At 53.1% G+C, this 57,671-nt stretch carries 49 protein-coding genes (2 of these 49 cut by a window edge); 44 read left to right on the top strand and 5 right to left on the bottom strand.

What is annotated here, in order from left to right; all coding sequences use genetic code 11:
* Positions 1-97, bottom strand: partial view of a nucleotide sugar dehydrogenase gene (locus NFS35_RS03305; protein WP_251205723.1) — the start only. The gene continues 1,142 nt to the left of window position 1, outside the view; the window shows 97 of its 1,239 coding nt (coding positions 1-97); its start codon is at positions 95-97; its stop codon lies off the left edge, out of view.
* A 504-nt stretch (positions 98-601) separates the two neighbouring features.
* Between NFS35_RS03305 and NFS35_RS03310 the strand changes: the two genes are divergently transcribed.
* From NFS35_RS03310 to NFS35_RS03415, 22 genes are all read left to right on the top strand, one after another.
* A complete protein-coding gene (locus NFS35_RS03310; RefSeq protein ID WP_251205724.1) occupies positions 602-1,534 on the top strand; it encodes a tyrosine-type recombinase/integrase in 933 nt (310 codons plus the stop codon).
* Between the two features lie 80 nt (positions 1,535-1,614).
* The gene (pseB, locus tag NFS35_RS03315) at positions 1,615-2,607 is read left to right on the top strand and encodes a UDP-N-acetylglucosamine 4,6-dehydratase (inverting) (protein WP_251205725.1); all 993 of its coding nucleotides are present in this window, start codon (positions 1,615-1,617) and stop codon (positions 2,605-2,607) included.
* A gap of 201 nt (positions 2,608-2,808) precedes the next feature.
* Entirely contained in the window at positions 2,809-3,042 is a 234-nt protein-coding gene (locus NFS35_RS03320; RefSeq protein WP_251205928.1) for a helix-turn-helix domain-containing protein, read from the top strand.
* 272 nt (positions 3,043-3,314) lie between these two features.
* Positions 3,315-3,548, top strand: a complete 234-nt coding sequence (locus NFS35_RS03325) for a hypothetical protein (protein WP_251205726.1) — start codon at positions 3,315-3,317, stop codon at positions 3,546-3,548.
* Positions 3,549-3,640: 92 nt separating this feature from the next.
* Positions 3,641-4,012, top strand: coding sequence for a BlaI/MecI/CopY family transcriptional regulator (locus NFS35_RS03330; RefSeq protein WP_251205727.1), 372 nt, complete (start codon positions 3,641-3,643; stop codon positions 4,010-4,012).
* A gap of 14 nt (positions 4,013-4,026) precedes the next feature.
* Positions 4,027-4,392: a hypothetical protein gene (locus tag NFS35_RS03335; protein WP_251205728.1), complete on the top strand. Its 366-nt coding sequence runs from the start codon at positions 4,027-4,029 to the stop codon at positions 4,390-4,392.
* A gap of 46 nt (positions 4,393-4,438) precedes the next feature.
* Positions 4,439-4,837 (top strand): hypothetical protein, encoded by a 399-nt coding sequence (locus NFS35_RS03340; RefSeq protein WP_251205729.1) that lies wholly within the window; start codon positions 4,439-4,441, stop codon positions 4,835-4,837.
* A gap of 164 nt (positions 4,838-5,001) precedes the next feature.
* Entirely contained in the window at positions 5,002-6,312 is a 1,311-nt protein-coding gene (locus NFS35_RS03345; protein WP_251205730.1) for a M56 family metallopeptidase, read from the top strand.
* Between the two features lie 754 nt (positions 6,313-7,066).
* A complete protein-coding gene (gene glf, locus NFS35_RS03350) occupies positions 7,067-8,176 on the top strand; it encodes a UDP-galactopyranose mutase (protein WP_251205731.1) in 1,110 nt (369 codons plus the stop codon).
* A gap of 21 nt (positions 8,177-8,197) precedes the next feature.
* Entirely contained in the window at positions 8,198-9,520 is a 1,323-nt protein-coding gene (locus NFS35_RS03355; protein ID WP_251205732.1) for a sugar phosphate nucleotidyltransferase, read from the top strand.
* 79 nt (positions 9,521-9,599) lie between these two features.
* Positions 9,600-10,793 carry a UDP-4-amino-4,6-dideoxy-N-acetyl-beta-L-altrosamine transaminase gene (gene pseC, locus NFS35_RS03360; RefSeq protein WP_251205733.1) on the top strand — a complete coding sequence of 398 codons (1,194 nt, stop codon included), beginning with the start codon at positions 9,600-9,602 and terminating at the stop codon, positions 10,791-10,793.
* Between the two features lie 37 nt (positions 10,794-10,830).
* Positions 10,831-12,051, top strand: a complete 1,221-nt coding sequence (locus NFS35_RS03365) for a hypothetical protein (protein WP_251205734.1) — start codon at positions 10,831-10,833, stop codon at positions 12,049-12,051.
* Between the two features lie 89 nt (positions 12,052-12,140).
* Entirely contained in the window at positions 12,141-12,296 is a 156-nt protein-coding gene (locus tag NFS35_RS03370) for a hypothetical protein (RefSeq protein ID WP_251205735.1), read from the top strand.
* Complete coding sequence (locus tag NFS35_RS03375) at positions 12,289-13,227, top strand: glycosyltransferase family 2 protein (RefSeq protein WP_251205736.1); 939 nt, start codon at positions 12,289-12,291, stop codon at positions 13,225-13,227. Before NFS35_RS03370 ends, NFS35_RS03375 begins: the two co-directional genes overlap by 8 nt.
* A complete protein-coding gene (locus tag NFS35_RS03380) occupies positions 13,228-14,361 on the top strand; it encodes an FAD-dependent oxidoreductase (RefSeq protein ID WP_251205737.1) in 1,134 nt (377 codons plus the stop codon). It begins immediately after the preceding gene.
* 25 nt (positions 14,362-14,386) lie between these two features.
* Positions 14,387-15,331 (top strand): glycosyltransferase, encoded by a 945-nt coding sequence (locus NFS35_RS03385; protein ID WP_251205738.1) that lies wholly within the window; start codon positions 14,387-14,389, stop codon positions 15,329-15,331.
* Complete coding sequence (locus NFS35_RS03390; RefSeq protein ID WP_251205739.1) at positions 15,331-16,056, top strand: glycosyltransferase; 726 nt, start codon at positions 15,331-15,333, stop codon at positions 16,054-16,056. The genes NFS35_RS03385 and NFS35_RS03390 overlap by 1 nt, the downstream gene beginning before the upstream one ends.
* A gap of 15 nt (positions 16,057-16,071) precedes the next feature.
* A complete protein-coding gene (locus NFS35_RS03395; protein ID WP_251205740.1) occupies positions 16,072-17,175 on the top strand; it encodes a DegT/DnrJ/EryC1/StrS family aminotransferase in 1,104 nt (367 codons plus the stop codon).
* Between the two features lie 24 nt (positions 17,176-17,199).
* The gene (locus tag NFS35_RS03400; protein WP_251205741.1) at positions 17,200-17,733 is read left to right on the top strand and encodes a GNAT family N-acetyltransferase; all 534 of its coding nucleotides are present in this window, start codon (positions 17,200-17,202) and stop codon (positions 17,731-17,733) included.
* A gap of 34 nt (positions 17,734-17,767) precedes the next feature.
* Positions 17,768-19,450: a hypothetical protein gene (locus NFS35_RS03405; RefSeq protein WP_251205742.1), complete on the top strand. Its 1,683-nt coding sequence runs from the start codon at positions 17,768-17,770 to the stop codon at positions 19,448-19,450.
* A 15-nt stretch (positions 19,451-19,465) separates the two neighbouring features.
* Complete coding sequence (locus tag NFS35_RS03410; protein ID WP_251205743.1) at positions 19,466-20,398, top strand: glycosyltransferase family 2 protein; 933 nt, start codon at positions 19,466-19,468, stop codon at positions 20,396-20,398.
* Between the two features lie 13 nt (positions 20,399-20,411).
* Complete coding sequence (locus tag NFS35_RS03415; protein ID WP_251205744.1) at positions 20,412-22,013, top strand: hypothetical protein; 1,602 nt, start codon at positions 20,412-20,414, stop codon at positions 22,011-22,013.
* A gap of 2 nt (positions 22,014-22,015) precedes the next feature.
* On the opposite strand, the gene NFS35_RS03420 is transcribed toward NFS35_RS03415, so the two are convergent.
* The 3 genes from NFS35_RS03420 to NFS35_RS03430 are packed head-to-tail and all read right to left on the bottom strand — an operon-like array spanning position 22,016 to position 26,373.
* Positions 22,016-23,419 (bottom strand): SGNH/GDSL hydrolase family protein, encoded by a 1,404-nt coding sequence (locus tag NFS35_RS03420; protein ID WP_251205745.1) that lies wholly within the window; start codon positions 23,417-23,419, stop codon positions 22,016-22,018.
* A gap of 43 nt (positions 23,420-23,462) precedes the next feature.
* The gene (locus NFS35_RS03425; RefSeq protein ID WP_251205746.1) at positions 23,463-24,518 is read right to left on the bottom strand and encodes an acyltransferase family protein; all 1,056 of its coding nucleotides are present in this window, start codon (positions 24,516-24,518) and stop codon (positions 23,463-23,465) included.
* 7 nt (positions 24,519-24,525) lie between these two features.
* Positions 24,526-26,373, bottom strand: a complete 1,848-nt coding sequence (locus tag NFS35_RS03430) for a DUF6020 family protein (protein ID WP_251205747.1) — start codon at positions 26,371-26,373, stop codon at positions 24,526-24,528.
* A gap of 161 nt (positions 26,374-26,534) precedes the next feature.
* Here NFS35_RS03430 and NFS35_RS03435 point away from each other — a divergent pair, with 161 nt between their 5' ends.
* The 11 genes from NFS35_RS03435 (at position 26,535) to NFS35_RS03485 (ending at position 40,245) form a co-directional block, all read left to right on the top strand.
* Positions 26,535-27,722 (top strand): hypothetical protein, encoded by a 1,188-nt coding sequence (locus NFS35_RS03435; RefSeq protein ID WP_251205748.1) that lies wholly within the window; start codon positions 26,535-26,537, stop codon positions 27,720-27,722.
* 13 nt (positions 27,723-27,735) lie between these two features.
* A complete protein-coding gene (locus NFS35_RS03440; protein ID WP_251205749.1) occupies positions 27,736-29,601 on the top strand; it encodes a hypothetical protein in 1,866 nt (621 codons plus the stop codon).
* A gap of 88 nt (positions 29,602-29,689) precedes the next feature.
* A complete protein-coding gene (locus tag NFS35_RS03445) occupies positions 29,690-31,441 on the top strand; it encodes an ABC transporter ATP-binding protein (protein ID WP_251205750.1) in 1,752 nt (583 codons plus the stop codon).
* A gap of 28 nt (positions 31,442-31,469) precedes the next feature.
* A complete protein-coding gene (locus NFS35_RS03450; protein ID WP_251205751.1) occupies positions 31,470-32,579 on the top strand; it encodes a glycosyltransferase in 1,110 nt (369 codons plus the stop codon).
* Positions 32,580-32,601: 22 nt separating this feature from the next.
* Complete coding sequence (locus NFS35_RS03455) at positions 32,602-33,456, top strand: SGNH/GDSL hydrolase family protein (RefSeq protein WP_251205752.1); 855 nt, start codon at positions 32,602-32,604, stop codon at positions 33,454-33,456.
* Between the two features lie 31 nt (positions 33,457-33,487).
* Entirely contained in the window at positions 33,488-35,044 is a 1,557-nt protein-coding gene (locus NFS35_RS03460; protein WP_251205753.1) for a glucosyltransferase domain-containing protein, read from the top strand.
* A gap of 16 nt (positions 35,045-35,060) precedes the next feature.
* Positions 35,061-35,990: a glycosyltransferase family 2 protein gene (locus NFS35_RS03465; RefSeq protein ID WP_251205754.1), complete on the top strand. Its 930-nt coding sequence runs from the start codon at positions 35,061-35,063 to the stop codon at positions 35,988-35,990.
* A 19-nt stretch (positions 35,991-36,009) separates the two neighbouring features.
* Complete coding sequence (gene rffA / locus NFS35_RS03470; protein ID WP_251205755.1) at positions 36,010-37,140, top strand: dTDP-4-amino-4,6-dideoxygalactose transaminase; 1,131 nt, start codon at positions 36,010-36,012, stop codon at positions 37,138-37,140.
* A 23-nt stretch (positions 37,141-37,163) separates the two neighbouring features.
* The gene (locus tag NFS35_RS03475) at positions 37,164-38,351 is read left to right on the top strand and encodes a hypothetical protein (RefSeq protein WP_251205756.1); all 1,188 of its coding nucleotides are present in this window, start codon (positions 37,164-37,166) and stop codon (positions 38,349-38,351) included.
* Positions 38,352-38,353: 2 nt separating this feature from the next.
* Positions 38,354-39,433, top strand: coding sequence for a DUF6077 domain-containing protein (locus NFS35_RS03480; RefSeq protein WP_251205757.1), 1,080 nt, complete (start codon positions 38,354-38,356; stop codon positions 39,431-39,433).
* A gap of 29 nt (positions 39,434-39,462) precedes the next feature.
* A complete protein-coding gene (locus tag NFS35_RS03485; RefSeq protein WP_251205758.1) occupies positions 39,463-40,245 on the top strand; it encodes a hypothetical protein in 783 nt (260 codons plus the stop codon).
* 7 nt (positions 40,246-40,252) lie between these two features.
* On the opposite strand, the gene NFS35_RS03490 is transcribed toward NFS35_RS03485, so the two are convergent.
* Positions 40,253-41,440: an SGNH/GDSL hydrolase family protein gene (locus NFS35_RS03490; RefSeq protein ID WP_251205759.1), complete on the bottom strand. Its 1,188-nt coding sequence runs from the start codon at positions 41,438-41,440 to the stop codon at positions 40,253-40,255.
* Between the two features lie 208 nt (positions 41,441-41,648).
* Between NFS35_RS03490 and NFS35_RS03495 the strand changes: the two genes are divergently transcribed.
* The 11 genes from NFS35_RS03495 to NFS35_RS03545 all read left to right on the top strand — a co-directional run.
* The gene (locus tag NFS35_RS03495) at positions 41,649-44,372 is read left to right on the top strand and encodes a GH25 family lysozyme (RefSeq protein WP_251205760.1); all 2,724 of its coding nucleotides are present in this window, start codon (positions 41,649-41,651) and stop codon (positions 44,370-44,372) included.
* 115 nt (positions 44,373-44,487) lie between these two features.
* A complete protein-coding gene (locus tag NFS35_RS03500) occupies positions 44,488-46,341 on the top strand; it encodes a hypothetical protein (RefSeq protein WP_251205761.1) in 1,854 nt (617 codons plus the stop codon).
* Between the two features lie 91 nt (positions 46,342-46,432).
* Positions 46,433-47,515 (top strand): dTDP-glucose 4,6-dehydratase, encoded by a 1,083-nt coding sequence (gene rfbB / locus NFS35_RS03505; protein WP_251205762.1) that lies wholly within the window; start codon positions 46,433-46,435, stop codon positions 47,513-47,515.
* 102 nt (positions 47,516-47,617) lie between these two features.
* Positions 47,618-48,487, top strand: coding sequence for a glucose-1-phosphate thymidylyltransferase RfbA (rfbA, locus tag NFS35_RS03510; protein ID WP_251205763.1), 870 nt, complete (start codon positions 47,618-47,620; stop codon positions 48,485-48,487).
* Positions 48,477-49,769, top strand: coding sequence for a GH25 family lysozyme (locus NFS35_RS03515; protein ID WP_251205764.1), 1,293 nt, complete (start codon positions 48,477-48,479; stop codon positions 49,767-49,769). The genes rfbA and NFS35_RS03515 overlap by 11 nt, the downstream gene beginning before the upstream one ends.
* Positions 49,770-49,902: 133 nt before the next feature.
* Entirely contained in the window at positions 49,903-50,472 is a 570-nt protein-coding gene (gene rfbC, locus NFS35_RS03520) for a dTDP-4-dehydrorhamnose 3,5-epimerase (RefSeq protein ID WP_251205765.1), read from the top strand.
* Positions 50,459-51,442 carry an ABC transporter permease gene (locus NFS35_RS03525; protein ID WP_251205766.1) on the top strand — a complete coding sequence of 328 codons (984 nt, stop codon included), beginning with the start codon at positions 50,459-50,461 and terminating at the stop codon, positions 51,440-51,442. Before rfbC ends, NFS35_RS03525 begins: the two co-directional genes overlap by 14 nt.
* 33 nt (positions 51,443-51,475) lie before the next feature.
* The gene (locus tag NFS35_RS03530) at positions 51,476-52,780 is read left to right on the top strand and encodes an ABC transporter ATP-binding protein (protein ID WP_251205767.1); all 1,305 of its coding nucleotides are present in this window, start codon (positions 51,476-51,478) and stop codon (positions 52,778-52,780) included.
* 155 nt (positions 52,781-52,935) lie between these two features.
* Positions 52,936-55,161, top strand: a complete 2,226-nt coding sequence (locus tag NFS35_RS03535; RefSeq protein WP_251205768.1) for a class I SAM-dependent methyltransferase — start codon at positions 52,936-52,938, stop codon at positions 55,159-55,161.
* A gap of 117 nt (positions 55,162-55,278) precedes the next feature.
* Positions 55,279-57,297, top strand: coding sequence for a glycosyltransferase family 2 protein (locus NFS35_RS03540; protein WP_251205769.1), 2,019 nt, complete (start codon positions 55,279-55,281; stop codon positions 57,295-57,297).
* 93 nt (positions 57,298-57,390) lie between these two features.
* A protein-coding gene (locus tag NFS35_RS03545; protein WP_251205770.1) for a PAS domain-containing hybrid sensor histidine kinase/response regulator crosses the window boundary here: on the top strand, positions 57,391-57,671 show its 5' portion. It continues 2,878 nt past the right edge of the window; 281 of the gene's 3,159 nt are visible here — the first part of the coding sequence; it begins with the start codon at positions 57,391-57,393; the stop codon falls past the right edge of the window.

A 57,671-nucleotide genomic window follows, 5' to 3' on the forward strand; every position in this document is an offset into this window, starting at 1 on the left:
CGGGGACAATATCTACTGCTGTGACAGCGTTCTTCTGTGCCAGCAAAACTGCCAGTGACAGGCCTACGTAACCAGTCCCTACAACGGTAATGTTCATGCATTGTTATCCTTTCTGTTTCGAGGCATATTTATCTTTGCCTGTTCTGTATTATACAATAATCACCACCCCTTTCCCTGCGGCCCGGCTGGCTGAACATAACCTGCTCATCGAGCGCCGTTTGATAAGCCTTCCCCTGAAGCAGATTCTCCATCACCATCTTTACCGCGGGACACCCCTCGCGAATCAGTTTCCCTGCCAGATTATCAGAACTGGCGTTTGGCCGGCGTGTTCGATGGAGAAGCAATATCCAGCATACTCAGGGTAAGCGTCTTGCCAAAGCGCCAATCTCCTTTTCCTGCCGGAACAAATAATCGCGGGATGCTGTTTATGGATATAATGGTAGCATGCCCGTTTTTATTGTGCAAGTAGTTTTTCGGACTTCTTTCCCTCCAGGGACTTATCCCAAACGCCAACCATATTATATAATGGTATTTTGATAATAGAGTTTGCTTTTGACTCTATTGTCAAACAATCTTACCAATTACAAAGGAGGAAAAGACAATGAGTACGTTAACAAAGCTAATCGAGGAGTATCTGCAGTACTGCCAGGCACGGAAAGGTCTGGACACCAAGACCATCCGGGCCTATCGGGCGGATTTGAGGGATTTCGGACTGTATGTGGAAAGCCAGAATGGGGATTTCCTGAAAAAAGAGTCCATAGGGAATTATGTGGACTTCCTGCACAGCGAAAAAGCGCCCCGGACCGTAAGGCGGAAGATTGCCAGCATCCGCGCCTTTTATCATTATCTTACCTATATGGAGGAAATAGCGGAGAATCCGCTGTACCGTCTGGATTTGACCTTTCGGCTGCCCCAGAGGCTTCCGCGCTACATCCCTAATCATGTCATGAATACTTTCTACCAGGAGCTGTACGCCCAGAAAGAAAAGGCGAATACGCCCTATCAACTAAAATGCGCTGTGCGCGACATCGCCGTAATCGAGCTGCTTTTCGCCACCGGCCTGCGGATTTCCGAGCTGTGCGGGCTGAAGCGGGAGGCTGTCAATCTGTACGACGGAGAAATCCGTATCCATGGAAAAGGGGACAAGGAGCGAATCCTGCAGCTGACAGAGAAAGCCACCATCAGCGCATTGGCAGAATACGAATCGCTTTTCCAGGCGGAAATCCGGAGGAGCGAGTACTTCTTCTTAAATAAATACGGGCATCCCCTGTCCGACCAGTCGGTCCGGGACATGATCAACCGCCTCGCCGGCGCGGCATCCATTTCCATGCATATCACGCCCCATATGTTCCGGCATTCTTTCGCTACCTATCTGGTAAATCAGGATGTGGATATCCGCTGCATCCAGGAAATGCTGGGCCACAGCTCAATCCGCACCACAGAAATCTATACCCATGTGGACAAGGCCAAGCAGCGGAATGTATTGGAGGCCAAAAACCCCAGAAAACTATTAGATATGGAAAATGTCCGATAATTCATTGCCTTTTGGGAAATGATATAGTATAATATGGCAGTGAAATAAAATCAACAAATGCCATAGACAAAGGGGACGATATGCTGAATAAAAAATCGATTTTGATTACGGGCGGAACAGGGAGTTTCGGAAAAGCCTTTACTAAGTACGTCCTGGAGCATTATGAACCAAAGAAGATTATCATTTACTCCCGGGATGAGTACAAGCAGTTCATCATGCAGAACCAGTTCAAGGAATATGCCTCCAGGATGCGTTTCTTCATCGGCGATGTGCGCGATAAGGAGCGGCTCGCCAGGGCCTTTAACGGAGTGGACTACGTGGTGCATGCCGCGGCGCTGAAACAGGTGCCTGCCTGCGAGTACAATCCTGCTGAGGCCATCAAGACCAATATACACGGCGCCCAGAACGTAATCGATGCGGCCCTGGACAGAGGAGTAAAGAAAGTGGTGGCCCTGTCCACGGACAAGGCGGTGAATCCGGTGAACCTGTACGGCGGGACTAAGCTGGTGTCGGACAAGCTGTTCATCGCGGCCAATGCCTACGCCGGAAGCCAGGATATCTGTTTTTCCGTCGTGCGCTACGGCAATGTGGCAGGCAGCAGGGGATCGGTCATTCCTTTCTTCCATGACATCATCCAGAACGGCGGCACAAAGCTGCCGATTACCGATTACCGGATGACCCGTTTCTGGATTAGTCTCCAGCAGGGTGTGGAGCTGGTGATAAAGGCCTTTGGGGAGGCCAGGGGCGGCGAGACATTCATATCAAAGATTCCCTCTTTCAAGGTCACGGACCTGGCACAGGCGATGCTGCCCGGGTGCGGGATGCCGGAAGTGGGAATACGCGAGGGGGAGAAGCTGCATGAAATCATGATAACAGCGGAAGACTCCATGAATGCCTATGAATATGACAAGCATTTCATCATATATCCTCAGATGGTCTGGGACGAGAGGCGGCGTGCGGTTCCCACGGGCAAAAAGGTGCCGGAGGGGTTTTCTTACAGTTCAGGCAAAAATACGGAGTGGCTTAGCGTAGAGGATATCCGGAAGCTTTTGGAAACAGTACGGTTTGAGTGACACTTGCGATTCAAAGGCGGCAGATGACCGCCTTTTTCTTATCTTTTTTACTTTTCCTAAAAAGAACCGATAAAAATTTTATGTTTCCTGGCATTTTTTTGCCCCAAAAGGACCAAAATGAGTCCCATTGCATTGCGCTTTCGAGGTAAAATAAAAGAAAAAAATGGACCAGAAATGGTTCAGAGCAGAGGTGCAGTTTTGATACAGAAGATAAAACAGGACAAAAATGGAAACATAGGGAAGAACATCAGGGCAATCAGACTTGCCAAGGGAATCGGGCAGACAGAGCTCGTCCGTATGCTGGATTTGCGGGGAATCGCGATTACCAGGGAATCCCTCGTGAAGATTGAGCGAGGCGTGCAGCATGTTTATGTGCAGCAGCTGCGCGGAATCAAGAACGAGCTGGGGACAAGCTATGAGGAGCTGCTGAAATAGACTGCCCAAATGCCGACAGCGAATCCGGCCGGGATATGGCATGAAATCCGGTCATAGGAACAACTATATATGGCGGCTGGAGAGTATGGGCGGAAACCTGATGGAAAAAGGGGTGGCGGCTTTGGTTTGCAGGGCGCCACTTTTGCATTCGTGTATTTTTCGGAACAGAATTCGACGATTCCTGACTATTTTCGCTTTAGGGATTGACAAAATGGACAATATAGTGCAAAATGATTACAAAGTTGTAATCTAATTTAAAGGAGGAAAACATTTTGTCAAAATTACTGAAAGCATTATCGAACAACAGGAGAGAGGATGTACGTGCCAGATTGGCTCAGCAGGACGAGGAGATTGTCCGGCTGAAGACGAAAGTCAGGAAGCTGTATGTGGAAAACGACGATCTGGAGCGGGAGAACCGTCAGCTGAGGATTCGGAACGGAGAGCTGGATGTGGCTTACAACAGCTTAAAGGAGATACTCCGCAAGCGCAGCGCCCGCACATCGTGAAGCCGGAAGATGTGAAAGCGGCAAAAATGTTTTGACAGGACTATTTTGATGTAGTAACATGGTATTGTACAAGAAAAGGAGGTGAGTGAACCATGAAGGCTAATCACAAGATTACAGGAGCGGAACGCGAAGTCATGGAAGTGCTGTGGGGACGTACCGAACCGATGCAGACCAGAGAGCTTCTGGAGGAGATGAAGGAGAGAGGGAAGAAATGGAAGAGACAGACCCTGAATACTCTTCTGTTCCGTCTGGAGGAAAAAGGCATCGTAAGCCGGAAGCGCGCCTATGTGGAGGCGGCCCTGACCGAGGAAGAACTGCTTCAGGTACAGACCCAGGAGCTGCTGGACGATTTCTATGGCGGGGAGTATGGGAATTTCTTTGCCGCCCTTACAGGGAACAAGGAAATCGACAGCGAGAGCAAGAGCCTGCTGGACGGCTTGATGAAGAAACTGAAGAAGAAATAGCGAAGGGGGACGGCTTGGCACGAGAGGAAAAACTTAGGGTCAGGCTGTCCATACCGCCATATAAAAGGGGAACCGCGATGGCCGGGCTTCTGTGCTTTGGGCGGGAAGCCCGGAGGATATCGCGGGAAACGAAATGCTTCGGTTTTAGAAGGGCCATGCTGTTGGAATTTGTGGATGGCGTTCAAATGCTGGAGCCGCTGATGGCGGCGGCGCGGAATCCGGGCGTAGTCAGTACGGCGTGCATAGCCGGCGCGGCATATAGGATTGGCGCGAGGAAAGCCGCCTGCCAGGGAGGATGTCCCGGGGCAACGGGTCACAGCAAAGTACGGAGAAAGAACATGCTGTCTGCCGGGCGAGAAGGGCTGACGGGCGGACGGTAAGCAGGAACATGAAAGAGAAGTTGTATAAGAAAGGGTGAATTTACTTATGAAGACAAGAAAAATGAGAAATTTGAAGAGAACAGTTGTGGCAGGCCTTGCTGCTTTTATGATGCTGGCTGAGTCCGTTACGGCGTTTGCGGCTCCTGCGGATGCCCATGATGAGGGATGCGAGTGCGCGGAGCATGGGGCGGTTATCCTTTATGATGAGCAGTTTGTGGATATGGAGGGGAATATTACGCCGGTTAGTGAGGTTAGTCCGAGATTGATTTGCCCTGGACATAATATTGTAAGTGGGTATTATCAAACACATGTAAAGAATAGTAAGGGTGGATGTACGGTCAAAACATATCATAGTACGCAATGTCTATACTGCGAAACAATATGGCTTGGCGATTTATGCGCTATAGATGAGTATGCGACATGCCCGCATGCTAATGTAAAGTAAGGAATAGAGGATTTAAGGATAGTATCTATCAGAAAATAGATGGCTTTTGTACAGAAACTTTGATTTGATATATGGTAGATAAGAGAAAATGGGAATTAGCGGCTTCTGCAGTGAGGGGTCGCTAATTCCATTAGGATACATGAGGAGAGATAGAGAAGGCAGAAATGGGATATTTATTTTTGATGACCTTTGCCGGAAGTGCCCTGTTTATTGGATATCTGTGCTGGAAGAAATTATTGGAGAAGTCCATGACACAGTGCGTGAAGTATAGAGCGCTGATGATAGTAATGTTAGTGTATGTGGTGCCATGGAGATGGATTAAGGCTATATATAAGTGGATTAGTAATTTTTTCTTGCCTCAAAAAGTGGCTGCAGATGCAAAAGCGTTAATTAATATTGCGAATATAGAGGTGGAAGAGAATTTCTATCAAACAAAAGAATATCGACTATTAATGTTGATAATATTGGCATGGTTTGCCATTGCAGTATTATTCATGCTGACTCGACTAGTGAAAACTTTGAGGAAAAGTCATGCACTCCATGCGTTGGCCATAAAGTGTGAAGATAAGAATTTGGAGCAAACGTTGAAATGTCTGCAAGAAACGATTCGGTACAGACACAGGCCTGAGATAGTATGGACACGAGTGGATAATGAGACTTTTACGATTGGTACTGTCAGGCCTGTTATTTTCTTGCAGAAAGAATATGCAGAGGGAGACCTTTACTGGATTTTGAAGCATGAAGTGACTCACATTGTTGGGATGGATTTGTGGGTGAAATTATTGTTAGAGTTTGTATGCTGTCTTCATTGGTTTAATCCATTAATATATCTGCTGGAACACGAAATTAGATACTTATGTGAGACAGCTTGTGATGAGAGAGTGATAAAGGGGTGCACAGAGGAGGACTGTCAGGTATACACAGATATGCTGAACAGGAATAAGGGTAATAAAAGTTTGAACGTTCCTTTTAGCAGTACTTTGCGAGGGGATGATGAGATTGATAAACGCATAGCCTTAATGAAAAACAGGAAAAATATAAGAACCCGAGAGAAAGCGATTGCGATATGTTTTTTCGCATTTCTGGTATTTCTGAATTCGTTGACAGCTTTGGCGTATCCGAAAGTACATCATGTGAAAAATGCAGTTATTGAAGCGGCAGAAGATTCTGTAGATGGCGGCAACTTTTGGATATATGATTATGCAGAAGATGGATATGGCACATTTATGGATGCTGTTTTATATGATGAGCAGTTTATGGACGAAAATGGGAAAATTTATCCAATAGATTCTGAGTCTGAGCAAGGGACTAATATCAGACATGATACGATAGCAGGTATTGTTCAAATACATCAAAAGGATAGTGAAGGTGGGTGTACAATTGAGACTTATGAAGGGACCAGATGTACAGAATGTGGTATGGTGTGGAAAGGTGATTGGCTTCGCAGAGCCAGAAAGTTCCCTTGCCCACATTGATTATATTCTGCACAAGTATAAAAAGCTTTTTGACTAATAGAGGTTCATCCGTCCGCTGCAGGCAAGAATATGACAGTTGTGTCAATGACACCAGTCAATGGGGAAGAACTGTGTATGATACAGATGATAAGGCTGCTGAATAGATTTCCAAGCAGGGAAAACATACTAATGTTTCCCCGCTTTCTTTATACAACAAGACCAAAGTCCATAATAATACAGCTCTTCGCATGCAAAAATACAGAAGGACAGAAAGAGGCATTTCATTGCGTTTGAAGAAAGCCGTAAGGAAAAATACAATAAAAAGCAAAACACAGCTGGTACAGGCCCTTCCTTTCTTCTACAAATCGTTCTATGATTCAATCACACATACGTGTGTCAAATCCTCGCCCAGCCTTTCAAGGAGAATTGAGCGGACTTGCTGCTGCCATATGCCGGAAGAGTTGGTGGCTTACAGCTGCAAAAACTTCTCTGTCAACATTTGTCGATGACTTTCTCTTTACAAGAAGTCAATATTGTCTTATGATAGTATGTATAAAAGGGGAATCGGAAAGGGCGGTAATAGCGTTAGCTAGACCGCCATTTTCGTATCTGCAGACTATACTGCTCCGCCCCCCCCGGCTTTACAAGCCAGAAGCCTAATCCGGAAGCCGAATCTGAAAGTATTGGAATTCTTCTCACAATCTGCTATAATGAAAAAAGTCTGACGAACCAGTACCATCCAAAAACAAATCCCCCTAAAAGGAGGCACCCCTAAATGAAATACGACTATCTGATAGTAGGCGCCGGCCTCTTCGGCGCGGTCTTCGCCCAGGAGGCAAAGAAAAAAGGCAGGAAATGCCTCATAGTAGAGCGCCGCAGCCACATAGCCGGTAATATCTACTGCGAGGAGATTCACGGCATCCAGGTGCACCGCTACGGCGCCCACATTTTCCATACCTCAGACAGGAGAATCTGGGACTATGTATGCCGGTTCGCGGAATTCAACAACTATATCAACTCCCCCATAGCCCGCTATAAAAAAGAGCTCTACAACCTGCCTTTCAACATGAACACATTCAGCAAAATGTGGGGAATCGCCACGCCCGACGAGGCGAAAGCCATCATCGAATCCCAGATTGCTGATTTGGGGATAACGCAGCCCGGGAATTTGGAGGAACAGGCCCTCTCTTTGGTAGGCCGAGACGTATACGAGAAGCTGATAAAGGGGTACACTGAGAAGCAGTGGGGCCGCGACTGCCGTGACCTTCCCGCATTCATCATCAGGCGCCTGCCTCTGCGCTTCACCTACGACAACAATTACTTCAACGACAGATTCCAGGGCATCCCCATAGGCGGCTACACAAAGCTGGTGGAGAAGCTGCTGGAGGGCACCGAGGTGCGCCTGAACGTGGACTATCTGGAGCACCGGCAGGAGCTGGACGCCCTGGCCGGCAAAATCATCTACACAGGCATGATTGACCAGTTCTATGACTATGCGCTTGGCGTCCTCCAATACCGCAGCGTCCGTTTCGAGACCGAGGAGCTGGAGACGGAGAACTACCAGGGAAATGCCGTGGTGAACTACACGGAGCGCGAAGTCCCCTACACCCGAATCATCGAGCACAAGCATTTCGAGTTCGGCAAGCAGCCCACCACCATCATCTCCCGGGAATATTCCAGCGAGTGGCAGAAAGGCGACGAGCCCTACTATCCAGTGAACGATGAGCGGAACAATGCCCTGTACGAGCAGTATAGGGCAAAGGCGGAGAGTGAGAAAAAAGTCATCTTCGGCGGCAGGCTGGGCGGTTACAAATACTATGACATGGACAAAGTAATAGCGGCGGCGTTAGAGCTGTGCGATACAGAATTGGGAGACACAGAATGAAGATAGGAGGCAAACGGTATAATGAACATTATCTTACTGTCAGGAGGCAGCGGCAAGCGCCTGTGGCCCCTGTCCAATGACATCCGCTCCAAGCAGTTCGTCCGTATGCTGTCAGACGAAAACGGCGGCTTCGAGTCTATGCTGGAACGGGTCTACCGCCAGATTGCCGCAATGGATTCCCAAGCGCGTATTACCATAGCCACAGGAAAGAAACAGGTGAGCCTGATTAAGAATCAGCTGGGAGACAAAGTGAGCGTCTGCGTGGAGCCCTGCCGCAGGGACACTTTTCCGGCAGTCTGCCTTGCTGCCAGTTACCTGAGAGACGTGCAGGCAGTGGGAGAAGACGAATCCGTAGTGGTGTGCCCGGTGGACCCTTATGTGGAGGCATCCTATTTCGAGGCCCTGAAAGAAATGGCCGGGATGGCGGCGGCAGGCGGCGCGAACCTCTATCTGATGGGCATCGCCCCCACCTATCCCAGTGAGAAATACGGCTATATCATCCCCGCATCCACCAATCGGGTAAGCGGCGTGGACACTTTCCGGGAGAAACCGGACGCGGCCACGGCGGAAAAGTACATTGCCCAGGGAGCCCTCTGGAACGGCGGCGTGTTCGCGTTCCGGCTGGGCTATCTGCTGCGGAAAGCCCGCGAACTGCTGGACTTCACGGATTACCGGGATTTAGACGCCCGGTACTCAGAGATTAAGAAAATCAGCTTCGACGTAGCCGTGGCAGAGCAGGAAAAGGAAATCCAGGTGCTGCGCTACGAGGGCCAGTGGAAAGACCTGGGAACATGGAACACTTTTTCCGAGGCCATGGCCGATTACGCCCTGGGCCGCGTCATGCTGAACGAGACCTGTGAGAACACCCATGTGGTGAACGAACTGAATATCCCCATCCTCTGCATGGGCTGCAAAGATATGGTAATCGCCGCCAGCAATGACGGCATCCTGATTTCCGACAAGGAGCAGAGCAGCTATATCAAGCCTTTTGTAGAACAGATAGAACAGCAGGTCATGTATGTGGAGAAATCCTGGGGCAGCTTCACGGTCCTGGACGTGCAGGAGGACAGCCTGACCATCAAGATAGCGCTTCTGCCCGGACATGCCCTCCACTACCACAGCCATGAGCATAGAGATGAGGTCTGGACAGTCATGAGCGGCAGGGGAAAGGCCGTGATCGACGGAGTCTGGAGGAACGTGGCCCCCGGGGACGTGATTTCCATGCCGGCAGGCTGCAGGCACACTGTGTCGGCGGACAGCGAGCTGAAAATCATAGAGGTGCAGATGGGCAGAGATATCTCTGTGGAGGACAAGCAGAAGTACGAATTGCCTTTTCAGGGATGATATGTTATGATAGGACAAAATGAAATGCCTTGATGGACGCGGCTTTTCGCGGGCAGACAGGGCAAAGGAGATGCTGTAAATGGAGCGATTGGCGATATTCGGCGGGATTCCGGTGAGGGAGACGCCTCTTGGCTATGGAAGACAATATATCGACGAGGATGATATCAAAGCAGTGGCAGAGACGCTGCGGAGCGATAATCTGACCTGCGGCCCGAAGATTCAGGCAGTGGAGGAGAAGATTTGCGAGGTCACGGGCGCGGAATACGCCGTGGCGGTGAGCAATGGAACCGCGGCGCTTCATCTGGCCGCGCTGACGGCAGGATTTCAGGAGGGGGACGAAGTCATCGTCAGCCCCATCACATTTGCGGCCTCGGCCAACTGCATCCTGTACTGCGGCGCGAAGCCGGTGTTCGCGGACATCAATCCCGAGACCTATAATATTGACCCGGCATCCATCGAGAAGCTGATTACGCCCCGCACCAAGGGAATCGTGGCGGTTGACTATACCGGTCAATCTGTTGAGCATAACGCGATCGGGAGCATCTGCCGCAGATATGGCCTGACGCTGATTGAGGATGCGGCCCACGCCATCGGTACCAGATATCAGGGCAGGCCCATCGGCAGCATCGCGGACATGACCTGCTTCAGCTTCCACCCGGTGAAGACGATTACCGCCGGCGAGGGCGGGGCCGTTACCACAAATGACGAAAAGCTGTACCGCAGGCTGCTGCGCCTGCGCGCCCATGGCATTACCCGCAGCCGGGAAGAAATGGTACACCCCACAGATGCCCTGTGGTATAATGAGCAGGTGGAGCTGGGCTTCAACTATCGGATGACTGACATCCAGGCGGCGCTGCTTGTGAGCCAGTTCGGAAAGCTGGAGAAGTTCGCGGCACGCAGGAAAGAAATCGTGGCCGGATATGACGCGGCCTTTGCGGAGATGCCGGAGATTTTTGTGCAGCGGGAGATACCGGAATCGGATACGGTGCGGCATCTGTATATCCTGCGCCTGAAGCCGGAGGCGCTGAACTGTGACAGACGCCAGTTTTTCGACGCGCTGCGGGCGGAAAATATTTACTCCCAGGTGCATTATCTGCCGGTTTATTGGCATTCCTATTATGAGAAGCTGGGATATGAAAAGGGAATCTGCCCCAACGCGGAGAAATATTATGAGGAAGTGATGAGCCTTCCTCTGTTCTACGGCATGACGGATGCGGACGCGGAGGATGTCATTTCGGCTGTGAAGAAGATAGTCGCGCATTACCGGAGATAATGGAAGGGATAAGCGCAATGCTGGAAGGAACAAGGACATGAATCGTGCAGAAGAGAAGAATCAGAGGAGGAACCGTATCATAGACGCGGCGGTGTTCGCGGTACTGCTGGCAGCGGTATCGGCGGTCACGCTGTATCTGTTTTACGGACAGACCCAGTGGAATGTGGACTCTGATATGGAGGCATATATTCTGGAAATGCAGGGCCTGGAAAGCGGCTATAGCTTTCCCTACCCTGTATTTTTCAAGCTGGCGGCTCTGGTTCACCTGTTCGCGTCTCCGGCCCTGTCCGTGGCCATAGCTGCCATGCTGCTGAACGGGCTGGGGATGGTGGTGACAAAGCTGGCTTTCAACTATCTGGCGCTGCCTGAGCTGGCGGCGAGGATCCGCGGGGAAGCGGCCCGGATTATTCTCAGCCTGCTGGCGGTATCCCTCTTTTTCATTTCCATGCTGTACCCGCCAGGGGGCATTTACCTGCCGGGAATCAAGTTCCGGTATGTGGGAGTGTTCTCGGCGAATCCTTTCCACAATGCCACCTATATGGCGGCCAGGCCCTTTGCGATTCTGGCGTTTTTATGGTTCGTGAGGCTGCTGCCCGTATATGAGAAAGGCGGGACAAAAAAGGATTATCTCCTGTTTTCGCTTTTCCTGCTGGCGGCGACGATGACGAAGCCCAGCTTTACGCTGGTGTTGGTAAGCGCGGCAGGTCTGCTGATGCTGTACAGACTGTTCCGGTCGGGATTCCGGAATTTTGTTCCCACAGTGCAGCTGGGGCTTTGCTTTATCCCCACATTCCTTGACCTGCTGTATCAGTACAAGGGCGTGTTCGTGTCCGAGGGAGAACAGGAGCGGGGGCTGGGCTTCTGCTTTGGGGAGGTCTGGGCGGACTACTGCGACAATATTCCGCTGGGCATCTGTCTGGCTGTCGGATTCCCGCTGGCGGTACTCACGCTGAATTACAGGGAATGCCGGAAGGATACTTTACTGCGGTTCTCGTGGCTGCTGTATCTGATAAGCTTCGCGGAAGCGTTCTTTCTATATGAAAAAGGATTCCGAAAGGTGGACTTTAATTTTTCCTGGGGCTATATGTACGGAATCTTTTTCTGCCATTTCGGGTCCCTGCTGCTGCTGGTGCGGTCCACCGCAAAGGAAAAGGCGTGGAGCATATCGCTCCTGATTCAGTGGCTGGCCTATTTTTGCCATGTGGTCTGCGGGGTGTTCTATTTCCGGGACATGTTCCTTGGAGGGACTTATTACTGAGATGGCAAAGGGAAAGCCATAAAAAGAGTGGCCGACAAAAGCGGGACATGCTATAATACAAGACAACAGGGTTCGCGAAGCGGTTCCTGTTGTACAGAATGCCAGGGTTCGCGAAGCGGTTCCTGTTGTACAGAATGACAGGGTTCGCGAAGCGGTTCCTGTTGTACGAAATGACAGGGTTCGCGAAGCGGTTCCTGTTGCACAAGTTCCGCAAAGCGGAAGAAAGGGCAGTGCCAGATGGATAAAATAGCAGTATTGATTCCCTGTTATAACGAGGAACAGACCATCGCAAAGGTGGTAAGCGATGTGAGAGAGGCTTTACCGGAGGCCGTGGTCTATGTCTATGACAATAATTCCACTGACAGAACCGTGGAGCTGGCAAAGGCCCAGGGGGCGGTAATACGCTATGAGCATAAACAGGGCAAGGGGAATGTGATCCGCAGGATGTTCCGGGAAATCGACGCGGAATGCTATCTGATGATTGACGGGGATGACACCTATCCGCTGAACAGCGCCAGAGAGATGGCGGACAAAGTGCTGGAGCACGGGGCGGATATGGTGGTGGGCGACAGGCTTTCCTCCACCTATTTTACGGAGAACAAGCGCCCTTTCCACAATTTTGGCAACAGCCTCATGCGGGCAGGCATCAACAGCCTGTTCCATACGGACATCAAGGACATCATGACAGGCTACAGGGCTTTCAGCTATGAGTTCGTGAAGACTTTCCCCGTGTTCTCCAAAGGATTTGAGATAGAGACAGAGATGACCATCCATGCGGTGAATTATCATATGCAGGTGGAAAATGTGGTGGTGGAGTACAGAGACCGCCCGGAGGGCAGCGTGTCCAAGCTGAATACCTACAGCGACGGGCTGCGGGTCATCCGGAAAATGCTGCAGCTGTACCGGAATTACAGGCCTTTCCGCTTTTTCGGGGCGTTCTGCCTGATTTTGGTGGCGGCCGCGCTGCTGTTCATGTTTCCCATCCTCAGAGAATATCTGGTGACAGGGCTGGTGCCGCGTTTCCCTACGCTGATCGTCTGCGGATTCATGGTCCTGGCGGGAATCCAGTCATTCTTTGCGGGTATGATTCTGGAGGTCATGGCGGCAAAGGATAAACGGGATTTTGAATACAGATTGACGAAAGTCAGCGCCGAAAAGAGAGGGAAGAAAGATTAAATGGCAGATAAAATCATAATCGGAGCCGGTCTGTATGGCTTATATTCGGCCCTCCACTGCGTGAGAAAGGGGCAGCGAGTCGTGGTGCTGGAGATGGACGAAACGCCATTTTCCAGAGCCACGTATATCAATCAGGCCAGAGTGCATATGGGCTATCATTATCCCCGTTCCCTGGCCACGGCCCAGAAGAGCGCAGGCTATTTCAAGCGGTTCGTGGAGGATTATTCATTCTGTATCCACTCACGGTTTCAGCAGGTATATGCCACCTCCAGGCATTTTTCCTGGACGGATGCAAAGGAATTCGTCAAATTTTGCCGGGACGCGGGGATTCCCTGTGAGGCCCTGCCGGTGGAGCGGTACTTTAAGGAGGGAAGCTGCGACGGGGCTTTCCTGACAGAGGAATATACCTATGATGCCCATATACTGAGGGATTTTTTCCTGGAAGAGCTGGAGGGGCAAAAAGGCGTGGAGCTTCTCTGCGGCAGGGAGATTACACGCATCGTGAAAAGGGAGGACCGGTATGAAATCCATGCCCTGTATCAGGGAAAGGAAGAGCGGTATGAGGCCCCCTTTGTGCTGAACGCCACCTACGCTTCCGTGAATCAGGTGCTGCAGCTGGCAGAGGCGGATGCCCCTTTTGAGACATTTCCGATTAAATATGAGTTATGCGAGATTATTCTGTGCAAAGTGAATGACCGTCTGCGGGATATCGGCCTGACGGTGATGGACGGCCCTTTCTTCTCTATTATGCCTTTCGGGAAGACAGGATACCATTCCCTGACCTCTGTCACCTTTACACCCCATAAGACAAGCCATGAGACCGTGCCGCGGTTCTCCTGCATGGAAGGAGGAAGCTGCGGGAGGTGGCTGGGAAATTGCGATGCCTGTGAGAACAGACCGAAAAGCGCCTGGGAGTATATGGCCGCTCTGGCAGGAAAGTATGTCAGAGAGGAATATCAGTTCACATATGAGAAATCGCTGTTCTCCATGAAGCCTATTTTAAAGGCTTCCGAGATAGACGATTCCAGGCCTACCGTCATCCGGTATGCCACCCGCCAGCCCGTTTTCTTAAGCGTGCTGTCAGGTAAAATCAACACAGTCTATGACCTGGATGAGTTCCTGGATGAAAAATAATCAAGAATAGAATGCTGAGGGAAAGATGCTGCAGAATAAGGAAAAGAATTTTGTGTCCTGCGTGATATATCTCCACAATGAAGGAAAACGGATCAGGGATTTCCTGGAACTGGTGTGCGGTGTGATGCGGGAGAACTTTGAAAAATACGAGATTGTTTGTGTCAATGACGGCTGCGTGGACGACACGGTGGAGCAGGTAAGAGCTTTTCTGGAGGAGGAATCAGACAAGCCTGTAGTCAGCCTGATTAACTTAAGCTTCTATCAGGGAACGGAAAGCGCCATGAATGCCGGAAGAGATCTGGCGGTGGGGGATTTTTTGTTTGAGTTCGATACCTGCGAACCGGATTTTGCCCCTTCTCTTATCATGGATGTATATCACAGGGCCCTGGAGGGCGTGGATGTGGTGGCGGCGGCGCCCAGGTTCGGGATTCCGCTGAGCTCCAGGCTGTTTTATCTGGTCTATAACTGGGGGAACCGGTTCCGGGAGAAGATTGGGCAGGAGCGTTTCCGCCTGATTTCCAGACGGGCTGTCAACCGGGTGAACCAGATGAATACGTACATCCCATACCGGAAAGCCATGTATATGAACTGCGGGCTGAAAGTAGATACAATACATTATGACAATAAAGAATTGGCGAAAAAACATAAAAACAGCGAGGAGTGGGGAAACAGGAGGGCGCTTGCTACTGACACGATCATCATCTTCACTAATGTGCTGGAAAAGCTTTCCCTGGCTGTGAGCGTGGTGCTGCTGGGGGCTTTGCTGATTATGTTCGGCTATCTGGTCTATTCCGTTTTCAGCAGGAACCGTCCCGTAGAGGGCTGGCTGTCCATTATGTCGCTGATGTCCTTTGGCTTTTTCATGATGTCAGTGATGCTGACATTGATTTTGAAATACCTGTCCGTGCTTTTGAATATGGGATTTAAGCGGCAGCGTTATGTGATAGAAGGGGTGGAGAAGCTGACATAATGAAATGGACGATTATTTTTCCTGTGCTGAATGAAAGGCTGCGGCTGGAGAGCGGCGTGGTGCGCACTGTGGAGTACCTGGAATCCATCGGCTTCCGCGACTATGAAATCATCATCGTGGACAATGGATCCGAGGACGAGACTCCGCTGATCGCGCAGGGACTTTGTGAAAGGTACGAGGCCGTGAAATATGAGAGGATTTCCGTCCGGGGCGTTGGCGCGGCGTTCCGCAGGGGCGTGGAAAAATCCGACGGTGAAATCGTGGGCTATATGGACATTGATCTGTCCACCAATATACGGCATCTGGGGGAGGCCATCCGGATTTTTAAAGACAGGCCGGAGGTCGCCTATATCAATGGCAGCCGTTTCGCCCGGGAATCTGACACGAAAGGCCGGAAATGGTACCGGAGAATCACATCCCAGGGCCTGCTTATTTTGCTGAAGCTTTTCCTGCGGATGAAGTCCACGGATGCCATCTGCGGCTTCACTTTCCTGCGGCGGGAGACGGCGCTGTCTTTGGTGGAGGGCTGCAGTCAGGACAATGGCTGGTTCTATATGATTGAATTCCTGCTGCGGGCGGAAAAGCGGGGCGTGAATATACTGGACTATCCTGTGGAATGGCAGGAAGACTACAATACGACAGTCAAAATATTCAGGACAGTTATCAACTATATGGCACAGATTGCCAGATTGTTCCGGGAATTTTACATCAAGAAGAATATATAGGGAAAGGAATTGGATGTGAGCGCACATATTAAACGAATTGATTTGACAAGAGATTATGCTGCCCATCAGGCAGAATACCGGGAGGCAATCGAGAGAGTCTGCCAGGATACAGCCTTTTCCGGCGGGAAATACGCGGATGCCTTTGACAGGGAATTCGCGGATTATGTGGGAGTGCCTTATGCCTGTGGCGTGAACAACGGCACTTCGGCGCTGCACCTGGCCATGCTCGCCCTTGGCGTAGGGCCCGGGGATGAAGTCATCGTACCGGCCAACACTTATATCGCCACGGCATGGGGAGTCAGCTATACCGGGGCCATACCGGTGTTCGCGGACTGTACGCCGGATACCTGGGAGTTGGATACTGACCTGCTGGAGGCGAAGATCACTTCCAGGACCAAGGGAATCCTTGGCGTCCACCTGTATGGTCAGCCCTTTGATTACGCGGGGGCAAGGGAGGTCGCTGACAGGCACGGGTTATTCGTGGCGGAGGACTGTGCACAGGCGCATGGCGCGAAATTTGAGGGAAAGAACGTGGGCTCTCTGGGGGATATCGCCTGCTTCAGCTTCTATCCCGGCAAGAACCTCTATGCTTTCGGGGAGGGCGGCAGTGTCACCTGTAAGGAGGAGTCCTATTACAGGCATATGACCCGGCTGAAGAACCAGGGCTGCGATGTGACCTATTATCATGATGAAATCGGATATAATTATCGTCTGGAGGGGCTCCAGGGCGCTGTTCTGTCCGTGGGGCTTAGACTTCTGCCCCAGTGGACCAGGAGGCGGCAGGAAATCGGCAGGCGCTATATCAGGGAAATCGCCAATCCCCTGATTCAGATGCAGGCCCATCCTCAGAATACCGAGACGGTCTTCCATCTGTTCGTCATCCAGGTGGAGGAGCGGGACAGATTCATACAGTATATGGCGGACGCGGATGTGGAGTGCAACAGGCACTATCCTGTGCCCTGCCATCTGCAGAAAGCCTATGCCCACTTAGGGTACCGGAAAGGGGACTGCCCCAATGCGGAGCGGCTGGCCAAGCGGTGCGTGACCTTGCCGCTGTTCCCCGAGATGCGGGAGGACGAAGTAGACAGGGTGATAGAGCTGTGCAATGAATTCCGTTAAGCGGACGAAAGAGGAGCGTTATACATGAGAGAATATATCGCCAGGGATGCAGGCATTTACCTGCGCCTGATGACTTATGAGGATACGGATTTGATAGTGGCCTGGCGCAACAGCGACGCTGTGCGGAAGAACTTCATCTATCAGGAACTGTTCACCAGACAGGGACATGAGAGCTGGATTAAGAATATGGTAGAGACGGGAAAGGTAGTGCAGACGATTATCTGCGATCTTGCCACGGACAGGCCTCTCGGAAGCGTATACGTCCGGGATATCGACAGGCAGCACAACAAAGCGGAGTACGGTATCTTTATCGGCGAGGCTGCGGCCAGGGGCAGAGGGATAGGCACTGCCGCGGCCAGGCTGATGCTCCGGTACTGTTTTGAGGAAGCGGGGCTGCACCGCGTCTATCTGCGGGCCCTGGCCCACAATGGGCAGGCCATCCGCAGCTATGAAAAGGCAGGATTCGTGCGGGAGGCCTGCCTGAGAGATGATGTGCGCATCGACGGGAAATACTGCGACATCATCTGGATGGCGGCGCTGAATCCGGCAGAAGCATAGCGGGAGGCGCCGGCAGAGCGGCAGGGAGGTTAGGATGAAGGAGAATCGGTTGAGGAAGTGGTGGAAACGTGAGCGGACGACATGCCTGAAAGCGGTGATTCTGGCATGTCTGCCCGTCATTGCATGTCTGGTCTACTGCGCCGCGAAAGGGCAGAGTATCGGCCAGATCTATCTGCCCGCCTCTGAGCGCAATGATGAGTTGATTTATTATAAACAGGTGGAGGCAATCCTGCAGTACGGCTATCCGCAGGGTTATTTCGGGTTTAATGAAAGCCATGCCCTGAAGCTTTCCTTTGCCGCGTGGAGTCCGGTTCTGGTGCTGCCCTGGGTACTGTGGGGCCTGGCGTTCGGCTGGAACCTGCTATCGCCTGTCCTGTGCAATATTTTTCTGCTGACGGCAGCCATGCTTTTGTTCGGCCTGTTGGCGAAGCCGGACTGGAAACAGATTGGCATCCTGACGTTTCTGTTCTTCCTGTACATGCCCTTTTCCTGGTACATGCTCTGCGGCATGCCTGAGATTGGCTGTATCAGCATGCTGATAGTCTTCTATGGGCTGGCGGCGGCTTATCTGCGCAGGGGGAGGGCCGTGCCGCTGGCGGCGATGTTCGGGCTGGCAGGGCTGCTCACTTTGATGCGGCCTTATCTGCTGCTCTTTTTGTTCCTTCCGGCTTATTTCTGGACAGTCAGATCCGGCGCGGCACAGAGAGCGCGCAGACCGGAGCTGAAAGGATGGAAACGCCTCCTGCATGGCATTGCCGCAGGGCGGAGGGGCATCCTGGGCTCTGCGGCCATCATAGCGGCAGTGCTGGGGATTTACGGATGGGTGAACCATTTTCTGGCGGCAGAGTATCTGGAACCGCTTTTTTATATGGATTGGCTGACTGCCTTTTTTGAAAAGGGACTGCTGGGCGGCCTGCGGAACTTTTTTGGTTCCCTGTATTATTCAGGAATGCAGTTTTTGGGGCATATGCGCCAGGGGGCGGTAAGCGGGCTGGCGGCCGGAGCTATCTTCTGCTGCTATATCTTCCTGTTCCTGCTGCTTTTGTATCAGTGGTTTTGTGATTTTGCGGTTTTGCGCAGAGACAGGAAAAGGGGGCAGGACTGCGGGGAGCTTTCCGGGCAGCTGGCTTTGGAGGGGCATCTGGCGTTTGCCTTTCTGGGAATGCTGGGGGCACAGCTTTTGATGTACAACTTTTTTGACGGATGCAAGCATCTGCTGACTTTCTTGGCAGTGGGCATATTTGTGGTCAGCAGGATGCGGACAGTATATCTGAAAAAGGCCATCCTGACGGGAGCAGTGTTCGCCTATTTCTTTTTCTACCGCGGAGCCGGCTTTGAGGCCTATGAGCCGGATTTTGCGGAGCCGGCCATAACAGCGGAAATGGAGCTGTGGAACGAAGCGGCAGGAAGGGAACTTGCCCTGACCGGGGATGAGAGGCCGAATTATGACAATGTCGTCATATGGGTGTTGTCGGATGAAGTGCAGGGGGGCACGGCATATACAGGCTGGCAGTATCTGTACTCGCTGCCTGCGGGCTTCGGCATCAGCTGCTGCACATCCGATTATTGCATGGAGCAGTTCGGAAATTTAAAAAGCAGATATATCTGCGTGGTGCCCGGCGGCCCGATTGAGGCAAAATGTATTGCAATGGGATACGGAAAAATCGTGGGAAATGAACGCGCGGCGCTTTATTCCCGCCAGGGCAGGAAAGAATAAGGAGTGGCAGGACAGATGAAGAAAATCAGCTTTGTGATTCCCTGCTATCACTCGGAGCATACGCTTCCCCATGTGATAGCGGAAATTGAAGAAAAGATGCAGACGATGGAGCAGTACCGGTATGACGTGTTCCTGGTGAACGACTGCTCCCCTGACGATACGCTGGGGACTATCCGCAGGCTTTGCGAGACCCATGAGAATATAAGGGGAATCGATTTCGCCAAAAATTTCGGGCAGCATTCCGCGCTGATGGCGGGACTGCGGTATTCGGACGGGGACTATGTGGTATGTCTGGACGACGATGGGCAGACTCCGGCAAATGAGGTGGACAAGCTGATCCTGAAGCTGGAAGAGGGCTATGACGCCGTGTATGCCAGCTATGACCATAAGCAGCATTCCGCATTCCGGAATCTGGGCAGCAGGGTGAACGAGCGGATGACCCGCTCCATGCTGGGCAAGCCTGCGGAGCTGTACATCTCCAGCTATTTTGCGGTGAAGCGGTTCGTGGTGGAGGATATGATCCGCTATGAGAATTCCTATCCGTATATCATCGGGCTGGTGCTGAGGGCCACCAGAAATATCGCCAATGTGCCTGTGGATCACAGGGAGAGGGAAGAGGGCTCTTCCGGCTATACTTTCAAGAAACTGTTTGCGCTGTGGTTCAATGGCTTTACCGCCTTTTCGGTGAAGCCTCTCAGGATTGCCACCGCTTTGGGGGCAATCAGCGCGGCGGCGGGATTCCTGTACGGTTTTTATACCATTATCAAGCGGCTGCTGAACCCTGACGTGCCTATGGGCTTCAGCTCTCTGATGTCGGCGCTTGTGTTCTTCGGCGGCATGATCATGCTGATGCTGGGGCTGATAGGAGAGTATATCGGACGCATCTACATCAGCCTGAACAATTCCCCGCAGTATGTCATTCGGGAAAAAATCAACATGGATGAGTGACGGAGGGATCCGGATGGAGAGATTCTTGGATTGGTGGAAAAGAGAAGAAAGGTATGTCACGCTCATAAAGTCGCTGCTGCTTCTGCTGCTGCCTCTGGTATGCTGTGCGGCATACTGCGGGGCACAGGGACATTGGATCGGGGAGGTCTATCTGCCCTCTTCGCAGTGGAATGACGAGCTGTTCTACTATAAGCAGGTGGAGGGAATCCTGAGCCATGGGTATCCTCAGGGATACTTCGGCTTCAATGAGAGCCACGCGCTGAAACTCTCTTTTGCGGCCTGGAGCCCTGTGCTGGTATTTCCGTGGGTCATCTGGGGGCTGCTGTTCGGCTGGAACCTGTCTTCGCCGGTGATATGCAATATCGTGCTGCTGTCCCTTGCCTGTTTTTTGTATGTATGGCTTGTGAAGCCCTCCTGGAAACAGCTTGGAGCCGTGGCTTTTCTGTTCTGCCTGTATAATAACTTCGCGCGGTACATGCTTTCCGGGATGCCGGAGGCGCTCTGTTTTGTCATGCTGATTCTTTTCTATTCCCTGGCAGTCAGTTATCTGCGGCGCAGGAAAGACTATAAAATCGCAGTGTTGTTTCTCATGTCATGTACCATGACCCTCATGCGGCCATATCTGGCTTTGTTCCTGCTGCTTCCGGCTTACTTTTGGATCAGCAGGGAACGGACATGCCTTGGAAAATGGCTGAGCGCTTTGGGGTCTTTGCTGGTCATGGGAGTGACGCTTGGCATATATGCCTGCATCAAGCATTATCTTGGCGCGGAATATCTGACGCCGCTGTTTTTTACGGACTGGATAGAGGCTTTTTTCCGGCAGGGATTTGTGGGCGGTCTGCGGTTCACATTTGCGAAACTGCTGACGAAAGGACAGGAATATATCGCCTACGCGAAACAGGGAATCCGCGCGGTGAATACTACAGGGGCCATCTATGCGGGGTACCTGATCTGCCTTTTCGTATTGGCGGTACAGTGCGCGGAGGAGTGGTATGCCGGACGGCGTTCCCGCAGGAATGTGGCCGGAAGCTGCATGGCGGTCAGATGCCATCTGGCGTTTTGCTTTCTGGCCATGCTGCCGGCGCTGCTTTTGATGTACAAAACCATTGAGGGCAGCAGGCATCTGCTGACGTTCATGGCAGCAGCGGTGTTCCTGATTCCGCTGGTGGAGGCGAGATTCCATGTGAAAGCGCTGTGCCTGGGAGCGGTCTTTGCGTATCTGTATATCTACAGGGCCACAGACCCTTATGATTATCAGGTGGCTTACCTGCAGGAGGAAATCCGGGTTTCTCTGGAGGAATGGCAGGCTGTTTTTTCCGAATCTCTTGTGCTGGAGGAGGAAAATACGCCGAACTACGAAAATGTAGTCATATGGACCCAGAGCGACATGGTGGAAGATGCCCCTGTGTACACTACCTGGCAGCTATTGTATGCGCTGCCGGAGGGTTTTGGAATCAGCTGCTGTACGCGGGATTATGTGATAGAGAATGCGGAGTCCCTAAAGAGCCGTTATCTGCTGGGGCCTGCAGGCGGTGAGATAGAGCGGCTGTGCGAAGAGACCGGCTGCAGGCTGCTGTACGGTGACGGAGAAATGGTTCTGTATGAGATTCCCTGAGCTCAGCGGATCAGGCGGATCAGGCTTTTCCCGATAAGGTAACGGTAAGCGGCGTCAGGATGCACCTGATCCGGAAGATACTGGTTCCAATTGCCGCTGTCCACTCCCAAATCATGATAAGTATCCAGAACATCCACTTGAAGTTCTTCTGAGAGAGACAGGACAGAATCCACATAGTCTTTCAGGACATACTTCCCGTCTCCATGGGGTTCTGTGCCATCCTGATAATAGTGACAGTAGGAAGGGGTGCACAGGATAATCTGGGCATTGGGGAAGCTGGTCAGCAGGGTATCCACCGCGGTGCGGATAGCGCCGCGATAGGTGGCAGTGTCCATGGGATTCTCTTCAGAAGAGACAGTGAGCCCGAGAAAATAATCATTGAGTCCGTAATTTATGACAAAGCACAGATTCTCATCAGGGGAATCAGGGGGATTTTCTGACAGATAAGAAGAGACCCCCCGATATACCTGGGTTTCCTGGGGCAGGGCAGACAGATTTCTCTCGGCAAAGGCTTTCGCGATGCCGGGCAGGGCGATTAGAGCATCCGGACATTCCGCAGCGGTATTGCCGCCGTAGCCGCAGTTGTAGACAGAGGCGCCGGAAAGACCGGCGACGACTCCGGGAATGGAGGCGCTGTCCGTATAATTGCCGATGACGCTGTCCCCGAAGAAGACCAGGCGTTTGCCGGACAGATCCGGAAAGCTCTCAGGCGCGGTCCGCATTTTTCCGGTGACTGCCGCCAAATCCTCTGTAAAAAGGGATACTTTGCCCGGGACGACAAAATGCTCGTTAAAAATCGTGCTTTCCAGAAGAATCGTCCTGGCGATGGATTCGTTTACCAGCCAGGGATTTTCATAGTTGTCCGGATTCGCAAGCAGCCATTCGCAATGTCCCGGAAAGAAGAAATGGGAATTTGGAATCTCCGGTGCGCCAAGAAGAAAAGCGGAGTAGTCCGAGAGAACCTGCTGGTATTCTTCTTCCGGGAGACTGGTCCAGTAGTCTGAAGACGGATAAGCAAGAATGATCTCAAAGATGACGGAGGGGTATTGATTTATCAAATCCTCCAGTTCCTGCAGGCTGACCTTGTCCGGCCGGATGCCGAGATACACGGACAAAATGGTGTTTCCCGACCGGGCGATCCGCTTCATGTATTGTTCCATGACGGAGAAGCTGGGGATGCAATAGGATGCCTTGAAAGCCGTCAGGTCATAGTAATTCTGAAAATCCGCTTCGGAGTAGGTGTCTATGGGATACATGGACAGGAATACAGTATCATAGGCCTCTGAGGCGATTTTTTTGTAATCCTCCCTTTGGGCTGCCGGCCTGCTGAAGATTATGAAAAGAAAAACAACAGCTATGACAGGCAGCGACAGGAGGATGAATTTGAAAGAAATTGATTTACGCATACTTTTTTTCATGACGGTTCCTTTCTGAAAATAATTTGCATCTTCAGCGCGAAAGCAGTTTCTGCAGTTTCGTAATCTTTTTTACAGTTTCCAGCAGAACAGAATATAATATGCAGGATACCAAAAGGAGCAGGAAAGAGATTCCCGCATATTTGAACTGGTAAATATACTGTCTCCAGAGTATCTGATAGAAAAAGGTGTGCACCAGATAGATATTCATGGAATGCTTTCCCACAAAGGCAAGCGCCCGCCCCGGGACAGGCAGGGAGCCAGGCAGGGCGGCTGCCAGGAAAATCAGGAACAGGGCCACAGGGGCATCCACAAGGTGGGCATAATAGGCATGTATTACATAATTCTGCCTGATCAGGACGCACAGGATGAAGCCGGCGATTCCTGCCAGCCATTGAAACGCGGGATGGAGCTTCAGGTTCAACAGCTTATCCGGCCATTTCCCATAGGCGGCGCAGACGCCGAAGACCGCCACGAACAGATATCGCTGCAGATCCGGTTCCACAGTGACGGCATGGGGCAGGAAAAAGGCAATCAGCAGGATGGGATAGCCGATTTTTGCCGTGAGCCATGTCAGGAGCGGAACGAGGAAAATCAGGATATAAGCGATTTCCATATACCACCATGTGGCATTCAGCGTGGGGGTATTGAAGAACATGGACAGCCCCAGGGCATCGGTCAGCAAAAGCACTATCCCCTGCTTGTCCGTCCCATAGAGGGACTGATAATCGAACTTGTACCACCACAGCAGGTTCACACTCAGATAGAGAACGGCGAAATTGAGCATCAGGCGAAAGAACCGTTTTGCGGCCTGATTATAGGCGGTCTTCCAGAAGAGGTCTTCCGGCAGCGCGTCCTTTTGGGCCAGTAGCCCGGTGGCGATACCGAAAGCGGTCAGGAATACGAATACGGCCACACAGATATTTCCGAAGCCGGAAAAGAGCAGGAAACCTTCCCGGGAAAATGGCGCATGGTTCACCTCCAGAGATACTATCAGTTCTTCGTTCTCAAATAAATGGTAGAACAACAGGAGCAGGATTGCCAGCCCCTTTGCCATATCGGAATGATTCTTCGTGAATTGCTTCTGCATGATTCCCTCATTTCTGCGCCATGTCTTCGGAAACGGGCGCAAGCGTCAGTGTAAAGCCATACAGGAATGGCAGGGTGAACAGGATAGGAAAAGCGTATCTGGGGTGGCCGAAGAAGCAGGGCGAGGCCATACAGATTAAAAGGCTCACCCACAGGGGCGCCCCTGCGCAGACAGCAGCCCGCTGCCTGTGTCTTTTCTGGTAAAAGGTCAGGAAAACCAAGGCCCATACGCTGGCGCCTGTATTTTCAAGAAAGCCAAGCAAGGTGCGGCCCGCAAACCGGTAATAGAATATCAGCAGCTTCTCAGCGTCAGGGAACAGGCCGCCCTGCCTGATCGCGTCGTAGGTATCCGCCTCATAGCGGATGGAATTGCTGACCGCGGGGTCGAACCATCCGTACACATGGAGGAAAAAGGCTTCGAAATAGGTGCCGGGATGTTTCACGAGGCCCTGGAACCAGGCGTTCATATAGGCAATGAGCTCTTTTGCGGAGGCAGTCCGGTCGAACAGAGCTTTCACCGGGTCTGCGCTGGCCGGGTCATATTTGGCCGCCGCCGTGCCCACATCCCCCAGCAGGGCTTCGATGGAAACTCTTTCCGTATCGCTTATCTCATCCTGATAGAGCTGCAGATACCGGGCGGTCTGCTGGAAAGGCAGGGACATCATCTCGCCCGGGCTGCCGGGCGTGGCATGACAGATAAAAGCCAGAAGCGCCAGAATCAGCTTCGCGGTCACGACGCTGCCGCCAAAAGCCGCGAACAGGCAAAGGATCTTCTCGCGCAGCCCGTATTTCCGGAACAGGAAGAGAAAGCCTGCAATGCCGGACAGCAGTACCACATACAACCCATTGTTGCGGAACAGTATGACGCCAAGCTGGATAAAAAAGAACGAAATAATGAACTTCCTGTTTCGGATGCGCTCCGGCTTTTCCAAAAGCAGAGCCAGCCAGATGCAGTATACAATCACGCAGGACGCGTAGGGCACGTCCTTGACGGCAGTGGAGGCCATGTTGGAATACACCGGTGTAAGGCAGTAGAGCAGCTGCAGCACAAGCAGAAGAGAGAAGCGGGCGCCCCGGCCGGAAAGCACCGCAATCGTAGCCGCCAGCGCCGCCGCCAGCATGGTGTCCTGTAGCAGCATGTACAGGAACAGGCCGATTTCCGGGGAATGGAAAAGCGATTCTCCCGCTTTCACAAGGCCGCCCATGATCAGGGTGTGGAACAGCGGATGGTGGGTGCTGTAGCTTACATCGCCGATGACCTGATCTATCTGTCCGATGGCATCCCAGCACAGGTTGCCGGGGAAAGCCAGGATCAGGAAAGGCAGATAGGAAGCCGCCAGGATGAAAAATGACTTGGAGAAAGCATGTCTTGTGAAAAAATGCTCCTTATCGCTTCTAAAGTCATGGGAATCCAGCGCCAGACAGGCGAGTCCCGTCAGGGCGTGGAACAGACAGGCATAGCCTGCGAAAGCGACAGCAGATTTCACAAAATTGATGCCGCTGCCTAAAACATAGGAACTGTCCCCGGCCTCGTGATAGCTCTGCCCCAAAAGGAGGCAGAGTGCAAAAAAGCCAGCCGGGATTACGGAGGAATGTCTGCCGGATCCCTTTTCCGCGGACTGCCTGGCCGCAAAGCGATAGCAAAAGGCAGAGAGAACCAGCACAAGCAGGAATTTCAGGTTATATTCCCCCAGCAATTCATAGATGGAGGCAATCGCATAATCTATGGCAGTCTCATAGCGCCCCGGTTCCAGAGGGGCATGGAACACTGTACACAGGGCATACGCTGTGAGAAAGCTTTTGGCGAATATTTTCAGGCAGGCTGTTTTTGTAAGGCCGTGCGTGTTTTCTGTCATGGGTTGATTTCCTTTCCTGAAAGCTACTTCCTTATTTTATATCAACCCTGTCAGAAAGACAAGTTAAGATTGTCTATTAAGCTTGACAAAAGGGGGATGTGTTCGCTAGAATGGCATAAGAAATGCATATATAGTCCTTTTTATGGAAAGAATGTGAAAAAATGGAAATCAGAAATCGGAAAAAGAAAAAATACGCGGTCTGGCTCTTGTGGTCTGCGATAGCGGTTTATGGGGGCATGTGCCTGTATCTGTTCTATATGCAGTCGATTCAGCCCATGGTGGAGGATAATCTGTATTTCATGTCGGATTTGCCCTATCATATCAGCATGATCGTGGATGACGACTGGTATTACAGCTTTACGGCGTATATTTATCAGATTCTTCATTTCCTGGCCAGAGGGGGCACGGCGCTGATAGCCGCCTTTCTGGCGGCAATGACAGTGCTCTGCATCGGATTGACGGAAAAGCTGCTCAGGCTGCTGGCTGGCCGGGAGAGGGCGGATGCGGTGACCCTGGCGGGGGCCCTTGCGCTGAACCTGGTAATGCCTTTTTACTGGGCATATGCGGGAAACTACCGCTATCTAAGCTACCAGGCCGGCAATATCTGGCATAATTCCACGTATCAGTGCATGAAACCGCTGGCTCTGGCCGTTATGATTTATTATATTAAGGTGGAGGCGGGCTACAGGGAGCGGATGACGGTGAGGCAGTGGGCGGCGCTTGCGGCGCTCCTGTTCGTGTGTACCGGTGTCAAGCCAAGTTTCCTCACGGTCTTTGCCCCGGTGCTTGCGGTAAAGCTTTTGACGGATTTATGGAAAAAGGTTCCGTTTAAGCAGGTCTTCCTTTTGGGGAGCACAGTGCTGCCGGCCTGCGGTGTGATTCTGTGGCAGAATATGGTGCTGTTCGGGGAGGATACCGGCCATGGCATCGACTTTTCGCCCTGGTACACTTTTTCGCTCCATGCCAACAGGACGAAACTGGCGGTTCTCTGCTCTATCGCTTTTCCACTTGTGATTCTTCTGTTTTCCGTAAAAGAACTTTGGCGGGACAAGCGTTATCTCTTTGTGTGGGGCATGACAGGGGTGGGATTTGCGCAGGCGTTATGCCTGGTGGAGACGGGCAGCCGCTCCAGGGACGGGAATTTCCTGTGGGGCTACTGCATTGCTGTTTTTCTGGTATTCGTCATCAGTTTTGAAAAGTGGCTGCTGCTCTGGAAAAAGAGGGGACAGGGTCTTTTCTATAAGATAGCTTTCGGGGTTTCAGGCTGCGTGTTCGCCTATCAGGTCTTCTGCGGAGTATATTTTTTCGCGAGACTCCTGACGGGCGAGACATATTTCATGATGAATTAGGAGCATGGGTAAATTGGGAAATAATCAGAGCGGAAATGGAATAGGGAAGACGGGCCCGCGGATCCGGGAATACGCGGCGCAGGCGGCGGCGCTCATCTGCGTGGCAGTGGCGCTCTGCTGCTTTGTGGCACAGAAGGAGGGGTATCACATGGACGAGCTCCTCTCTTTCGAGCTGTCCAACGCGGAATTCAATCCCTGGATCGTGCCCACCCAGCCGGTGGGCAGGCTGGCGAAATATGTGCAGGAGGAGATTCGGGGAGCGTCTTTTGGAGAGACGCTGTCGAATCTGGCGGATACGGTACAGGACGTGCTCGCCAACAGAGGGGCCAGCAGGCTGCTGCAGTACAGGGCCGACGTATATCCGGAGCCGGTCTGGATCAGCGGGGAGCAATTTCAGGAATATCTGACTGTGGGAAAAGATGATGCTTTTTCGTATTTATCTGTATATTTCAACGTCAAGGATGACAACCATCCCCCGCTGCATTTCATGCTTCTGCATACCATGTCTTCTTTTTTCCGCAATACCATAGCGCCTTTTCAGGGCTGTTCCATCAATATTCTGGCCATATTGGGCTGCTGTATGTGCTTTTTTGCCCTGGGGGCGCTGCTGGAGAGGCATGGGATTCTGCCCCGGGGCTATGGAAAGACGGCGGGAATCTGCGCCAGCCTGCTGTACGGGCTGTCCGGAGGCGGGATTGCCACGGCGCTGCTGATCCGCATGTACGGAGTGATGACTTTTTTCTGTGTGGCCTATTTTTATCTGCATGTGAAGAAATGGCTGGAAAAGGGTTTTGAAAGGAAAAATAAACTGCTCATCGCGGTGACGGCTCTGGGATTCTGGACCCAGTACTTCTTTTTATTCTTCTGCCTTACGCTGGCCCTGGTGACGGCGGGGCTGCTGGCAGGGAGAAGACGATACCGGGAACTGAAGATTTATATCCGCAGCATGTTCCTGGCGGCGGTCATCGGCGTGGCGGCGTTTCCTTTTGCCATACAGGATGTGCTGGCCAGCGGGAGGGGGACGGAGGCGCTGCGGAATCTGGGCCGGGGATTTTCCGGTTATGGAGCCAGACTGGCTGCTTTCGGCACCTTGCTGTCAGAGAGGTGTTTCGGCAGTGTTCCGGCGGGTATTTTGATACTGCTTTGCCTGGCGGCGGGTCTGCTGCTTGTCCGGCGGAAGAGACGCGGATTGGAAGCTGCACCAGCGGGCGTATCGGGGGCTGCGCCTGGCGGCGCGGAAACTGCGCAGACCGGCGGACCGAAAAGCGGCGGCGATTTTGCGGAGGCCTCTGCCGATAGGGGGAGCAAGGCATTCTGGCTGATGCTTCTGGCGCCCTGCGGCTGCTATTTCCTGTTGACGGCGAGGATGGCCCCTTATCTGGTGGACCGCTATATTATGCCGCTGTTCGCCTTTGCGGCGATGATTCTTGCGTTTTTTGGGGCGAGGCTTTTCGCAGCACTGAAGCCCTATGGAAAATACTTTCTGCTGGCGTCCGCGCTGCTTTTAGGGGCGGTCAATGTGACGACATATGATGGGGAATACCTCTATCAGGGCTATGGGAGGCAGCTGGAGGTGGCGGATCAGTATCAAAACCTCCCGTGCATCTGCCTGTATGACGGTGTGGGCTATTATGACAATCTGTCTGAGTTTACCAGATACACGGAGACGCTGCTCCTTACGCTCCCGGAACTTGAGAACAGGCAGGACAAGGCCGGACTGGAAAGGGAAGACGGAATCATAGTATTGAAAAAGCCCGAGGTGGAGGAAGAAAGCGCGCTGGCGGCCCTGGAACAGCATGGCCTGAAAGTGGAAAAAGTCCTGTTTTCCGAAGAGGAGAGCGTTCATGGGGATACCATCTATCTCTGCGTATTTTCTTAAATTTTTTTGAAGAGTTTATGATAAATATTCCTTAATTGGGAAAACGTGATACAATGAAAGGAAGATTCCTGACAGGAGAGGGCGGCCCATGGCGCAGATTATTAGAAAACTGAATGTTCTATTGGATAAAAAGCAGAAACATGCCATGGCCGGGCTCATGGTCCTGATGGTGTTCGGCGCCTTTCTGCAGACTGCCGGAGTAGGGCTGCTGGTGCAGGTGGTCAGCGTGATCATCGACCCCCAGGCGGTGGAAAAGAACGGAATCGTCAGGGATTTTTATGAAATGCTGGGCTGCAGGGACTTCCGGAGTTTTTCCGTCACGGTGATGGTGCTCCTGATCGTGGTCTTCGCGGTGAAGAATCTTTTCCTGTTCGTTCAGCAGAAGCGGACGTTCGCCTTTGTATACACCAATCAGTTCCGAACCTCCGAGCGCATGCTGCGCAACTATCTGCGCAGGGGCTATGAATTCTACCTGAATGCAGATACGGCCGTAGTACAGAGGAGCATCACCTCCGATGTGAACAATATGTACGCGCTGATTCTGGCGCTGCTGCAGCTTCTGTCGGACGGGGTGGTGTCGCTGTTCGTGGTGAGCTACTGTCTGATGACCAACGGCGTCATGACCATGCTGCTGGCCTTTGCCCTGGTATTTTTGATGGCGGCCATCAAAAAGGTGCTGAAACCCATCATGCACAAGGCCGGGGAGGACAATCAGAATTACTACAGCAGCCTCTTCAAATGGATCTCCCAGACCGTACAGGGCATCAAGGAGGTCAAGATTATCTGCAAGGAGCAGTATTTCGTGGACGAGTACCAGAAATGCGGCAGGGGCTATGTGAACGCCGTCCAGCGCTACAGCCTGTACAACAATGTGCCCAAGCTTATGATCGAGACCGTGTGCATCGCCGTGATGATGAGCTATATGATCGTGCTGACCCTCACGGGGACCTCCACGGAAAATATGCTGGAAGTGCTCTCCACTTTGGCGGCTGCGGCTTTCGTGCTGCTGCCTGCGGTGAACCGCATCAACAACCAGATCAATTCCATCGCCTATTTCGAGCCTTTCTTCATGGGAGTGAGCGACAATTTACAGGATGAGATTGACGACAATAAGGTGGACATGTCCTTTGCCACGGATGAGCAGGAGAAGCTCCCTCTGGAGCGCTGCATTGAACTTAAGGACATCACATACGCCTACCCGAATACAGAGAAACTGATTTTTGACCATGCGGACCTGACCATAGAGGTGGGCTCCGCCGTGGGGATCGTGGGTACCTCCGGCGCGGGGAAAAGCACCATTGTGGACGTGCTGCTGGGGCTTTTGGAGATGAGAAACGGCGGCATCTACGCGGACGGCGTGAACGTGAAGACGAAATACCGTAGTTTTCTGAAAAATATCGGATACATTCCCCAGATGATTTTCATGCTGGACGACACCATCCGCAGGAACGTGGCCTTTGGAGTACATGATGAGGAGATAGATGAGGCAAAGGTCTGGGAGGCGTTAAAAGAAGCCCGGCTGGACGAATTTGTCAGGTCCCTGCCGGAGGGGCTGGATACCGGGATCGGCGAGCGGGGCATCCGCCTGTCCGGCGGACAGAGGCAGCGGATCGGCATTGCCAGGGCGCTGTACTATGACCCGGAGGTATTGATTCTGGATGAGGCCACTTCCGCCCTGGACAATGACACGGAGGCGGCCATTATGGATTCCGTCAACAGGCTCCATGGCAGGAAGACGCTGGTAATCATAGCCCACAGGCTGCAGACCATTGAGAAATGCGATGTGGTGTACAGGGTTGAGGATGGAAAGATTACCGTGGAGCGGCAGAACCGTGCCTGAACGAGAGAGAAGACAGGTGCGCAGTCATATGGCCCCGGGATGTACGGCAGGCTGCAGGGCGGCCGGGCATATGTCAGCCGGGAAACAGAGCAGAGGAGAAGCCGGAATGCGGTTGAGCGTCATTGTGCCGGTCTATAATATGGCCGCAGAGGGAAAACTGAATTTCTGCATGGATTCGCTGGTGAACCAGACGGTTCAGGACATAGAGATAATCGCGGTGGACGACGCCTCCGCGGACCAATCCCTGGAAATACTGCGCTCCTATCAGGAAAGATATCCGGATAAGGTAAAAGTAATTGCCTGTCCGGTGAACAGAAAGCAGGGCGGCGCAAAAAATACGGGGCTGAAAGCCGCCTCGGGGGAGTGGATCGGTTTCATTGACAGCGACGACTGGGTGGCGCCGGATTTTTATGAGCGGCTGCTGAAAAGAGCCGATGAGACAGGGGCCGATGTGGCAGGCTGCGATTACAGCCTGGTGTCCCGGCACGGATTTGAGACAGGTACGGTGGTGAAGAACAACACTGCGGACCAGACAGGGATTCTGGACGAAGAAAAGCACAGAAAACTTCTGCTTTGCCCTGGCAGCATGGTGATAAAAATTTATCGCCACAGCGTCATAAAGGAGAACGGACTGGACTTTCCCGAAGGTATTTTTTATGAGGATAATTGTGCGGGTGCCTTGTGGTCGCTGTATTTCACCCATTTCGAGCGAGTGGACGAGCCGCTGTACTACTATTACCAGCATGATGCCTCCACAGTGCACCGCATCACGAAAGAGCGGTGCAGGGACAGGATGCGGGCAGAGGAGATTTTCTATGAAGAGTGCGGGAAGCGAGGCTTTCTGGAGCGGTATCCCGAGGAAATCGAGTTCCGCTATACGGAGCTTTATTACGTGATTACGCTGTTCTCTTATCTGCAGGGCGTCAGGCGCCCGAGACTCTCTTTTGTGAAAGAGCTCCGCAGAGGCATGATGGAACGCTATCCGCATTTTCAGGAGAACCGGTATTACCGGGAGCGGATCGGGGAAGAGGAGCGGAGGCTCATCGCCATGCAGTGCCGGTCGGATGTGAGGTTCTACTGGTATTACCGGCTGAAGCTCCTGGTGCGCGGCGTGAAATCCCTGTTAAGAAAATGTTGACGGTGCGCTGGAGGAACGTTGGATGAGGAGAAGACTTGGCAGGAAGAATCTTTTATGCGGGCTTGCCGCCGTTTTGGCATTTGCCGCATTGTATGCCGCCACTTTCCGCAGCCGTGCCCGGAGAGGGCAGCAGGTGGTAGAGATGGTGGCCCTTGGGGACAGCGTATTTACGGATATCGGAGACATGACAGTGATTCCGGAGAGGCTTGCGGAGCTTCTGGATCTGTCGGTCTACAATGCCTCAATGGGAGGGACCTGTGCCGCCAGGCTGGAGACAGAGAGGCGGCTGGATTCCGCAAAGGGCTCCCTGTCGCTGGTGGGACTTACAAAGGCAATCTGCAGCGGGGATTTCGATGTACAGCAATCGGCCAGGATCCGGGCCAGTAATACGGAACGTTTTCCGGCAATTATCGACGGGCTGGCGGAAATCGATTTCACACAGGTGGAAATCGTGCTGATAGAGAAAGGGCTGAATGATTATCATGGGGGGACGCCCATTGAAAATCCGGAGGATCCTTATGATGAATATACTTTTGCGGGAGCGCTGCGCAGCGCCGTGGCGGATCTGCGCCGGATGAATCCGGATGTAAGGATTCTGTTCATTACGCCCACGTATGCATGGTATACGACCTGGGAACTGACCTGTGAGGAGATGGACAACGGCGGAGGGGTTCTGGAAGATTATGTGAATGCCCAGCTGCGCCTTGCGGAGGAGCTGGATGTAGAGGCGGTGGATTTGTACCATGATTTTTTCCCGCATGAGAGCTGGGAGGACTGGGAACAGAGCATGATGGACGGGCTCCATCCCAACGAGGCGGGACGGGAGAGGATCGCGCAGAAGATAGCGGATGTGCTGCGTCCGGAAGAGACGGAGTAAGGCAGGCCCGAAAAGAAAGGTGGTGGGAGGAATGGCGCCGGGACAGGCATTTGGAACATTATACCGCAAGATCAGAAAAGAATGGAAAGTGGCGTTTTTCACCTGCTTTGTGCTGGGGCTGCTGATTCACATGCCCGTCCTGCTCTCGGATATTCCGAACCACGACGGGCTGGACAGCATGTATTTTGACCAGAACATGATTACTTCAGGCAGGTGGTTTTTGACAGTGGCCTGCGGCTTTTCCTCCTATTATACGCTGCCCTGGCTGATAGGGATTTTGGGGCTTGTCTTTCTGGGGTGTGCGGCGGCTGCTCTGTGCGAGCTTCTGGAGGTGAGGAAGACCTGGGCGGTGATGCTCGTCAGCGGCCTGCTGGTCTCTTTTCCGGCGCTGGCCTCCACCTTTGCCTATGTGTATACACTGGACGGCTATATGCTGGCGCTGCTTTTGGCGGTGCTGGCGGTGCTTTTTGTAAAGAGATGGAAAAGGGGCTTTGTGCCGGGTGCGCTCTGCCTGGCTTTCAGCATGGGGATTTATCAGGGATACCTTTCCTTTGCCATGATTCTGTCAGTGTTCGCCGTCTGGATGCTGCTTGCGGGGGAGGGGGGCGTATCTTTTAAGGAAAAGCTTTCAGGCGCTCTGCATTATCTCTATATGGGAGCGCTGGGGGCGGGATTGTATTTTGTCATTCTGCAGGCGCTCCTGCGGATTCAGGGGAAAGAACTGGACCATTATCAGGGAATCGACGGCCTGGGCGGGGGCGGTTTCCTGTCCCGGGGAATCCTCGCCGGGGTGTCTGGTATGTACCGCGACTTTTTTGCCTTTACATTTAAGGGGAATGTGTTGTTCCAGAATGTCTTTTCGCTGGCGGCGTGCTGTGTCCTGGCAGGGCTTGCGGCGATGGTGGCGTTTTTGCTGATTGGGAGGAGGAAATGCTGGAAGAATCCGCTCCTTTTCGGTATAATGGGATTATTGCTTTTGCTGTTGCCTGCGGTGACGAATGTCATACTGGTGATTTCGCCCTCTGTGAATTACCATCTGCTGATGCGCTATCAGTGGGTTCTGTACGCAATCGGGGCAGTGGCTTTGATCAGCGGCATTGACTTTAAGATGAAAACGGGTGTCTGGCTGGAGTGGCTGGGGCTTGCGGCTGCGGGAACGCTGGTCTTCTGCTACAGCGTCACGGACAACATCGCCTATTCCAATCTGCAGAAGCGGTATGAGAAGACCTACGCCTACTGCGTGAGGCTCCTGGACAGGATTGAGCAGACGGAAGGGTACTATCAGGGGATTCCCATTGCCATGATCGGAGTGGTGGGGGAGGAGCAGTTCCCCGTGACGGACATCACTCTGCCCGTGACTTCCAATATGATAGGCATGAGCGGGGACGGCCTGCTGTACAGAGGGAGGAATTATCAGCTGTTCATGCGGCATTATCTGGGGGCGACATTGAACATCCTGCCTGAGGAGGCCATGCTTGACATTTATGTGTCTGAGGAGTATATTGCTATGGACAGTTTTCCGGGGCCTGATTCCATCCGTGTCGTCGACGGGGTCATGTATGTCAAGACGGAAAACGTGAATCGCTGATATTAGGAGAGACAGAATGCTATTATCGATTGTGCTGCCGGCCTACAATGAGGAACAGAATATTCCCAATACCGCGAAAGTACTGTCGGATTTGCTTGCCGGGCATTCCATTGACTACGAGCTTATCTTCATAAGCGACGGCTCCGCGGATGCCACCTTTGAGCAGATACAGAAAGCCGCGGGGGAAAACCCAAGGGTCAAAGGGGCAGAGTTCTCCCGCAACTTCGGAAAGGAAGCGGCCATCTTCGCCGGGCTTAAGCTGGCGGAAGGGGATGCCGTGGTGGTGATGGACTGTGACTTGCAGCACCCTCCCGAAGTGATACCGGAAATGTGGAAACTGTGGCGTGGCGGCGCCGAGGTGGTGGAGGGCATCAAGGAGAGCCGGGGCAGGGAGAGCCTGGCCCATAAGCTTTCCGCGGGCCTGTTCTATAAAATCATGAGCTGCCTGATCAAGATGGACATGAATTCCTCCTCGGATTTCAAGCTGCTGGACCGGAAAGTGGTGGATGTGCTGCTGCAGCTGCCGGAGCGGAATACTTTTTTCCGGGCGCTGAGCTTCTGGACGGGATTCCGCAGGGAGTATGTCTCCTATGAGGTGCGGGAGAGGCAGTTCGGGGAGAGCAAATGGTCTTCTTTTAGCCTGATGAAGTATGCCGTCACCAACGCCACCTCTTTCAGCACTCTGCCGCTGCAGCTGGTGACGGTGATGGGGGTGGTGTCCATCCTGTTCAGCATCGTGCTGTTCATCCAGACATTTGCGAAGTACCTGTCGGGAACTGCAGTGGAGGGCTTTACCACGGTCATCCTCCTGATTCTGGTCATAGGCGGTTTCCTGATGCTGAGTCTGGGGATTATCGGGCACTATATCGCCAGAATCTATGAGGAAGTAAAGGGACGTCCCAAGTACATCATCAGCAGGACGGCCGGAGATATAGGAAAAAAATAAAAGGAGAAGGACAGAAAAGATGATAAACTTTAACGTACCTCCCTATGCCGAAAAGGCTATGGGCTACATTCAGGAGTGTGTGAAGAACCAGAAAATCTGCGGCGACGGGCTATATACGAAAAAGTGCAGCGAATGGATTGAGAAGAAGACCGGCACGGCTAAATGCCTGCTGACCACTTCCTGCACCCATGCCACGGAGCTGGCGGCTCTCCTGGTGCCGGATATCGGGCCCGGGGATGAGGTCATCATGCCGGCGTACACTTTCGTGTCCACGGCGGATGCCTTTGTGCTGCGGGGGGCAGTTCCTGTGTTCGTGGACATCAGGCCGGACACCATGAACATCGATGAAAAGCTCATAGAGGACGCGGTGACAGAGCGGACCCGTGCCATCGTGCCGGTCCATTATGCGGGGGTGGCCTGCGAGATGGATACAATCATGGATATCGCGAATAGGCATCATCTGGCGGTGATAGAAGATGCCGCCCAGGGAATCATGGCCTCCTATAAGGGGAAAGCTCTCGGCACCATAGGCGATTTCGGGTGCTTCAGCTTCCATGAGACGAAGAATTACAGCTCAGGAGAGGGCGGCGCGCTGCTGATCAGAGATGAAAAGAATGTGGAGGAGGCGGAGATCATCCGGGAGAAAGGCACTAACCGCAGCAAGTTCTACCGGGGTCAGGTCGACAAGTACACCTGGATTAATTATGGCTCCTCCTACCTGCCCAGCGACATGAACGCGGCCTATCTGTACGCCCAGCTGGAGATCGCGGAGGAAATCAACGATGCCAGACTGGCAATCTGGAACAGGTATTACGAGAGCCTGAGCCCTCTGGCGGAGGCCGGGAAGATTGAACTGCCCATGGTGCCGGAGGGGTGCGTGCACAACGGGCATATGTTCTACCTCAAGGCAAAAGATATCGAAGAGAGGACAGCGCTGATTGATTATCTGAAAAGCAATGAAATCCATTCGGTATTCCATTATGTTCCTCTCCACACCGCTCCGGCTGGCCTGAAGTTCGGCCGGTTCCACGGGGAGGACAGATACACCACGAAAGAGAGCGAACGCCTCATGCGCCTGCCTATGTACTATGGGTTGAAACTGGATCAGGTGGACTATATCTGTGAGACTCTCCGGAAATTTTACCAGTAGGGACTCTGGCGGTGGGAGTGGCCATGGAATATGTGAAAAAGACAGCGCCGTATCTGGACATGGTGCTTAGGGGAATGATTTTTATGGGCTTCAGCGTTCAGATTGTGCTGGGGATTTGCTGGATATGCGGTAATTTCGGACAGGTCCAGGGGTTCGGTGAGCCGGACTCCCGGCTGTATGGTGCATTGCTGCGCCTTTTGGGCGAGAAGCCTTGGGCGGCATATTCCCTGCAGCTGGCCGCCGCCTTTTTTGCCGGATATCTTTTTATGCAGAAACTGCAGCCGGCGGCGGGAGGATTTGCCGCCTGGCGGGGGCTGGCGCTTCTGACCTTTCCATTTGCCCTGCAGTGCCATCTTTCCCTCCAGCCATATTCCCTCATGAGCTCGGTTTTTTTGCTGCTTTTGCTGGCGTTGCTGAAACTTTGCAGGAAACAGGCGGCAGCGCTTCTGGCGGCGGCTGTTGCCTGTGCGGCAGTGTTCACGGGTCTGTCCGGCGCTTTTGACGCGGACAGACAGGAAAAGGCGGGATATAGCCTGGAGGGCGCTTTGGCCCGCCGTTTCGCCTGGCCCACGCTCTGGAATGACTTTGGGCGATATGGAGAGGAGCTGGCGGAAATCCTCCAGCCCGTCGCCTGGGATGCCTCTCTTAGCCCGGATGATATGGGGCTTTTGCAGGAGAGGCTGGAGAGCCGGGTGGGAGTGGAGGCCGCAAAGGAATACTATCTGCAGATGGCAAGGACAGGATGGGAATACCATGCAGCCGGAGTGATGCGCCAGATAGGATGGGATGTGCTGGGATATGCGGCGACACCCCTGATTTTTCCCATGCAGATGGAGGGAAAGGGATATGATTCCTGCAGCGGAAGGAATTATGAAGTCATGCGGGAGAGGACGCCGGTGCTCACCAGGGATTATGTGGATTACGGGTGCTGGTGGTTTGGATGGATGCTGGTCCTCTCATTTTTCCTGTGTCTGATTCAGGCCCGTCCGGGAAAGAGCAGGAAGAAAATCGCCATGGCAATAGGAATCTGCTTCATGATTTCGGGAATTCTGATTCTGGGGCTTACCATGCGGGGAGCCGGGAAGATGGACTACAGACAGACGATTGCCGTCAACGCGCTATGGTATATGGCGCCGCTTCTGCTCATGGGCAGAGGGCGGCCGGAGAAGATTGCCGGGTCGAAGAACACATCCGGACAGAAAGGAATATGAGGATGGTGGCGGTTCATTTTTTGATTTTGGTTCTGCTGCTGCTGGCGGTCCCTGCCATTATCGGGGGCCTGTTCGGGCATATGGAAAAATACGGCGGGAATCTGATTTTCCGGTGGATTAGCGGACAGTTTCTGCTGTGGGCCGGGTTCCAGCTGATCTGTGTGCCCTTGATCTTAAGGCAGCAGAGCTTCACCTTTCTGACAGAGCTGTTTGCGGGGTACACGGCTGTACTGACGCTTCTGGCACTGGCGCTGGAGGTAAAACGCAGGAGAAAGGCAGGGACTTTAGTCTTCCGGATGGCCGGGGGAGCGGCAGGCCAAAAACCCGGAGAGAGCGCTGTGCTCTGGGCCCTTTTCGGAGCACTGCTGCTTTTTCAGCTGGTGCAGGCGGTGAGGCTGGCCTATGCGGACACGGACGATGCATATTATGTGGCCGTAGCCTCTGTGGCAGAGAACTCTGATACTATGTATCAGGTGCTTCCCTACACAGGCGGAATCGGCGGAACGGAACTGGACAGCAGGCACGGGCTGGCGCCATTCCCCATCTGGATCGCGTTTCTGGCCAAAGTGTCGGGGGTGCGTACAGTCACAGTGGCGCAGGTGGCGCTGCCGGTAGTTCTGATTGCCATGACATATGGGATTTATTATCTGTTTGCCAGGGAGCTGTTTCCGGAGAGGAGAGGCCAGCAGGCGTTGTTCTTGATTTTTACGGAAATACTGGTTCTGTTCGGAAATTATTCTATTTATACGGTGGAGAATTTCATGATTGCCAGAAGCAGGCAGGGAAAGGCGGCCCTGGGCAATATCGTGATTCCTTTCCTCCTGTTGCTGCTGCTGCTGCTGCTGCATAAGCTTCAGGAAAAGGAGCGGATTTCCGTCCTGCTATATCTGCTTTTTGGAATAGTCATGATGACGGGATGCCTGTGCAGCACTCTGGGAGTGCTGTTGATGTGCATGGCCGTAGGGGTGGCCGGGCTGTTGGGGGCAATCTGCTATAGGCGTCCATGGATACTGCCGCCATTGGCGCTTACCTGTATGCCCTGTGTGGTTTATGCGGCGCTGTACCTGTTCCTGGACTTTTGATGACTGTATTGTAGTAGAGTGGAGGGCTTATGTGGAGTGATGTGGCTGCTCTGTTTCGGGAGTATATGGGTACGGGGCTGATTGTGATATGGTATATTCTGTGCCTTGTCTATCTGTGGATGAATGAGAAGAGGAAACATTTGAGGATTCTGTTCCTTTATATGCCGGTGATTCTGCTGCTTCTGTATTTCAATCCTGTATTCTACAGGCTGGTGTACGCCGTGGTGGAAAGGGAGATTTATTACCGGATTCTGTGGCTGCTTCCCATGACGGTAGTGATTGCGTATACCTGTATCTGTATTTATGGGCGCATGGCTGGGAGCGGGGAGCGCAGAGCGAAGGTTTTCGCTCTGTGCGCGGCGGGAGTCATAATGGTATCCGGAAGCTTTGTCTACAGCAGCCCGTTTTTCTCCCGGGCAGAGAACATTTATCATGTGCCGGATACCGTCGTGGACATCTGCGATGCCATCAATGTGCCGGGGCGGGAGGTCATGGCGGCATTTCCGCTGGAGCTGGTGCAGTATGTGCGCCAGTATTCTCCGGTGACCTGTATGCCTTACGGACGGGAGACTACGGTGGATAGATGGAACTATTATCATCCGCTTCGGGATGAGATGGAGGCAGAGGTCATCGAGATGGAGAAGCTGGTCCCCCTCTCCAGGGAATATCACTGTCATTATGTGATTTTCCGCCCCGACACAAAAGTGCGGGGGAAGCCGGAGGATTATGGCTGGGTGCGGTTCGGAGAGGTGGACGGCTATACAATTTACCGGGATATGGAGGTAGAGCTAATCATTCCGGATCTGGGCTGACACCCATTCAGTCCTGCGCCGGGGGGCTTGAGTTCCGGCTGGCCTCATTATAGTAGTTGAGCGCATAGGCAAAGCGTTCAGCTACTTTTTTTCTGCCCTCCGGGTTCAGATGTATGTTGTCGCTCAGGTATTTCTCTGCATTGTCTTCGGTGATGGTGTTGTATATGTTGTCAACGAAAGTGACGCTTCTTGACACGCAGGAGGCGTACTGCAGGATGGCATAGGTGCTCAGGACATCCTGGCCGCCGTACCGTTTCATGTCGCTGCTGATATAATCGCCGTTATCGTCAATGGCATAGGCATAGGTAGGAGACATGACGATGAGGCGGACATTTGAATAATAAAACTGCAGATATTCGATGACTGCTTCTGTGCCTCCCGTAAAAGTCGTGATGTCAGTGGCATCCGCGGGATTGATCATGACATGACCGGCCAGATAGTCGCTGGCGTCATACATGAGGACTATGGCGTCTACCTCTTCCAGACGGATGGACTGCAGTGTATCGTAGACCTCCTTTGCCTCCGGAGGGGCATCATCTCCCAGTATCTCCAGCGCTTTCAGGTAATCGTCACAGGCAGACTGATTGTGGGCAGCCACCTGGCACAGCCAGTATGGGTGGAAAATGTCCTGAGGAGCCGTTTCCATATCCCGTTCGGTCCGCAGCGCGGCCAGATAGCTTCCGCTGATGGAACAGTTGTAGATGGTGGCGCCGGTCTCCTGCCGCATGAGATTCACGAGATTGTCCTCTGAGTTCCTGTCGTCCGCAAAAGGGGCGTTTCCGAAAGCAAGAATCGTGGAACCCTCACTAAAGTCCATGTATACAGGATTGTTGGACTTGTCCAACAGGGGCAGAATCGTATCATAGGTGTCGTTATATTCGCCGGGGCCGTCCGCAAAAATTTCATCCAGATCGATGTGCACGCCAAAAGTCGCGATTTTGTATATGATGCCTGCCACAAAGAGCAGGAACACTGCCAGCAGGACAATGTGGATATTGATATGGGAGAAGACGCCCTGGTTTCCCCTCGGCTTCCTTTCTGCGGATTCCGGGGATTCGTCTGGCAGGAGGGAGTCCCCGGATTCATCTGAACCCATAGCTCCCAAGTCATCTTCCTGATCTAAGTCTATGATATCCAGATCGGGTATTTTATGGAATTGTTTCGATGTGTCAGGGGAAAGGTGCTGATTCTTCATATATTTTCTCCATTTCTTGCTTTGCACTCCATTTTACTATTATGAGAGAGGAAAGTCCACATTATTAATGGTACTTTAAAACTTTTTAAAAGATTTTAAGATTTTAAGAAATTATGAAGAAATGGGATTGTCACTTGAAGAAGCCGGGAAAGAATGCTATACTATTACGGAATTATTACGTTTTCGTTTCAGAAAGGATAATGTTCAGATGAAAAAGTTGTTCGGCTCTTCTGATAAAAGAACCTGGAATCAGGAAGAATATGATGGGCGCGATTATGACTGGGACAGCGCAGAGGAGGACTTTGCGGACGACTCCATGGAAGAGGAGGCGTATTTTTACGAGGAAGAGGAAGCGATAGAAAGGGATGGCGGCTGGACGGAGGACGCCATGGAAGAAGACGCATATCATTATGAAGAAGATGACTATGAAGCAGGGGATGACTTATACGGGGAAGAGGAACTGGCCGTTGCCCATGACACGGAGTACCGGGAGCCGCCCTTAAAAAGGAGACAGCCGGCAAGTTTCCTCGTCAAGATAGGAAACTATCTCCGCCATATGGACACCATGGACAAAGTGATGATCGGCACAGGAGCGGCGGTATTGATACTGGCAATCGTCACGGGCTGTGTCTATATCGGCGCGAAGGCCGTGGACAGGCAGGTGGCGGATTTTGCGGATGTAGGCACACAGCTGGACGGTATAGCGATGATTGGTGAGGACGGACTGCTGGCCATAGCGGATGCGCAGAAAGCAAAGCTTGCGGCGTCTGCCATAGTGGACGGGGCAGACGGCGAGCCGAAGAAAGGCTATGATGAAAGCGGCTATGAAAGGCAGGTATCCGTGCAGCCAGGCTTCACTTCCATCCAGAAGGATCTGAAGATTAAATTCATCAATAAGAAGACAGAAAAGCTGGTGCCCAATGTGCCGTTTTCGGTGACGATTACCGATCCCGACGGCAAGACAGGCATCTGGTCCGATGACGACATGGACGGTATCATCTATAAAAAGGACATCAAGCCCGGGACATATAAGGTGTCGATGGAAGCTTTAACGGATGAAAAGTATGCCGATTATATCCTTTTCATGGACTCTCAGTCCGTGGAAGTCAGGAAAGAAATAGACTACAAAAAAGTAGACGTATCCAATGAGGTCAAGCAGGAGAGCGAGATAGACGCCAGCAAGGAGGATACCAAAAAGAACGATACAGTGGTGGAATCCAGTCTGCAGGATACGGTGGCCTGGGTGGAGAGCAAGACGATTACCACAGCTTATGATAAGGTGGATAAGAGCACGATACCGGATCCTATGGCTTTGGCGGTTGAAAAGCGGTTCCTGCGCATGAGCGAGAATACAGGCCAGCCTACGCCGGCACCTACAGATGAGCCGACACCGGAACCGGAGACCACGCCGACTCCCGCACCGGAGACACCGACTCCCGCGCCGACTCCTGCGCCTACGCCGGAACCGACACCAGAACCTACGCCGGAACCGACTCCGGTTCCTACGCCCACGCCGGCTCCGGCGCGCGTGAGCGTGACAGTGAATCAGGCGTCGCTGACCGGGACAGTGGGGGGTACATTTGCTGCCATTGCCACAGCATCCGGTTCTCAGGAAGGCGGCACAATAGATTATATGATCAGTTCGGACAATGCCTCGGTGGCCACGGCTGCGATAGATGCCAGAGGCAATATCACGGTACAGGGAAAGGCGGCTGGCACGGCCAATCTGACCGTGACGGCCAATTATAAGAACGGCGGCGCCGACACCGCAGGCACCGCGGTGATAGCTGTGACGGTAAAGGGCAGCTTGGCCATGCGGCTGGATAAGAATGCCATGACAGTGTACACCCAGAGCTCTGCGAATATCACTGCAGAGGTAGTCAATGCTACTTCAGAGATTAATGTGACTGCCACATCCTCCGATGCGGGGAAAGCCACTGTCAGCGCCCGGGGCAATGTGGTCACAGTGAATGGCATTGCGGCGGGCAGCACTACCATCACCATAAGCTACACGGAAGGGATGGAGGTGGTCACTGCTGCCTGCACCGTCACCGTGAAGAAGAATCCCAGAGAGGATACCGGCACGCTGCTGAAAGATGCAGGCGGCAGGCAGATTTATGTGCTGGAGAACAACAATTACCGGGAGGCCACCAATGCCGATTATTATACGGCGGGCGCTTTCTATGTGAAATCGGCGGATGCCAGATACACAGGCTGGCAGACCATTGACGGAAAGGTATACTACTTTACGGCAGACGGCAAAAAGGTCACCGGAGAGCAGGTCATTCAGGGAGCGAAATATAATTTTGCCAGCGATGGTTCTCTGGTTGCAGGCAGCGGTACTGTAGGCATCGATGTGTCGAAGTGGAATGGCAGGATTGAGTGGAGCGCAGTGAGGAATTCAGGTATCTCCTATGTCATCATACGCTGTGGCTACAGGGGCTCCTCGGAGGGTAAGCTGATTGCAGATCCCAGATTTGAGGAGAATATTCAGGGGGCTATAGCTGCCGGACTGAAAGTAGGTGTCTATTTCTACTCACAGGCCACTGATGAAATCGAAGCGGTGGAGGAAGCCTCCATGGTGCTGGACCAAATCAAAAATTATAAGATTTCCTACCCGGTATTTTTGGACGTGGAGTCCAGCGGCGGCCGTGGCGACAGGATTGACAAGGCTGCCAGAACCGCCGTCTGCAAGGCATTCTGCCAGACTGTCCAGAATGCCGGTTACACAGCGGGAGTCTACTCGAATAAGTACTGGCTGGAGACTCAGATAGATGCGGCGGCCCTGAGTGCTTACAAGATATGGATGGCCCAGTATGCAGCCGCTCCTACCTATAAGGGCAGATATGACATGTGGCAGTACAGATCCACCGGCAGTGTCAGCGGTATCAGCGGTAATGTGGATATGAATATCAGCTACCTTGGCTATTAAAGGATTCACAAAAAGGATGGCTGCAGCAGTCATCCTTTTTGTGCACGGGCCCGTGCAGGGTAAATTTGAGGGCAGTCTGATTTACTGTCGGAGATGAAGGAGAGCATACAGGAAGATGCAGGCTTTGATTTTCGGGCTGATGGTGCCCGTCGTACCTATATTGGTTCGGAAATTGTACAAAAAAGAAGAAAACCTGACAGCGCTGCAGGCGGTGGGGCGGTATATGGTCTATGCCCTGCTGTCGATACTGCTCACCAGCATTGTCATGGTGGCCATGTGCGATGAAGGCATTTCTGTTCTGGAAAAGATGGAGCGGTCTCCCGTGTTCACGCTGAAGTACATTTTCCTCGAGGCCGTGGCCGCAGGGCTGATTGCCGCGGCGGAGTGGCTGTATAGTGCGGGGAAAGTGAAAGTGACGGTAGAGTGGGACGGGTATCGCAACCTGGCGCCGGCAAGGTTTAGCAGGAAAATCCTGTTTCCCATAGGACTGTATGCGCTGGCTGTGCTGGTAGTCAGCCTGAATTTCGGATTGATGTTCGACAATGTGGTATGGGGCGATGAGGCCTATACCTGTAACGCGATACGCGGCAGCTGGGGCGAGCTTTTCTGGATTCTGACAGAAGAGGAGAACCATCCGCCTCTGCATTTCGTATGGATGAAACTATTTGCGGAGCTGTTCGGCTATACGGTCCCGGTATATCATTTTGCCTCCTTTGTACCTTTTTGCATGGGAATCATAGGGGCGGTCACTTTGCTGAGGAAACGGTATGGAAATCTGCCGGCGGCCTTTTTTGTGATGATATCCGGCCTGGCGGCACCCTGTCTGGAATACAATATGGAAATCCGGATGTATGCGCTGGCATTTTTAGGTCTGGCTGGGTGTTACTATTGCGTGTCCCGGATTTTGAGCGGCAGCAGGGCAGCGGGATGGATCGGGATGGTTTTCTGGGCAAGCGTCGCGGCCTATTCCCACTACTATGCGCTGGTTGCGGCCGGTATCATGATGTTCATGGCAAGCGCCATCGCTTATCTGCGGTACCGGGGCAGGGTGTGGATAAAGGGACTGGCATCGATGCTGGCATTTCTCGCCATCTATGCTCCCTGGCTGAGCCAGCTGCTCCGCGCCACGGGAAACGTCAGCCGCAACTGGTGGATGACGGAAATCGAAAGCATCGGTACCAGCCTTGATATGATAGGCTGCGGGGCCGGGATGAGCAGTATTGTCCTTGCGCTGCTGTTCATAATGGCTGCGGCGTTATTCCTGACAGAATCCTCGCTGTTTCACACAGAGAAGAGGGAGGACAGGTTTTTTGTCAATGTGACAGTGCCGTCGACCGGGAAATGGTCCGATGAGACATGGACATTTGCTGTGGGTTTGCTGACCATAGCAGGCACATTGGTTTTCGCATATGGCCTCAGCATTGCAGTACGCCCGCTCCTGACAAGCAGATATCTGTATCCGCTCTGTGCGGTCTCTGCCATAATGTTGGCTGCGGGGTCAAAACGTATCCTTGAATTACTCAAAAGAATGGAAGGGCATTTCCATAAGAGCGGATTTGCCGGCGCGGGAAAATGTGTGCTGATGCTGGCCCTGGTAGTTTTGTTCGCCAGAGGCATCGGCAATTATGGGAGCTACAAAGCAGTCGTGGACAGTGAGGATGAGAGGACAGGGGAGGTTCTGTACTATCTCGGGGAACCTGCAGAAGACACCCAGTTCGTGAGTAATGGAATCCAGCATATCGGATGGACGGTGCTTTCCCATTATTTCAGAGATACGGAAGTGGTAAATGGCAATTATACGCAGGCCACATCGGATGATGTGTGGTATTTTACGCCGGATTTTCTGGATGCGAATGAGATTGAGGCAGTGTCCGGTATGGGATATAATATTACAGCAAATTATGGAAATCAGCAGCTGGGCAAATATCAGTTCGTGCTCTACCACTTTGAGAGACAGGCACAGGAATAAGAATGTATTCCGTCTGATTTTGCCATACTAAGGAAGCGGCTGTTTTCCGACAATTCCTAATAATAGTTTACCTCACAGAAAGGAGAAAAAAATGCGTACTTATCTTGTGACAGGAGGCGCCGGTTTCATCGGCTCCAACTATATCCACTACATGTTCCGGAAATACGGGAACGAAATCCGCATCATCAATGTAGACCTTCTGACCTACGCAGGCAATCTGGAGAACCTGAAAGACCTGGAGGACAAGCCGAACTATACTTTTGTAAAGGCAGATATCTGCGACAAGGAAGCAATCTCCCGGATATTCGGGGAGAACGACATAGACCGGGTGGTGCATTTCGCGGCGGAGAGCCATGTGGACAGAAGCATCCGCAATCCGGAGGTGTTCGTGCGGACCAATGTGCTGGGAACGGCAGTGATGCTTAACTGCGCCAAGGCGGCCTGGGAGCTGCCGGACGGAGGCTTCAGGCCCGACAAGAAATTCCTGCATGTATCCACGGACGAGGTGTACGGCTCCCTGCCGGATGATGAGAACGCGTTTTTCTATGAGACCACGCCCTACGATCCCCACAGCCCCTATTCCGCCAGCAAGGCGGGATCGGACCTGCTGGTGAAGTCCTACATGGACACCTACCATTTCCCGGCCAACATCACCAACTGCTCCAACAATTACGGCCCCTATCAGTTCCCGGAGAAGCTGATTCCCCTGATTATCAACAATGCGCTTCAGGGCAAGAAGCTCCCGGTGTACGGAGACGGCAAAAATGTCAGGGACTGGCTCTATGTGGAGGATCACGCCAAGGCCATCGATATGGTGCAGGAGCAGGGCGAGATTTTCGAGACCTATAACATAGGCGGCCACAATGAGAAACAGAATATCGAAATCATCCACATCATCATAGAGACCCTCCGGGAGATGCTGCCGGACGACGACCCCAGAAAGGCGCATGTGACCACGGATCTGATTACCTATGTGGAGGACCGCAAGGGACATGACCGCAGATACGCCATCGCGCCGGATAAGATTAAATCCGCCATAGGCTGGTATCCTGAGACCATGTTCAGGGAGGGCATCCGCAAGACCATCCAGTGGTTCTTCGAACATGAGGAGTGGATGAAGAATGTGACCAGCGGCGATTACCAGAAATACTACGCCGACATGTACGGAAAATAAGGAGTTGTTCGGAAATGATTTGAACAATTCCCGGGAAAAATGGGGACGAATCACATCGTTCCCATTTAGCGCGTTTTATATACGCAGAGAACGGAGGTTTTTATGAGAGGAATCATATTGGCAGGCGGATCCGGCACCAGGCTGTATCCTCTGACGAAAGCGGTTTCCAAGCAGATTATGCCGGTGTACGATAAACCGATGATTTATTATCCGATGTCCACGCTGATGCTTGCGGGCATCCGGGAGATCCTGATCATCTCCACCCCCAGGGATCTGCCGGTGTTCCGGGAGCTTCTGGGCGACGGACATCAGCTCGGCATGGAGCTGTCCTATGCCGTGCAGGAGCATCCGAACGGCCTGGCGGAAAGCTTCCTGATAGGGGCGGACTTCATAGACGGCGACAGGGTGGCGCTGGTGCTGGGGGACAATATCTTTTACGGACAGAGCTTTTCCAGGGTCCTGAGGGAAGTGGCCGCAAGGGAAAAGGGGGCCACCATTTTCGGCTATTATGTCCGCGACCCCAGAGAGTACGGAGTGGTGGAGTTCGACGAGAGCGGCAAGGCGCTTTCCATCGAGGAGAAGCCGGAGAACCCCAAGAGCAATTATGCGGTGCCGGGTCTGTATTTTTATGACGAAGATGTAGTGGAAATCGCGAGGAACGTGAAGCCTTCCCGCAGAGGGGAGCTGGAGATCACCAGCGTCAACAACGAATATCTGCGGAGGGGAACCCTCCGGGTGGAGACTTTGGGCCGTGGTTTTGCCTGGCTGGACACCGGGAACCATGACTCGCTTTTGGACGCGGCGGATTTCGTGGCGGCTTTCCAGAAGCGCCAGGGTCTTTATATCTCCTGCATCGAAGAAATTGCTTACAAGAGGGGCTTTATCGACAAGGATCAGCTGCTTGCGCTGGCGGAGCCCCTTATGAAGACCAATTACGGAAAATATCTGGTAGAGGTAGCAAATGGACTCTAAAATACGCAGAATGGCGATTCTGGCCTCTCTGGGAATGATTCTGCTGGTGTCGCTGCTGGTGCTGTACACCAATGGGGGCATGGGAGGCGGCGGGACGCCGGCAAAGACTCCGCAGCCGCAGACCAAAGATACAGAAGAGGGCCAGGGCGGCCAGGGGAATGCGGGCAGCAACGGCGTGGTGAACGGACAGATTGGGGACGATTTGTCCGCGTTTCTGCGGGACGACACCTTTTTTGACCCGGAGAAGAACCCCGTGCTGGAGGCGGCTAAGGACAATGCCGCCAGGCTGTCCATGGTAGTGACTTCCGTGGAGAAAGACCTGCGCATTCAGATTGTGGACATGCAGGGGGAACTGGTCACCGGGGAGAGCTTTCTGGTAAAGCTGGAGGGACTGGGAGAGTACAAGGACCTGGACAAGGACGGCATCATTTATGTCGGAGATTTGCCGGCCGGGGAGTACCGTGTGGAGCTGTTGCCCCTGGAGGGGTACCGGATGCCGGCCAACGAGACGAAAGTGCGGGTCAAGGATAAGGTGGAGTATGTGGCGATTGACGATATCTCCCTGCTGATTCTGACTGAGGCGGACATTGATGTGGCCGCGGAGGATACCGCCGTGGCGGACGCCGTGGCGGACGCGGACAAGACAGAGATACAGCAGCTTCAGAAGACCACGGGAGGTTCCAGAGTGGGCATAGACGTGTCCAAATGGAACGGCAATATCGACTGGGACAGGGTAAAGAACGCGGGCGTGGAATTTGCCATCATCCGCGCGGGCTACCGGGGATCCGTGACAGGCAGCCTGGTGGAGGATTCCTGCTTCACCGCCAATATGCGGGGCGCCGCCGCCAGCGGCGTCCCTGTGGGGGTGTATTTCTTCACCCAGGCGGTGAACGAGGTGGAGGCCGTGGAGGAGGCTTCCGCCGTGCTTGAGCTGATTCGGGAGTATGATCTGGATTATCCTGTGTTTATCGACACCGAGGGCGCGGGAGGGAACGGACGGGCGGACAATCTGGACGTGGACACCAGGACGCTGGTGTGCGAGGCGTTCTGCCGCACCATCGCCAATGCGGGATACACGGCGGGAGTCTACGCCAGCCGCAACTGGTACAACAACAATCTGCATGTGGAGAATCTGGAGAATTACTGCATCTGGCTGGCAGAGTACCGGCACGCGCCGCTCTACCAGGGATTCTACCATATGTGGCAGTACACCTCCAAGGGGGCCATAGACGGAATCGAGGGAAATGTGGACATGAATATCAGTTATCTTCAGATACAGTAAATCATACTGCTTGACAGTTAAAGTTTGCGAGTAACCTGACTACATGACGCCGGCCATATACGTTTAACCAATGCAGTATGGTAAATTCTGGTGTTATGTAGTATCAAAGGGAAAAGAGAAGGAGGGGCCTGCGATGGGCAAGATTCAGGTAGAGACATGTGGGATAGAGGGGCTTAAGGTCATTACACCTGCGGTATACGGCGATGAGAGAGGGTATTTTTACGAATCCTATCATTACGAGGCATATAAGGAGGCGGGTATCCCTGAGGTGTTCGTACAGGATAACCAGTCTTCCGGAAGAAGAGGCGTCCTGAGAGGCCTGCATTTCCAGAAAGAGTTTGCCCAGGACAAGCTGGTACGTGCCATCCGGGGCGAGGTGTTCGACGTGGCGGTGGATCTGCGGGATGGTTCGCCTACTTTCGGCAAGTGGCATGGCGTCCTGCTTTCGGAGGAGAATAAGAAGCAGTTTTTCGTGCCGAAGAACTTTGCCCACGGCTATCTGGTGCTGTCGGATTATGCGGAATTCTGCTATAAATGCACGGATTTCTACCATCCCGGCGATGAGGGGGGGATTGTGTACGACGATCCTGCCATCGGTATCGAGTGGCCGATTCCGGAGGGGATGGAGCTGATTATGGTGGATCGGGACCGAAACTGGGGCGGTCTGGAAGATTATAAGAGGCAGGCCCATGAAGATAAGTAAAAAAACGGGGATTTTCTTGTTTTCCCTGGCGGGGCTCCTAATGGCCCTGACCATCATCATCCATCAGAATCCCGGGCCCAGCGCCAATCCCCGGGAGGAGCTGCTGAAAAAGATTCTCTCCTGCGGGATAATCGTGCTGGCCTGCCTGGTCTTCGCGAAATGGTATGAAAAGTTCACCACCATCCCGGTAGAGCTGTACCAGAGCAGGCATCTGATTTGGAAGCTGGCAAAGAATGATTTCAAGAAGCGTTACGCGGGCTCCTATATGGGGGCGGCGTGGGCCCTGGCCCAGCCTGTGGTGACTGTGGTGATGTACTACATTGTCTTTGACAAGCTTATGGGCGGCGCCGGCCGGGGCGTGGAGGATGCGCCCTTTGTGCTCTTCCTGACAGCCGGGCTGGTGCCCTGGTTCTATTTCAACGAGGCCCTGAACAACGGCACCAATGCCCTGCGGGAATACGATTATCTGGTGAAAAAGGTGGTATTCAAAATCAGCATCCTGCCCATCATCAAGATTATCGCCGCCTCTTTCATCCATGTGTTTTTCGTGGCGGTGCTGCTGATCGTGGCGGCGCTTTACGGCTATTATCCTACGATTTATACCATCCAGATTCTGTATTACAGCATCTGCCTGTTTGTGTTCGTGCTGGCACTGTGCTATACCACCTGTTCCATCGTGGTCTTTTTCAAGGATCTGACCCAGATCATCAATATCGTCCTGCAGATCGGAATCTGGGCCACGCCCATCCTGTGGAATCTGGATGCCGCGCCGAAGAAATGGGTGATGGTCCTGAAGCTGAATCCTTTGGTGTATATCGTCAACGGTTTCCGCAGCGCCATCTACCGGCAGGAATGGTTTTTTGAGGACTTTTTTTCCACTATGTATTTCTGGATTGTGACAGTGGTGCTGTTCGGAATAGGAGTGGCCGTCTTCAAACGTCTGAAGAACCATTTCGCGGATGTACTGTAAGGAGACTACAAATTTGTATTACAAAGGGGCGTCATGGGAAATCAAGAAAGCAAGATACAGGTACAGGAGGTAGCGCTTCCTGCAATAGAAATCAAAGATGTGGTAAAGATATACAAGCTCTACGACAGGGCCAGGGACCGGGTGAAGGACGCCTTTGGCCTGAACAGGAGGAAAGGCCACAAGCTGCACTATGCCTTGAACGGCGTGAATCTCTGTATCCGCAAGGGAGAGACCGTAGGCATCATCGGTACCAACGGCTCGGGGAAATCCACCATCCTGAAGATTATCACGGGGGTGCTGAACCCTACCTCCGGCGAAGTGAGAGTAGACGGGCGCATCTCCGCCCTTCTGGAGCTGGGGGCCGGTTTCAACCAGGAGTACAATGGCATCGAAAACGTGTACCTGAACGGCACCATGCAGGGCTTTTCCGACAAAGAGATTGAAGAGAAGCTGCCTGAGATACTGGAATTCGCCGATATCGGGGACTATGTGAACCAGCCGGTGAAGACCTACTCCAGCGGCATGTTCGTGCGCCTTGCCTTTGCGGTGGCCATCAATATCGAGCCGGAGATTCTGATCGTGGACGAGGCCCTTTCCGTGGGAGATGTATTCTTTCAGGCAAAATGTTACCATAAATTTGAAGAATTCAAGAAAATGGGCAAGACCATCGTATTCGTCAGCCATGACCTGAGCGTCATCAGCAAGTACTGCGACAGAGTATTTTTGCTGAACAAGGGCACGCTGCTGGGGGAGGGATCCCCCAAGGAGATGATCGACGCCTACAAGAGAGTGCTGGTAGGGCAGTATGAGTTTCCCGGGCAGGAGGAGCAGGCGGCCCTGGAGGAGAGTCACGCCAAAGAGGCGGTGAACCCGGATGTGCAGGAGTACGGCACGAAACAAGCCCAAATCATGGAGTACTACCTGACGGATGAGCGGGGCGTCCGGGCCCTGGCCATTTTAAAGGGCAGCGAGTTCACTCTGCATATGCGGGTGGCTTTTAAAGCCCGTGTGCCCGCGCCGATTTTCGCCTTTTCCTTTAAGGACGCCCTGGGCACGGAGATTACGGGCACCAACACCATGATAGAGAAGGCTTTTCTGGAAAGCGGCGAGCCGGGACAGGTGGTGGACATTACCTTTACCCAGAAAATGAGCCTCCAGGGCGGGGAGTACCTGCTCTCGCTGGGGGTCACGGGATATGAGGGGGACCGTTTCCAGGTGTACCACAGGCTCTATGATGTGCTGGATGTGACAGTAGTGTCAGATAAGGACACGGTTGGATATTTTGACATGGATTCCAAGGTTGCGGTAAAAGCGTGCGAAGATTTTCTGAGTCTGTAAATACACAGCCTAAAGCGCCAAAGTGCATGGCGCTTGAAAATCTGAATTGCACGCGGCAGGATACCCGAAAAGATTGGGCATTCTGCCAGACTTGCACCGATTGTCAGTGCTGTTTATGCAGCGCTGGTATGTGCGGTAGCGGATTGGACAGATAAATGGCAGATAAAAAAATAGAGGAAATTGGAAAAGTCAGGCTGGATTACAGCCGGTATCCCGGAAATGATTTCTACAGCGAGGGCAAGATGGAGGACGAGCTGCTGGAAATCGCAATGAACAGGACGGCCGCGGAGTATGAGGACATCATAGAGGAGCGCAGGGTATGGCCCGTTCTCTACCATCTCTCCCCCCTGCGGGAGAATATCGTGGACTGGATTCCCATGGACAAGGGCTGCAAGGTGCTGGAGGTGGGCAGCGGCTGCGGCGCCATTACGGGAGCGCTGTCCAGAAAGGCCGGGACGGTGACCTGTTTGGACCTTTCGAAAAAGCGCAGCCTGATCAATGCCTACAGGCACCGGGACTGCGATAATGTGACCATTCATGTGGGGAATTTCAAGGATATCGAGCCGGAACTGCCCGGGGATTTTGACTACATCTGCCTGATTGGGGTCTTTGAGTACGGCCGGGCTTACATGGGGGGCGGGAACCCCTATGAGGACTATCTGAAAAAGCTGATGGGGCATCTGGCGCCCGGGGGCAGGATCGTGATTGCCATAGAGAACAAATACGGCCTGAAATATTTCGCGGGCTGCAGAGAGGACCATCTGGGCACCTACTTTTCCGGCATCGAGAATTACGCCTCGGGCGGGGATGTGCGCACGTTCGGCAGAGGCGGGCTGGAGAATATCTTTGAACGCTGCGGCGTGGAAGAGTGGCATTTTTATTACCCCTATCCGGATTACAAATTCATGACATCTCTGTACAGCGATGAATACCTTCCGAAAAAAGGAGAACTGTTCAATAATATACGGAATTTCGACAGGTCCAGGATGCTGCTCTTCAATGAGAAGAATGCCTTTGACGGGCTGGTGGAGGAGGGGCTGTTCCCGGTGTTCTCCAATTCTTATGTGGCAGTCATCGGAGGAGGATTCGACACGAAGTTCGTGAAGTATTCCAATGACCGGGCGCCGGAGTACGCTATCCGCACGGAAATCTTAAGCGGCTGGACTTTGGACGGCGCCAGGGCTGACGTGGTGCGCAAATACCCCATGAGCAGCGCGGCCGATGCCCATGTAAGGGGCATGGCGGCCGCATATGAGAGCCTGAGGGAGCGGTATAAGGGAGGGGAACTTACCATCAATACCTGTGAGCTGGCCCGGATGGAGGGGCAGCTGTTCGCCCAGTTCGAGTATGTGCAGGGAGTGCCGCTTTTGGAGGTGATGGATGCCTGTCTGGAGCGGGGGGACGTCGAATCTTTCCGCAGGTTCTTCCGGGAATTCCTGAAGCGGGCAGGCTATAACAGCGGCTATCCGGCTGCGGATTTCGACCTGGTATTCGGAAATGTGCTCATCAGGCCGCAGGGGGAAAGCGGTTCCGGGAATGGGCTTTCTGAATCCGAAGGGGCGGAGCTTTCTTTGGAGGGAAACGGGGGTTCCGGCGGCGCATCTTCAGAGGGCGCATCTTCGGAGGCGAAAGGCAGCGCGCTGGAGGCTCTCCTGCGGGGAGAGTGGACGCTGATCGACTACGAATGGACCTTCGGGAAGCCTGTGGAGACAAAGCTGCTGGCTTTCCGGGCTGCCTACTGGTATCTGCTGGAGGACGAGAAGCGGAAAAAAATCAGCCTGGACTGGATTCTGCGGGAGCTTTCCATGACGGAGAAGGACGTGAAGGATTTCTGGGAGGAGGAGGGCGAATTCCAGCGCTTTGTGACGGGAAAACGTTCTTCCATGGCCGAAATGCGGGAGAAAATCGGATGCCGCGTCATGAACCCCCAGGACTGGCTGGACAGGTACCAGGATTCGGAGGATGTGAACAAAGTCCAGATATACGAAGACAAGGGCCAGGGCTACAGCGAGGAAGACTCCTATTTCGTCCGGGACGCCTATCAGGGGGACTGGCTGATAGAGCTGGAGCTGAAAGTGAGCGGAGAAGTGGAGATGCTCCGGATCGATCCCGGAATGTACCCCTGCATGGTGAAGATTGCCGAGATGACTTTCAACGGAGAGACAGTGTGCCTCCACAGGCGGAAGATGCTGTACGCCAACGGCCGTATCGTGAAGCCGGACGAGAAGGAGCACAGGGACCATCCCAGCATCATTTTTCCCACGGAGGATCCCAATATCAATATTTCCCTGAAAGGCTTGAAGCGGGAAGCTGAGAATACCCTGCGGACAAGGATAGAAATCGTGCGGCTGCCGCTTTCCATGGCACAGGATTTGATGTGAGAGGAAAAGCACGGCATGGCGCGTTCCGGAAGCCTGTCCGGGTGGCCTGGGGACAGGGCAGACAGGAGTCCGCGCGGAAAAGACTGATGGAGAATATGCCCGGAAATGAGGAAAAGTATGGAAGAGACAGATTACAGGGAGTCCTATGAAAAGGAGCATCTCAAATGCGCGGATCTGGCGGGCCGGATCGCGGATCTGGAGGCTAGAAATGAGGAGCTGGAGTGGAAGCTGAACCGTATCAAGAACAATCCTCTCTGGAAAGCGGGCAGGCCTGCCAGGGATGTGCTGCACTGGATGATCCGCCAGAGAGACAGACTGAAGAACTGCGGCGGCCTCAGAGGCGTGCTCCGGAAGCTGGCCTATAAGAAGCGGGAGCGGGAGGCCAGAGGCCAGTTTGGCACCGAGAGCTTTCCCTCGCCGGAGCAGGCGGCTTCCGAGCGGGAGACCGTCTTCCCGCGTATGGTGAAGATCAGCATCCTCCTGCCCCTGTGGAACAATGAGAGACAGTACCAGGAGGAAGTGCTGGATTCCGTGATGAACCAGACTTACGCAAACTGGGAACTGTGCCTGGCGGACGGCTCCGATGAGGCCCACAGCTATATCGGGGAAATCTGTAAGGAATACGCGGCCAGGTCAGACGGCCGCATCCTCTATAAGCATCTGGAGAAGAACGGCGGCATCGCCGGCAATACCAACGCCTGCCTGCAGATGGCCACCGGCGAGTACATCGGCCTGCTGGATCAGGACGATCTGCTCCACCCCAGCGTGCTCTATGAATATGTGAAAGCTATCAATGAACAGAATGCGGATTATCTGTATTGCGATGAGACCACCTTTAAGGGGGACGACATCAACCGCATGCTGACCATGCACTTCAAGCCGGACTACGCGCCGGACAATCTGCGGGCCAACAATTACATCTGCCATTTCAGCGTCTTTTCCAGGGAACTGCTGGACGGTCAGGAGTTGTTCCGCACGAAATACGACGGCAGTCAGGATCATGACATGATTCTGCGCCTGACGGACAATGCGAAGAAAATCGTCCATGTGCCCAGGCTCATGTATTACTGGAGGAGCCACTCGGGCAGCGTGGCCGCGGGTATAGAGGCCAAGCCTTATGCTATAGAGGCGGCCAAGGGAGCGGTGGCGGAGCATCTGAGGAAGCATGGATATGAGCACTTTAAAATCGAGAGCACCAGGGCTTTCGAGACTATATTCCGCATCCGTTACAATATTATCGGTACGCCGAAGATTTCCATTGTCATAGCCAACAAGGACCATGAGCCGGATCTGCGCCGCTGCGTCTCCTCCATTTTGGAGAAATCCACCTATGACAATTATGAGATTGTCATCGTGGAGAACAACAGTTCCACGGAGGAAATCAGGTCTTATTACAGCAGCCTTTTAGGGCAGGACTGGCAGGAGGATTCCGCGGTCCGGGACGGCGGCCCGGCAAAGAGCGCCGACGGCAGGATCGCCATAGTCGTCTACAGGGGAGAGTTCAACTATTCCGCCGTCAACAATCTGGGAGTGGAATATGCCACAGGTGAGTATGTCCTGCTTCTGAACAACGATACGGAGGTCATCACCGTCAACTGGATGGAGGAGCTTCTGATGTACGCCCAGCGCGCCGATGTGGGCGCGGTGGGAGCGAAGCTCTATTACGGGGACAAGACCATCCAGCACGCCGGGGTGGTAATCGGGCTGGGAGCCCACGGGACCGCGGGCCATACCCACTACAGGCAGCACCGCCAGAACCTGGGATACATGGGGCGCCTGTGCTATGCCCAGGACGTGACCGCGGTGACGGGGGCCTGCCTGCTGGTGAAAAAGTCGCTGTACCTTTCCGCGGGGGGCCTGGACGAAAGCTTCGCGGTCTCCCTGAACGACGTGGACTTCTGCCTGAAGCTGCGCGGGATGGGGCTGCTGAACGTCTTCACCCCGTTCGCGGAGCTGTTCCACTATGAATCCGTCTCCAGAGGGCTGGACGACACCGGAGAGCGGGCCCGGCGCTACAATCTGGAATCGGAGCGTTTCCGGAAGAAATGGCAGAAAGAGCTGGAGGCGGGAGATCCCTACTACAACCCCAATTTCTCTCTGGACAGAAGCGATTATTCGCTGAAAGTGTCAGAATAGCCGTGATAAACCGGGCAGAGGTTTGACTCCTGCTGTATTACGTGTTAAAATATAGGCAGGTAACACGCGCAGAACGGATAGGGGAAAATATGCATGGGCAGCAAAGAATATGAGAAAATCCTGGACGCCATACCGAATACGGGCATCTATGTGATCCGGGAAGACAATCACGAAATTCTGTATTTTAATAAGCGTATCAAGAAAATGGCTCCCAATGTGAAAAAGGGGATGACCTGCGACAGGCTGTGGAAGAATTCCTGCTCCAACTGCCCGCTTCTGAACATCGGCGATAAACAGGAAAGCCAGTCTATCAACAGCGACAATGTTCTGGGGACAGTGGATATGGAGGCGAAGCGGATGAGATGGGATGGCGA

The sequence above is a fragment of the Acetatifactor aquisgranensis genome (assembly GCF_943193215.1).
In the GTDB taxonomy this organism is placed as follows: Bacteria; Bacillota; Clostridia; order Lachnospirales; family Lachnospiraceae; genus Acetatifactor; species Acetatifactor aquisgranensis.

Coding starts and splice junctions, on each gene's coding strand:
- NFS35_RS03310 (WP_251205724.1), top strand. CDS start 602: ATGAGTACGTTAACAAAGCTAATCGAGGAGTATCTGCAGTACTGCCAG.
- pseB (WP_251205725.1), top strand. CDS start 1,615: ATGCTGAATAAAAAATCGATTTTGATTACGGGCGGAACAGGGAGTTTC.
- NFS35_RS03330 (WP_251205727.1), top strand. CDS start 3,641: ATGAAGGCTAATCACAAGATTACAGGAGCGGAACGCGAAGTCATGGAA.
- NFS35_RS03340 (WP_251205729.1), top strand. CDS start 4,439: ATGAAGACAAGAAAAATGAGAAATTTGAAGAGAACAGTTGTGGCAGGC.
- NFS35_RS03345 (WP_251205730.1), top strand. CDS start 5,002: ATGGGATATTTATTTTTGATGACCTTTGCCGGAAGTGCCCTGTTTATT.
- glf (WP_251205731.1), top strand. CDS start 7,067: ATGAAATACGACTATCTGATAGTAGGCGCCGGCCTCTTCGGCGCGGTC.
- NFS35_RS03355 (WP_251205732.1), top strand. CDS start 8,198: ATGAACATTATCTTACTGTCAGGAGGCAGCGGCAAGCGCCTGTGGCCC.
- pseC (WP_251205733.1), top strand. CDS start 9,600: ATGGAGCGATTGGCGATATTCGGCGGGATTCCGGTGAGGGAGACGCCT.
- NFS35_RS03365 (WP_251205734.1), top strand. CDS start 10,831: ATGAATCGTGCAGAAGAGAAGAATCAGAGGAGGAACCGTATCATAGAC.
- NFS35_RS03375 (WP_251205736.1), top strand. CDS start 12,289: ATGGATAAAATAGCAGTATTGATTCCCTGTTATAACGAGGAACAGACC.
- NFS35_RS03380 (WP_251205737.1), top strand. CDS start 13,228: ATGGCAGATAAAATCATAATCGGAGCCGGTCTGTATGGCTTATATTCG.
- NFS35_RS03385 (WP_251205738.1), top strand. CDS start 14,387: ATGCTGCAGAATAAGGAAAAGAATTTTGTGTCCTGCGTGATATATCTC.
- NFS35_RS03390 (WP_251205739.1), top strand. CDS start 15,331: ATGAAATGGACGATTATTTTTCCTGTGCTGAATGAAAGGCTGCGGCTG.
- NFS35_RS03400 (WP_251205741.1), top strand. CDS start 17,200: ATGAGAGAATATATCGCCAGGGATGCAGGCATTTACCTGCGCCTGATG.
- NFS35_RS03405 (WP_251205742.1), top strand. CDS start 17,768: ATGAAGGAGAATCGGTTGAGGAAGTGGTGGAAACGTGAGCGGACGACA.
- NFS35_RS03410 (WP_251205743.1), top strand. CDS start 19,466: ATGAAGAAAATCAGCTTTGTGATTCCCTGCTATCACTCGGAGCATACG.
- NFS35_RS03415 (WP_251205744.1), top strand. CDS start 20,412: ATGGAGAGATTCTTGGATTGGTGGAAAAGAGAAGAAAGGTATGTCACG.
- NFS35_RS03420 (WP_251205745.1), bottom strand. CDS start 23,419: ATGCGTAAATCAATTTCTTTCAAATTCATCCTCCTGTCGCTGCCTGTC.
- NFS35_RS03425 (WP_251205746.1), bottom strand. CDS start 24,518: ATGCAGAAGCAATTCACGAAGAATCATTCCGATATGGCAAAGGGGCTG.
- NFS35_RS03430 (WP_251205747.1), bottom strand. CDS start 26,373: ATGACAGAAAACACGCACGGCCTTACAAAAACAGCCTGCCTGAAAATA.
- NFS35_RS03435 (WP_251205748.1), top strand. CDS start 26,535: ATGGAAATCAGAAATCGGAAAAAGAAAAAATACGCGGTCTGGCTCTTG.
- NFS35_RS03445 (WP_251205750.1), top strand. CDS start 29,690: ATGGCGCAGATTATTAGAAAACTGAATGTTCTATTGGATAAAAAGCAG.
- NFS35_RS03450 (WP_251205751.1), top strand. CDS start 31,470: ATGGCCCCGGGATGTACGGCAGGCTGCAGGGCGGCCGGGCATATGTCA.
- NFS35_RS03455 (WP_251205752.1), top strand. CDS start 32,602: ATGAGGAGAAGACTTGGCAGGAAGAATCTTTTATGCGGGCTTGCCGCC.
- NFS35_RS03460 (WP_251205753.1), top strand. CDS start 33,488: ATGGCGCCGGGACAGGCATTTGGAACATTATACCGCAAGATCAGAAAA.
- NFS35_RS03465 (WP_251205754.1), top strand. CDS start 35,061: ATGCTATTATCGATTGTGCTGCCGGCCTACAATGAGGAACAGAATATT.
- rffA (WP_251205755.1), top strand. CDS start 36,010: ATGATAAACTTTAACGTACCTCCCTATGCCGAAAAGGCTATGGGCTAC.
- NFS35_RS03475 (WP_251205756.1), top strand. CDS start 37,164: ATGGAATATGTGAAAAAGACAGCGCCGTATCTGGACATGGTGCTTAGG.
- NFS35_RS03480 (WP_251205757.1), top strand. CDS start 38,354: ATGGTGGCGGTTCATTTTTTGATTTTGGTTCTGCTGCTGCTGGCGGTC.
- NFS35_RS03485 (WP_251205758.1), top strand. CDS start 39,463: ATGTGGAGTGATGTGGCTGCTCTGTTTCGGGAGTATATGGGTACGGGG.
- NFS35_RS03490 (WP_251205759.1), bottom strand. CDS start 41,440: ATGAAGAATCAGCACCTTTCCCCTGACACATCGAAACAATTCCATAAA.
- NFS35_RS03495 (WP_251205760.1), top strand. CDS start 41,649: ATGAAAAAGTTGTTCGGCTCTTCTGATAAAAGAACCTGGAATCAGGAA.
- NFS35_RS03500 (WP_251205761.1), top strand. CDS start 44,488: ATGCAGGCTTTGATTTTCGGGCTGATGGTGCCCGTCGTACCTATATTG.
- rfbB (WP_251205762.1), top strand. CDS start 46,433: ATGCGTACTTATCTTGTGACAGGAGGCGCCGGTTTCATCGGCTCCAAC.
- rfbA (WP_251205763.1), top strand. CDS start 47,618: ATGAGAGGAATCATATTGGCAGGCGGATCCGGCACCAGGCTGTATCCT.
- NFS35_RS03515 (WP_251205764.1), top strand. CDS start 48,477: ATGGACTCTAAAATACGCAGAATGGCGATTCTGGCCTCTCTGGGAATG.
- rfbC (WP_251205765.1), top strand. CDS start 49,903: ATGGGCAAGATTCAGGTAGAGACATGTGGGATAGAGGGGCTTAAGGTC.
- NFS35_RS03525 (WP_251205766.1), top strand. CDS start 50,459: ATGAAGATAAGTAAAAAAACGGGGATTTTCTTGTTTTCCCTGGCGGGG.
- NFS35_RS03530 (WP_251205767.1), top strand. CDS start 51,476: ATGGGAAATCAAGAAAGCAAGATACAGGTACAGGAGGTAGCGCTTCCT.
- NFS35_RS03535 (WP_251205768.1), top strand. CDS start 52,936: ATGGCAGATAAAAAAATAGAGGAAATTGGAAAAGTCAGGCTGGATTAC.
- NFS35_RS03540 (WP_251205769.1), top strand. CDS start 55,279: ATGGAAGAGACAGATTACAGGGAGTCCTATGAAAAGGAGCATCTCAAA.